This window comes from Streptomyces sp. CA-106110 (assembly GCF_050936285.1).
Classification (GTDB): domain Bacteria; phylum Actinomycetota; class Actinomycetes; order Streptomycetales; family Streptomycetaceae; genus Streptomyces.
Genome location: NZ_JBNJNB010000001.1, coordinates 6,142,884 through 6,198,701, shown reverse-complemented (window position 1 = coordinate 6,198,701; position 55,818 = coordinate 6,142,884). Strand labels below are relative to the sequence as shown.

The following is a 55,818-nucleotide window of genomic DNA, read 5'->3' as shown; positions in this document are numbered from 1 at the left end:
GGCGAGCGTGAGTGGACCCACCCCGCCACCGGCGAGAAGTCCGCCAAGAAGCTCTACGACGGCACGGTCTTCCACCGGGTGATCAGCGGTTTCATGATCCAGGGCGGCGACCCGCTGGGCAACGGCACCGGCGGCCCCGGGTACCAGTTCGAGGACGAGTTCCACCCGGACCTCGCGTTCGACAAGCCGTACCTGCTGGCCATGGCCAACGCCGGCCCGGGCACCAACGGCTCGCAGTTCTTCATCACCGTCTCGCCGACGGCCTGGCTGACCCGGAAGCACACCATCTTCGGCGAGGTCACCGACGCGGCCAGCCAGAAGGTCGTGGACTCCATCGCCACCACTCAGACCAACCCGCGCACGGACCGCCCGGTCAACGACGTCGTCATCGAGTCGGTCGTCGTCGAGTCCCGCGAGGGCTGAGCCCGAGGGGCACACCGCACGAGGGAACAAAACCGCCCCGCCCGTCCGTAGAAGGAAGGGCGGGGCACCCCGTCGTACGCGGAGAGTGAGGGACCCATGGACCAGGCGCCAGGCAGCCCACCCCAGGGCCCGCCGCACCAGGGGCCGCACGGAGCACGGGAGCTGCCGGTCTGCTACCGGCACCCGGACCGTGAGACGGGTATCCGCTGCACCCGCTGTGAGCGCCCGATCTGCCCGGAGTGCATGGTCAACGCCTCGGTCGGCTTCCAGTGCCCGGACTGCGTGCGCAGCGGCTCCGGCACGGGGCACGCCCCTGCCGCCTCGGCGCCCCGCACGCTCGCGGGCGGAACCGTCACCGCCGACCCCCGGCTGCTCACCAAGCTGCTGATCGGGATCAATCTGGCGGTCTTCCTGGTGCAGCTGTCGGTGGGCGACCGCTTCACGGACCGGTTCGAGCTCCTCGGCCAGGCCTACGTCCCGCTGCTCGGCTCGGTCGAGGGCATCGCGCAGGGCCAGTGGTACCGCCTCCTGACAGCGATGTTCCTGCACGGCAACTTTGTCCACATCCTGTTCAACATGCTCAGCCTGTGGTGGATCGGCGGCCCGCTGGAAGCAGCTCTCGGCCGTGCCCGCTATTTCGCGCTCTACTTCTCCGCCGGGCTGGCCGGCAGTGCGCTCACCTATCTGATCGCCGCCCCGAACCAGCCCTCGCTCGGTGCCTCCGGCGCGATCTTCGGGCTCTTCGGCGCCACGGCCGTGCTGATGCGCCGGCTCCGCTACGACATGCGGCCCGTGATCGCGCTCCTGGTGATCAACCTGATCTTCACGTTCGGGTGGAGCAATATTGCATGGCAGGCCCACATCGGGGGACTCGTCGGCGGCGTGGTGGTGGGCTACGCCATGGTTCACGCCCCGCGTCAGAGGAGGGCTCTCGTGCAGTACGGGGTGTGCGCGCTGGTGCTGGCCGCCGTGGTCCTCATGACGGTCCTCAGAACTGCCCAGCTCACCTGAACAGCCGATGTGTACGGGCCGTAGCCCGAGGTTGTACCCAGCGTTGTCCACAGTCTGTGGCGGATCTTGTGCACCTGGTGGGGAACGACCGCGCCCCCTGTCACTGACCGGAGTTTTCCCAGGTCGGACAGGGGGCGAACAGTTTTGCGGGAGCCGGTGATTCCGTCATACCGGTGTCAACGCCCGAACAGTTATCCACAGATGGTCGTTCTTTTTCCACTGGTCGCGGACTCTGTGGACAAGGCTGTGGATAACTCAGCGCACAGCCATGGGCAGAGCCGGCCGTGAGCGGGCGTGAGCCGCTACTTCCACTGCGTGGAGACGCCGAACCCGGCCGCGATGAATCCGAAGCCCACCACGATGTTCCAGTTGCGGAGGGCGTGGATCGGCAGTGAGCCGTCGGTCACGTAGAAAACGACGATCCAGGCGAGACCGATGATGAACATGGCCAGCATGACCGGCGCCACCCAGCCACGGCTGTTCAGCTTGATAGCCGTGGCTTGCTTGGACGGCGGCGGCGTGTAGTCGGCCTTCTTGCGGATACGTGACTTCGGCACGAGGGTCTCTCCTGTCGATGCGCTGCGTGGCCGCGCAGGGAACTGGGGCGGGCTCCGGGGCAGCGTACAAGGGGACACTGAGCGCTCCCCCGGGCGTCCGTTAGCGTAGTGCTTCCGCGGCGCCGAAGGAGATAAGGGTACGTTGAGCAATACTGCCGACTCCTCCCAGCCGGGTCCCGACTCCCCGGAAACGGGGTCCACGGGGTCCGCCTCCCCGCGCACACGCCGACTGAGGCCCGTGCGCGTCCTGACCGTGGGCGTCTTCGCGCTCGCCGGCCTGCTCTTCTTCACCAGCTTCAACACGGCCAGGGGCACCAACATCCGCACGGACTCCTCGCTGCTGAAGCTGTCCGACCTCATCCACGACCGCAGCCACAAGAACGCCCTGCTCGATGAGTCCAACGCCACACTGCGGGACGACGTGGACACCCTGGCCAAGCGCACGGGCGGCAGCACCAGCAAGGCCGAGGAGGCCCGGCTCGCGGCGCTGGAGAAGAACGCGGGCACCGAGAAGCTCACCGGCAGGGCCGTCACGGTCACCCTCAACGACGCCCCGCCGAACGCCACGGCCAAGCTCCCCGGCTACCCCGAGCCGCAGCCCGACTACCTGGTCATCCACCAGCAGGACCTCCAGGCCGTCGTGAACGCCCTGTGGCAGGGCGGCGCACAGGGCATCAAGGTCATGGACCAGCGGCTGATCTCCACCAGCGCCGTGCGGTGCGTGGGCAACACCCTGATCCTCCAGGGCCGGGTCTACTCGCCCCCGTACAAGATCACTGCCGTCGGGGACCCGGACAAGCTGCAGAAGGCGGTCGCCGCCTCGCCCGCGATCCAGAACTACATGGTGTACGTCAACGTCTACGGCCTCGGCTGGAAAGTCACCGAGGACGGGACGGTGACTCTCCCCGGCTACTCGGGCACAGTGGATCTGCACTACGCGAAGCCCGTGGAGTAGAGCCGGGAACAGCTGCCGCTGGGGGAAACCTGTGTCGGTGCGCGTGATCGTCCGGACCGTCAGCGAACTGTGCATCACCGCCGGCACTCTCATCGTCCTCTTCGTCGTCTATGTGCTGTTCTGGACCGGTGTGAAGGCCGACAGTGCGATGAACGAGCAGGTCGACCAGTTGCAGCGGCAGTGGTCGACGGGGACGGTGCGGCCGACGACGGCGGCCGGCGGCCCGGCGAGCCCGCGGAAACCGGCGCCGTACGTCCCCGGCCGGCCGTTCGCCGTCATGTACATCCCACGGCTCGGTTTCACGTGGAACAAGCCCGTGCTCGAGGACACGGCCGTGGACACCCTGAAGAAGGGGCTCGGCCACTACACGGGCTCGGCCCGGCTCGGCCAGGAGGGCAACTTCGCGGTCGCCGGCCACCGGCGCACCTACGGCGACCCCTTCAAGGACTTCCCAAGGCTGCGGTCCGGTGACGCCGTCGTCCTCACCGACGGCACAACCTGGTTCACGTATCGGATCGACAAAGGCCCATACAAAACCGTGCCCACGGACGCTGAAGTAATCGACCCTGTACCACGTAAATCGGGTTACAAGCGTCCGGGCCGGTATCTGACGCTGACCACGTGCGATCCCGAATGGGGGCACAGTCACCGGCTGATCGTCTGGGCGCACCTCGATTCCACACAGCCTGTGGAGGCAGGGAAACCGGCGGCTCTGCGCCGTTAGTCTGGTGGCGTACGGCGTGAGTCTGGTGCCGTGGAGAGACGGAAGGGACGGCATGTACGGCTGGATCTGGCGGCATCTGCCGGGCAACGCATGGCTGAAGGCACTGATCTCCCTCGTGCTGGTCCTGGCTGTGGTCTACGCCCTGTTCCAATACGTCTTCCCGTGGGCAGAACCGCTGTTGCCCTTCAACGATGTGACGGTGGACAACCAGTGAGCGCCCGCATCCTCGTCGTCGACAACTACGACAGCTTCGTCTTCAACCTGGTGCAGTACCTGTACCAACTGGGCGCCGAGTGCGAGGTGCTGCGCAACGACGAGGTCTCGACGGGACACGCCCAGGACGGCTTCGACGGCGTGCTGTTGTCCCCCGGCCCCGGCACCCCCGAGCAGGCGGGTGTCTGCGTGGAGATGGTGCGGCACTGTGCCGCGACCGGCGTCCCCGTCTTCGGTGTCTGCCTGGGCATGCAGTCGATGCAGGTGGCCTACGGCGGTGTCGTCGACCGTGCGCCGGAGCTCCTGCACGGCAAGACCTCGCTGGTCGAGCACGAGGGCAAGGGTGTCTTCGCCGGGCTGCCGTCCCCCTTCACCGCGACCCGTTACCACTCCCTGGCCGCCGAGCCGGAGACGGTGCCGGCCGAGCTGGAGGTCACGGCGCGCACCCACGACGGGATCATCATGGGTCTCAGGCACCGCGAACTCCCTGTGGAGGGCGTGCAGTTCCATCCCGAGTCGGTGCTGACCGAGCACGGCCACCGGATGCTGGCCAACTGGCTGGTGGAGTGCGGTGACCAGGGAGCCGTGGCGAGATCGACGGGGCTCGCCCCGGTGGTGGGCAGGGCCACGGCGTGACCGCCCTGCGCCCCGAGCGCGAGACCGGCGCCTCCTACGGCGGCGCCGCGGAACCGGGACCCCCGTACGCGCAGCAGCCGTACGGGGGCGCCGGAGCGTGGCAGGGGCAGGAGTGGCACGGCAGCGCGGGCTACGGCGACCAGGCGTACGCGGACCCGTCGTACGGGCAGCAGGCGTCCCAGCAGGCGTACGACCCCACCGGGGCACCGCCCTCCTACGGCGAGCCCGTGACCGCCCCCTCCTACGGCGCACCGGCGCCCGTGGACAGTGAGACGGTCGCGCTGCGCTCCGCGGACGTGGAGGAGGCCCGGCGGGCCGCGGACCGCATCGGTGACGCCGGTGACACACCCCCGTCCGGCGGCCGCGCCGCGCGGCGCAAGGCGGCGCGGCGACACGGGCGGCGTGGGAACGGTCCCCAGACGGCCGAGACGGCCGCTGGGACGCCCGCAGAGGCCCCCAGATCCCGTCTGGAGGCCCGGCGGGCCGCGCGGGCCCAGAAGCCCAGCACGGGCGTCCTGGTGAGCCGTGTGGTGGGCGAGCTGTTCATCACCACCGGTGTGGTGATGCTGCTGTTCGTGACGTACCAGCTGTGGTGGTCGAATGTGCGGGCGCACCAGGAGGCGGGCAGCACCGCGCAGCACCTGCAGCAGGACTGGGCCACCGGCAAGCGGGAACCGGGCGAGTTCGCGCCCGGGCAGGGCTTCGCCCTGCTGCACATCCCGAAGCTGGACGTGGTCGCGCCGATCGCGGAGGGCACCAGCAAGACGAAGGTGCTCGACAAGGGCATGGTCGGGCACTACGGCGAGGGCAGCCTGAAGACGGCGATGCCGGACGCCAAGACGGGCAACTTCGGGCTCGCGGGACACCGGAACACACACGGCGAGCCGTTCCGGTACATCAACCGTCTGCGGCCGGGTGACTCGATCGTGGTGGAGACGCAGGACGCGTACTACGTCTACAAGATGACGTCCACCCTTCCGGTGACGTCGCCGTCGAACACCGGCGTCCTCGCCCCCGTACCGAAGGGCTCCGGTTTCACCCAGCCAGGCCGCTACATCACGCTGACCACCTGTACTCCGGAGTTCACCAGCACGTACCGGTTGATCGTGTGGGGCAAGATGGTCGAGGAACGGCCGCGCAGCAAGGGCAAGCCGGACGCGCTCATTTCGTAGGACACGCGGACCCGGCAGGGCACGCGGGCTCACAGGCACGTGGAAAAGACGGGGCAGATGCAGTGGGAGTGACGACCGACCAGGACGAGCAGACCGGCGCGATGTCGCCAGGCGCCGGCTTCCCGTCCGGACCGCGGCAGGGCGGGCGCGGCAGGGTGGCAGCGGCCGTCAGCGTCTTCGGAGAACTGCTCATCACGGCGGGCCTGGTCCTCGGCCTGTTCGTCGTGTACTCGCTGTGGTGGACGAACGTGATAGCGGACCGCAGGGCCGACCAGCAGGGCAACAAGGTGCGCGACCACTGGGCGGCCGGGAAGGACGCCGGGCCGGGTGCGCTGGACACCAAGGACGGCATCGGCTTCCTGCACGTGCCGGCGATGAAGAACGGCGATGTGCTGGTCGAGAAGGGCACGTCGACGGACGTCCTGAACAACGGCGTCGCCGGCTACTACATCGACCCCGTCAAGGCGACGCTGCCGATGACGGGCAAGACCGGCAACTTCGCGCTGGCCGCGCACCGCGACGGGCACGGGGCGAAGTTCCACAACATCGACAAGGTGAGGAAGGGCGACCCGATCGTCTTCGAGACGAAGGACAACTGGTACGTCTACAAGGTCTTCTCGATCCTGCCGCAGACGTCGAAGTACGACGTGAAGGTCCTCGGCGCCGTCCCCAAGCAGGCCGGTGTGAAGAAGCCGGGCCACTACATCACCCTGACGACGTGCACCCCGGTTTACACATCGGAGTACCGCTACATCGTGTGGGGCGAACTGGAGCGCGTGCAGAAGGTCGACAGCAAGCGGACCCCGCCGAAGGAGCTGGGCTGAGCGCCGTACTTCCCCGGACACACGACTGAGCCCCGGCCCCCCGAGAGGGGGGCCGGGGCTCAGTCGTCGTACCGGGCGGGTCAGTTCCTCCTGCCGGTGATTCCACCGAAGAAGTTCGTGCCGCCGTTGTTCCCGTTGCCGCCCTGGTCGATGGCGACGAGGTTCACTGCGGTGCCCTTCGGGACCTGCTGGCCCTGGGGCGGGTTCGAGCCGACGACCGTGGCGTTGTCGTCCTGGGCGCCGGAGATCTGGCCGACCTGCAGGCCCGCGTCCTGCAGCATCTGCTTGACGTCCTTGAGCTTCTGGCCCTGGATGTTCGGAACCGTCGTCTGCTCGTTCTGGGCCTGCCTGCCGATCTGGATCGCGACCGTGGTGCCCTTCTTGACCGTGTCGTTCTTCGCCGGAGAGGTCTGGACGACCTTGCCGACCAGGTTCGGGTCGGCGGTGTCCACGTCGGTGCAGTCGCCCGGCGTCAGGTTGTTCGCCTGAATCTGCTGCTTGGCCTGGTCACAGGTCTGGCCCGTCACATCGGGCACGGTCGTCGTCTCCGCCGCCTTGGCGACCTCGAGGGTCACCGTCGAGCCCTTTTCCAGCTCGGTACCCGGGTCGGGGTTCTGGCTGAGGACCGTGCCGGCGGCCTGACTGGACTCCGTCTGCTTGGTCTTGACCTGGAAGCCCTTGCTCTCGAGCTGCTGCGTGGCCGTGTCTGCGTCCTTGCTGATCACGTTGGGCACCGCCACCTTGGGCGCGCCCGTGGAGACCACCAGGTCGATCTTGGAGTTCTTCTCGACCTCGGTGTTCGGCGTGGGGTCTTGGGTGCAGATGTTGCCCTTCTTCTGGTCCTCACAGGGTTTCTGCGAGAAGGACAGCTTCAGCTCGGCGTTGTTCGCCAGTTGCTGCGCATCGGCCTTGGTCTGGCCGACGAAGTTGGGCGTGGCCACCTTGTCGTTGCCCACGCCCCCGCCGCTGAACATCCACTTGCCGATGAGGATCGCGCCGATCAGAACCAGCACACCCGCGACGACCAGCAGGACCGTCGAGGTGTTCGACTTCTTCTGGCGGCGGCGGTCGGGGCGGTCCTCGTAGCCGAAGCCGCCGTCGTCCGGGTTCATAGGCGGCAGCATGGTCGTGGCGCCGCCGGCCGGGTCGGGGCGCAGGGCCGTCGTCGGCTGGTCGTTGGGATAGCCGCCGTAGCCGACCGCGCCCAGCGCGGCCGTCGCCGCGACCGGCTGGCCGTCGAGGCACGCCTCGATGTCCTGCCGCATCTCGTCGGCGCTCTGGTAGCGGTAGTCCGGGTCCTTGACCAGCGCCCGCAGCACGATCGCGTCCATCGCCGGCGTGATCTCCGGGTCGAACACGCTCGGCGGCTGGGGTTCCTCGCGGACGTGCTGGTAGGCGACGGCGACCGGGGAGTCGCCCACGAACGGCGGGCGGACGGTCAGCAGCTCGTAGAGCAGGCAACCCGTCGAATACAGGTCCGACCGGGAGTCGACCTGCTCGCCCTTCGCCTGCTCCGGCGAGAGGTACTGGGCCGTACCGATCACCGCGGCCGTCTGCGTCATCGTCATACCGGAGTCGCCCATGGCGCGGGCGATGCCGAAGTCCATCACCTTGACCTGGCCGTTGCGCGTCAGCATGACGTTCGCGGGCTTGATGTCGCGGTGGACGATGCCGTTGCGATGGGCGTACTCGAGGCCCTGGAGGATGCCGATGGTCATCTCCATGGCCCGCTCCGGCAGCAGCTTGCGGCCGCTGTGAAGAAGCTCACGCAGTGTGGACCCGTCGACGTACTCCATCACGATGTACGGGATCGAGACCCCGTCGATGTAGTCCTCGCCCGTGTCGTACACCGCGACGATCGCGGGATGGTTGAGCGAGGCGGCCGACTGGGCCTCCCGGCGGAACCGGGCCTGGAACGACGGATCGCGTGCGAGGTCCGCCCGCAGCGTCTTCACCGCCACGGTGCGGCCGAGCCTGGTGTCATGCGCGAGGTAGACCTCGGCCATGCCACCACGGCCGAGCACCTGGCCCAGCTCGTACCGGCCGCCGAGGCGACGCGGCTCTTCCATAGCTTCCTACCAGCCCTCTCCGTCGATCCCGACCACACCCGCGTGTGATCCGGCGGTGTGCTGTCCGGGCATACGGTACCCGGCTAGCTCTGCGTGACCTGGCCACATCCGCCACCCGATACAGGACCGGTATCGCAACGTGCACCGATGTGAAGGGAACGTGACGGGGGTCACTTCTTGCTGTTGATGACCGCCTCCATGACGTTCTTTGCGATGGGAGCGGCGAGGCCGCCACCGGAGATGTCGTCGCGGTTGGCCTTGTCGTCCTCCACGACCACGGCGACGGCCACCGGGGAGCTGCCGTCACTGAGCTTGGCGTACGAGATGAACCAGGCGTACGGCTTCTCGCTGTTGTTCAGACCGTGCTGGGCGGTACCGGTCTTACCGCCAACCGTGGCGCCCTGGATCTGCGCCCGGGTACCGGTGCCCTTCTGGACGACCGTCTCCATCATCGACTGAAGGATCTGGGCGTTCTTCTCGGACAGCGGCCGGCTCAGCTCCTGCGGCTGGGTCTGCACCAGGGTGTCGACGCCCGACGTCTCCAGCTTGTCGACCATGTACGGCTTCATCAGCTTGCCGTCGTTGGCGACCGCCGAGGCGACCATCGCCATCTGCAGCGGTGTCGCGGCCGTCTCGAACTGGCCGATCGAGCTGAGCGCGGTCTGCGGCGCGTCCATCTTCTCCGGGAAGTTGGAGGCGTTGGCGCGTACCGGCGTGAACTGCTCGGAGTCGAACCCGAACTTCTTCGCCTCCGCCAGCATCTTGTCCTTGCCGAGGTCCGCGCCGATCTTGCCGAAGACCGTGTTGCAGGAGAACTGCAGCGCGATCCGCATGGTCGCGTCCTTGCAGGGGATGTTCCCCTCGTTCTTCAGCTCGGTCCTGGTGTTCGGCAGGGTGAAGGGCAGCGGCGAGTTGGTCTTCTGGTCGGCGTCGGAGTACAGCCCGTTCTCCAGCGCGGCGGCCGCGGTGACCACCTTGAAGGTGGAGCCCGGCGGGTAGGTCTCGCGCAGCGCCCGGTTCAGCATCGGGTCGCTCGGGTTGTTCTTCTTCTGCAGTCCCGTCCAGGCCTTGGAGTCCACCGAGGTGGAGTTGCCCGCGAACGACGACGGGTCGTACGACGGGTAGGAGGCCAGCGCCAGGATCGCCCCGGTCTGCGGGTCGAGCGCCACCGCGGCGCCCTTGCCGCCGACGTTCTTGAGCCCGTCGAACGCGGCCTTCTGCGCGGCCCCGTTCAGCGTGGTGACGACGTTGCCGCCCTCCTGCTCCTTGCCCGTCAGCATGTTGAGCGTGTTGCGGAAGAACAGCCGGTCGTCGTCGCCGGTGAGGATGCCGTCCTCGATGGACTCCAGCTGTGTGGCGCCGAACGCCTGGGACGCGTAGCCGGTGACCGGCGCCCACATCGGGCCGTCCTTGTACGTCCGCTTGTACGCGAAGTCGTTGAGGCTGTCGGTGGACGTCTTCTTGGACCCGGTGATCGGGTTGCCGTCGACGATTATGTCGCCGCGGGGCTTGGAGTACCGGGCGATCAGGACACGGCGGTTGTCCGGGTTGGTGCGCAGGCTGTCGGCCTGGACGTACTGGAGCCAGTTGTCGCGGATGAGTAGCGCGAGGACGAGCAGCCCGCAGAAGATCGCGATCCGGCGCAGGGGCTTGTTCACGGGCGGACCACCTGGGTCATCTCGGCGTCGGGGTTCGGTGCGGGGGACGGTGCGGGACGGCGCGCGGTGTCGCTGATGCGGATGAGGATGCCGATCAGTGCCCAGTTGGCGATGACGGACGAACCGCCGTACGCGAGGAAGGGCATGGTCATACCGGTCAGCGGGATGAGGCCCATCACACCGCCGGCGACGACGAAGACCTGCAGCGCGAAGGCGCCGGACAGGCCCACGGCGAGCAGCTTGCCGAACGGGTCGCGGGCCGCGAGGGCGGTGCGGACGCCGCGCTCCACGATGAGGCCGTAGATCAGCAGGATCGCCATGATGCCCGCCAGCCCCAGCTCCTCGCCGAACGTGGCCAGGATGAAGTCGGAGTTCGCGGCGAAGCGGATCAGGTCGGAGTGGCCCTGGCCCAGGCCGCTGCCGAGGGTGCCGCCGGAGCCGAACGCCCACAGGGCCTGCATGGCCTGCTCGGAGTGGAGGATGCCGTCCTGGGTCCCGGCGCGGCTGAGCTGGTACTCGTGAAAGGGGTTGAGCCAGGCCTGCACACGCGTCTGGATGTGCGGTTCGAAGCTCGCGACGCCGACGGCGCCCACCGCGGACATCAGCAGACCGAAGACGATCCAGCTGGTCCGCTCGGTGGCGACGTACAGCATGATGATGAACATTCCGAAGAACAGCAGCGATGTGCCGAGGTCGGTCTCGAAGACCAGGATGAGGATCGAGATCGCCCAGACGACCAGGATCGGGCCGAGGTCACGGCCGCGCGGCAGGTAGAGCCCCATGAAACGGCGGCTGGCCAGGGCGAGCGCGTCCCGCTTCACCATCAGGTACCCGGCGAAGAAGACCGCCAGCACGATCTTGGCGAACTCACCGGGCTGGATGGTGAAGCTGCCCACCTGGATCCAGATCTTGGCGCCGTAGACGTTGGCACCGAGGCCCGGGACCAGCGGGAGCAGCAGCAGGACCAGCGCGGCGACCATGGAGATGTAGGTGTAGCGCTGCAGGACCCGGTGGTCCTTCAGGAAGACCAGTACGCCGACGAAGAGCGCGATGCCCATCGCCGTGTAGATCAGCTGGTTGGTCGCCTTGCCCCCGGCCACGTGGATCGACTGCAACAGCTTGGACTGGTCGAGCCGCCAGATGACGACCAGGCCGAGTCCGTTGAGCAGCGTGGCCAGCGGCAGCAGCAACGGGTCCGCGTACGGCGCGAACTTGCGGACGACGAGGTGGCCGACCCCGGCCAGCAGACCCAGGCCGATGCCGTAGCTGAGCAGTCCGGCGGACACCGAACCGTTGATGGCCAGGCCTACGTTGGCGTAGGCGAACACCGGGATGGCGACGGCGAAGATCAGCAGCGCCAGTTCGGTGTTGCGCCGGCTCGGCGCCCCGATCGAGCCGATCGTGGACGTGTGGTGGGTCGACGTGTTCGTACTGCTGCTCATGGTGTGACAGGGCCCCTCACGGCTTGCTTACTGCTTACCGCACAGTGAGACGACCTTCTGCTCTTCCTCCGAGAGGGTGGGGCCGGGTGTGGGTGTGGGTGCGGTTGGGGTCTTGGTCGCCGAGTCCGAGGGATTCGGCGTCGGCGTGGCCTTGGACGTCAGGGAGGTTGTCGTGGTTCCCGTGGTGTCCCCGCCCTTGCCGGCCTTGGCGCCGCTCGCACCGGCGGCCTGCTGGCGCTCGTTCTCCTTCTTGCACGCGGACGCCTGCACGGCCAGTTCGGACACCTTCGACTGGGCCGCCGGGAGACCGCCCTCGGCGATGGTCGCCTTGACCTGCTTCTGCTGGTACGGCGGCAGGTACTTGAGTTCGATCTCGGGGTGGTCCTTGTCCACCTTCGACAGCGACACCCACGCCAGGTCCTGGCTGATGCCGCGGTACAGCGCGACATGCTCGCCGTTGGCGCCGACGTAGTACTGCGTCTGCGTCCACTGGTAGGCGCCGTAGGACCCGCCGCCGAGGATGCCGAGCGCGAGGACCGTGTAGAAGGATCTCTTCAGCCACGTGCGGCCCTTGCGCGGCTTGACGAAGTCCTCGTCGGTGTAGTCGTCGAAGCTGCCCGCCGGGACGTAGCCGGTGGTGTCGCCGCTGCCGGGCGGCCCGAACTGGCCGCCGCCCTGCCCGGGCACCTGGCGGCCGAGGCCGGAGGCGCGGCCGGCGGGCGTCTGCATGATGCCGTTGTCGTGCAGATGATGCTGGTTCTCGGCGACCGCGCCCACCACGATCGGGGTGTCGGAGAGCTGCGCCGCGAGGGTGTCCCCGGTGTCCAGGTCGAGGACGTCGGCCACGATGACCGTGATGTTATCGGGGCCGCCGCCGCGCAGCGCGAGCTGGATCAGCTCCTGCACGGTCTCCTGGGGGCCCTGGTAGCTGGCGAGGGTCTCCTCCATCGTCTGGTGGGAGACCACCCCGGACAGCCCGTCGGAGCAGATCAGGTACCGGTCGCCGGCCCGCACCTCACGGACGGACAGGTCGGGCTCGACATGGTCGCCGCTGCCCAGCGCGCGCATCAGGAGGGAGCGCTGCGGGTGGGTGGTGGCCTCTTCCTCCGTGATGCGGCCCTCGTCGACGAGCCGCTGCACCCAGGTGTGGTCCTGGGTGATCTGCGTCAGGACGCCGTCCCGCAGCAGATACGCGCGCGAGTCGCCCACGTGGACGAGGCCGAGCCGCTGACCGGTCCACAGCAGGGCGGTGAGCGTCGTCCCCATGCCCTCGAGCTGCGGGTCCTCCTCCACCATGGCGCGCAGCTGGTCGTTGGCGCGCTGCACCGCCGCGCCGAGCGAGGTGAGGATGTCGGAGCCGGGGATGTCGTCGTCGAGCGCGACGATGGTGGAGATCACCTCGGAGGAGGCGACCTCACCGGCGGCCTGGCCGCCCATCCCGTCGGCGATCGCGAGCAGGCGCGGCCCGGCGTAGCCGGAGTCCTCGTTGCCCTCGCGGATCATGCCTTTGTGCGATCCGGCGGCGAAGCGCAGTGACAGACTCATGCGCACCTCGCCTGTCGGCTCCGGGTACATCCGCACGGTGCCCACCCTCCGGTCGGGAGCGCGCCGGGGCCCGTGGTGTGGGCCACCGCTGCGTGCTCGCTCCGCTCGCTCATTTTTCGTACTACTTCCGCAGCTCGATGACGGTCTTGCCGATGCGGATCGGCGCGCCCAGCGGAATCGGTGTGGGAGTCGTCAACCGGGCCCGGTCCAGATAGGTGCCGTTGGTGGACCCGAGGTCCTCGACGATCCACTGACCGTCCCGGTCGGGGTAGATCCTGGCGTGCCGACTGGAAGCGTAGTCGTCGTCCAGCACGATCGTGCTGTCGTGGGCGCGGCCGAGCGTGATCGTCTGGCCCTGCAGCGCGACTGTCGTACCGGTCAGGGAACCCTCGGAGACGACCAGTTTGGAGGGGGCACCACGGCGCTGCCGGCCGCCGCTGGGCTGCTGGCGCTGCGGCGGGGGCGCCGCCTGGCGGGCGGCCTGCTGGGGCCGTCCGCCGTCCCGGCGCGAGCCGCGCTGTGTGACACGCGTACCGAACAGGTCGCTGCGGATGACCTGCACGGCCACGATCACGAATAGCCACAGTACGGCCAGGAAACCCAGCCGCATGACCGTGAGGGTCAGCTCTGACATTGCCCCCGCTTCACCCTTCGGCTTGCCGGTAAATGATGGTGGTGCTGCCCACGACGATCCGCGAGCCGTCGCGGAGCGTAGCGCGGGTGGTGTGCTGCCCGTCCACCACGATGCCGTTGGTGGACCCGAGATCCTGGATCGTCGAGGGCGTTCCGGTCCGGATCTCACAGTGCCGGCGCGAGACGCCGGGGTCGTCGATCCGCACGTCGGCGTCGGTGCTGCGGCCCATCACGAGCGTCGCACGGGAGATCTGATGGCGGGCGCCGTTGATCTCGATCCAGTAGCGGGTGCGCCCGCCGGAGGCCGGGGCGGCAGCAGGACGCTGGCCCGCGGGCTGCGGGTAGCCGTATCCACCGGCGCGCCCGCCGGGCGGCGGCGCGGACGGCATCGGGGGCACTCCCGCGGGAGCCGCGGGCTGCGGGTAGCCGTACCCACCGGGGCCCTGCCGTCCGGCCGGGGCGGCCGCGGGCGCCTGCTGGTCCGTGGAGGAGGCGAGCGTACGGCTGCGCACCCGGTACAGACCGGTGTCGAGGTCGTCGGCCTTCTCCAGGTGGACCTTGATCGGGCCCATGAACGTGTACCGCTGCTGCTTGGCGTAGTCCCGCACCATGCCGGCGAGCTCGTCGCCGAGCTGGCCGGAGTAGGGGCTGAGGCGCTCGTAGTCCGGCGTGCTCAGCTCCACGATGAAGTCGTTGGGGACGACAGTCCGGTCGCGGTTCCAGATGGTCGCGTTGTTGTCGCACTCCCGCTGCAGCGCACCGGCGATCTCCACGGGCTGGACCTCGGACTTGAACACCTTGGCAAAGGTGCCGTTGACCAGACCTTCGAGACGTTGCTCGAACTTCTTCAGGACTCCCATGGGGCACCTCCTCCGTCGTTGCCGTCCTGCGTCCTGCTTACCTGGTACTGCTTACTGATCGTATCCACGCGCCGGAAAATCGGCTGGTTCCCCCTAACGGCCCTGTCGACGATGCCGACGCCTCGGGAGTTCCCGTGGGACGACCTCTTCGAACTAGTTCCGGACGTACTCCTTGCACGTACGGCGCGGAGTAGTCCTGGCATGGATCGTAGAGGTGGCTGTAGTCCAGTGTCCCGCACCTGACTGTGGACCCTGTCCCCTCCTGGATAGATGGGCGGGACCGGTACGAGGTTGATACGTGAACAGAGTCGCGTTGAGACGTTGTGGGACGCCGTGGGGGATATGGGCCGGCCGGCCCGGGAAAGGGACCGTCGGCCGCTTCCGGGAGTGCCGTCGGTCACGGAGGTGACGGCGGCCGTCCGGTGTCGCACGGCGGAGCGGTCGGGGACGGGGTGCGGGCCGCTCAGAGCGAAGGGCGGAGGGTGCGAGGTGGTAGCCGGTGGGCGCCGATGGGTTTGTGTCCACGCGGGGCCGTGCCGGGCCGGGCGGGCCATGGTGTCCGGTGCCAGGGGGCCTGCGGGAAAGGGATGTGAACCCACCCTCTCCAGCGTGCTAATGTTCTGGATGTCGGAAGGCGGCGGCACCGCAAGGAGCCAGGGACCGGAAGACACACCCAATGCGCGGGTGGCGGAATAGGCAGACGCGCTGGATTCAGGTTCCAGTGCCCGCAAGGGCGTGGGGGTTCAACTCCCCCCTCGCGCACCACGAGGTACCGACGAAACGGGTCTCAGTCAGTGGCAGAAGTCACGACGAGGCCTGTTTTTCGTTGTTCTGCTGGGTTCTGTCGAAAATGTGAGACATTGCACGGTTCGAGCCGAGACGCCGTCAAGACCCCGATATGTGAGGCATCTCACGGCGGGGTCCCTGCTTCTTTGTCCTGATGTTTGCACTTCGGCGGCCGGTCTGGTCAGCTCGATCTACGCCCCCGGGACCAGGTAGCCGGCTGGGGTCCAGGACCTCGGTTCTTCAGTCTTCCGGTGGTGACGGGTACGACGGCGTGGTCGTTCGATGTTCAGTGCCAGGGTGTCCAACCACTTCTTGATTTTGCGGCGGTTGGCGTGGGCCGGCTGGAAGGCGAGCAGGATCGTCTGTTCCGCGGATGCGGTGGGAACCCGCGGACTCGATTCCTTCGACCAGAGGGTTCTTGGCGTGGCCGTTGTAGCCCTCGACGCTGTTGCGGAGCCGGAAGTAGACCTTCTGCCATTCCGAGCCGCCGTATTCGAGGGCCTGCCAGTGCTTGGCGCCGGCTTCCGGGCTGATGGTGATCGTTCGCTGGCGGCACACCCTGAGGGGGCCGGCGGGGCTGGGCTTCGGGTCGACAAGGGGAGGTGGATGCCGCGGCCCGGGGTGTGCGGCTTGATGGGGCACTGGGCTTGCTTGCTTCGGCGGGGCACATCATCCGCTGGTAGCCGTCGCTGTCCGGGTTCTCCTTGGGCATGATGCGGTAGCTGCGGCGTGCCGCGATCCGTTTGATCCAGGTCTCCCGGTCGATGCGTTCCTGGGCGAGGTCGATGGGCGCGTTGATCAACAGCTCGGGTGGATCAAGACGTGTGCGACAGGTGCAACTCCGGCTGATCCGCTCACCAGATCATGTTCCTGAACGGCGTCGTACACCACCACTCGGGTTGACCGTGCGGAGTGGCGCGGCGCTGCCAACATGCGCCGGCACCCATGGTGATCACGTTCTGGCCGTCACCTGATGCATTCGCGTCACAAGTGAATCGTCCATGCCTGTGAAGTTCTTGTGCTTGATACCTCTGGGGGGACTCACGCCACATGGCGTGCCTGAAACAGGGGGTATCAATGAAGAGACGTCTGCTCTGGCGGGCGCGAATACGGACAGCTGCCGTGTTGCTCCCCGCCTTGCTGGCTTCGCTGACCACACCGCTTGAAGCAGCGCACGCGGACGGTGGCGATGCCGCGCGCATGGACAGCTACGTGCTGCCGCTGTATGCCAAGGCGCCTGACCTGACCGAGCTCCGGCAGCCCAATGGATTCAGCAAGCTGCAGCGACTGGCAGGCACGGAAGCCTCGCAACCGTTCTTGCCGCGCGAGACCGTCGGCCCTGCGAAGTCCTATGCCCCGCTGTCCGCCGAGGACTCGTCAACGCCCGCGGTTCCGACAGAAGACACCCTAGCCGCGGCTGCTGGCCCGGTGGTGAGCCTGCCGGAGCCGTCTCACTCCATGACGCCTGCCGAGTGCGTCCTCGGACTAGGGACCTCGAAGTTCTACGTCAAGTCACGCTTCGCCGTCTGCTCAGGCACCCAGATGAACCAGGTCTGGCTTGTGAACGGAGAACCAGTCGGAACGAGCAGCTTCGACGTGCTGGCGATCGGGACCATTCCCAAGAACAGCCGCACGGTCACGGTCACCTACTACTTCACGGACTTCACGGCGGCCGGTACCAACGATGCCCCAGACATGGGCATCACGACCAACGGGAAGATCGCACAGAGCTGGCCCGCCTCCGTCAAATACACCCAAGGCGGCGTGGCGATGCCGGCCACCAGGACATGGGCTCAGCTGCTGGAATCAGGAAGCTTCAAGCACATGGTCAGCGCCGCCGCGGGGCAGGGAAGCGCCGGAGCCCGCACCGACTCCGAATTCGCCGCCTATCAGCCCAGCGTCGAGATCAAAGCCCCGCCCGGGTGGGTCGTGACCAACCCCGGAGCGCACAACTTCTTCATGCTGCCGCCGCGCTGGGACAAAGCCGCCTACCTCCCCAGCAAGACCACCGGCGCCGCAGCCTTCAGCATCCTCCCCACGCTGCAGTACAGCACCGCAGCCAAGGCGCCGGAGCGGGGCGTGGCACTCCACATCCAGAAGGCCTTCACCAAGCCGTTCAGCACGGTGCCGCCCACTACGCGGAAAGACTTCCCAGGCCAGACCGCCGACGCCCCGCTCACACGGCTGTATTGGGACAGCGCCCGACGCAAGGACAACTACAACGTCTCGGTCTACAACTGCAAGAAGTACTTCGGCGCAGGCTACACACAGAACAACACCAAGGAGTGCGACGAATACCCCTTCCAAAGCACCTACGAGGGCGCCGCTCGCTGGAAGCACGACCACCTGGGAGAGCGCAACAACTTCAGCGTGATGCCGGTGAAGAAGGCGGAGAACGGCGCAGCCGGCATCCTGCTCGCGCAGTTCTACGACAATAACCGCATCCTTGACGGCCCGGACGACGGGTTCCTCGTCAGGATCGTCGCCTGAAGCGAAGCAGGCGGCACCCACTCGGCGGGCCTGGATCACACGGTAGTGATCCGGGCCCGCCGGCCTTTTACCCCTCAGGCCAGAACTGGGCGACGTAACGCTCCACTCCGTCCACAGCACCTTCCTCGGCCAACCCGGCAAGCTCTTCCCGCCCGGTACACACCACACGCACGGACCAGGCCCCCGGACCATCCGACAGCTGAATCTCGTCCAACATCGGGCCAGCGGTCATCGACCTCGCCTCAAGCTTTCCTGACGAGCAGACGATGCGCGCCGTGGCGATCTCCTCCCATGTTCCGGAAGGAACGGGAGGATCGGCATCCCACACCTCGACGGCCAGAGCAGCGGTGTGGGTGTGACCCGCACTCGTGAAGTCCAGGCGTCCCGGATGCGCGGCAAGAAAGACTCCGCGCTGGAAACCGTCGGGAAACTGGACCGGAACTTGTCGGTCGTCCCAATCCTGCAGCGCAAAGCCCCCGTGATCGACTTCCACCGGATACTCCTGCCGGCTAACCAGCTCAGCCACATGGCCTCCTCATACGCTGCGCCAGGACGTCGCACCCAGCATGGCCGATCACGCGGCTGGCCGTACGGGAGAAGCTGATCTCGCGCCGGCCCGGCATTGTGCCGTCCATGGTGTTCCGCTGCGACGCGTAGGGCTGGCCGCTCGATCAACTTCCGTACCCCGATCAACACCTCCTTGAGGCGCTTCACCTGGCGGGACCGTCCCCCTGGCGGACGCCGGGAGCGCCACCACCTTGTGGCGACTCTGCTCCTGACCCTCCTGGCCGGCATGTACGGCTGCTCAAGGCTCTTGGGCACGATGCCTTCGACACCGACCGTCCCCGGGGACCGGGCAGTGCACGGCATCCGAGATCGGCTTCCAGACACAGACGTGAACCGGGCGCCACTGTTCGCCAGTCTGCGGAGGGGCCACCGTAGCTGACCACCAGGGCCTCCACCGTTGCGTGGGCGACGTGCTCACGCACGTCGCCCACGACGCCACTGCATCAGGCGTTCGGCGCGGCCGTGGTGGACGTGACCGAACTCGACATGACTCCTACCGTCGGTACCCGGGACGGCGCGCCGCTCGGGTTTCTGGAGACGTACGACTGGGGCGAACTCCATTGGGACTACGAGCCTGAAAGGGACGGGCACGGCACCGCGATCGGCTTCCACGTCTACCGCTGGGACCGGGAGGCCGGGGCCTACGCCAGGCTCACCGGCACACCTCTGACGCCGGACACGTCGTGGTACACGGACGCCACCGCACCACGGGACTCCACGCTTTACTACCGGGTCACGGCCGTGTATGAGGACGGAACGGAGTCGGCGCCCATCGGCGACTACACGCTCACCTGATTCCGAAGGCCCTGTCGTCAAATTCCCGCCTGCCGACAACGCCTGGCATGGCACTTCGCTGCGTCGTCGAATCGTCCGAGTAGCCCATTACGAGGACGACTTCCGCCTTGCGATGCACCGCACCAGACGCCGCGGGCGCCCGCCCTGCGGGCGACCGGCGCCAATGTGATGACAGGGCCTTGGAGTGCGATCTTGGCGGTCCACATGGCGTGATCTGCTGTGGGAGATGATCTCGGTGGCGGCAGGAAGCGATCTTCACGGGCGCGATGTCAACCGCTGATCAGGACGTTTCATCGGTGCCCTGTAAATAGTTGATCAAGGGACGGTGGGGTCCTTCGAGGCGGTGTTAGCGTCCGGGTGCTCTGCGGTCCCGTAGCGCAGCAGCGGGGGGAAAGGCCGCGTGCGTGGGGAGACGCATGCCGCCCTGGCAATCGCCGTGTGCGCAACCTGGCCCCCGGGCGCTGCCCCCGCGAGAGCGCAGGCATTCGACACTGACGTACGGGCACGGCCCGGAAGGAAGACACCTGTGAATCGAACCGCGCACCAGCGCGGCAGGCTCGCGCTGCTGCTGGCCGGCGCGATCGTGGCAGCGTTTCCGGCGGCAGCGGCCGCCGACGAGACCCCGATCGACCAGGCACTGCCGGCGCCTACATTGCCGGCCGGAGCGGACTGCGGCAGCGACAGCAGCCCGACCTGGCGGACCGTGTCCAGTCCACCTCCCACGGGGATGACCGTCTCCATCGGCGTACCGCGGCCCACGGTCAACGGGGTGACGTACCAGGGAATCGTCCACATGTGGGACGTGGACGGTTCGCAGGCGGCCGACGGGTCCGTCTCCGGGCTGCCCGGGCCCGTCCAGTCCGTGTACGTCCCGCTGCCCCTGGCGGACGGGCACACTTACGGCTGGCACGCGTCGACGTACGACGGGACGGCGTACTCGACCCCGACCGAGCCCTGCTACTTCAGGGTGGACGGGAGCGCGCCCCTCACCCCGGTCGTCACCAACCCGGACTTCCCTCCGGTGGGCAGCCCGGGAACGCCCACGAAGGCTGCCGGGCAGCCCACCACGTTCAGCTTCAGCTCCACCAGCGATCCCCTGCCCAGCGGGTGCGCCGAGGCGGGGGCCCCGGACTGCCAGGCCAGCGGCTTGGACCACTTCGAGTACGCCCTGGACCAGGAACCGGGCATCGGTGCCGCCCGGGTTCCCGCCGACGCGGAGGGCAACGGCAGTCTGACGACCGCCCTGTCCTGGGGAGCGCACACCCTTTACGTCGTCGGGGTCGATGTGGCCGGGAACCGGACGCAGAACGCGGCTGCGTACACGTTCACGGTTCCGGGGCAGCTCCCACCCCCGAGTCAGCCCATCCTTGACCTCACCGCCCCGGTGACATCCGGCCGGACGGCCCAACTCACCGTCTCCGGGCAGCTGTCGGCGGCTCCGTACTCATCCGGTGAGGCCGTTCACGTGGTCAAGAGCGACCTGGCCCATCCCGCCGGTGTGGCGCTGCCCGATGCGCTGTTGTCCGCCGACGGCACGTTCCACATTGCCGATGTCCCGCAGGTCGGTGGAGCCAACACCTACACCGTGACCTACGCGGGTGACTCCACCCATCAGACCGTCAGCGCGTCCGCGACCGTCCAGGTCTCCCGCAGTGCCACTGCGGTGTCCATCAAGACCGACGCTCCGTCGTACGCCTACGGCGCGACCGCAAAGGTCACCGCCCACCTCGGCACCACCTATAACGGCCGTACCCTCGCCATCTACGCACAGCCTTACGGCGGCAAGAAGGCGCTGATCGAGACCGGCACGGTGAACAGCCACGGCGACCTGGTCACGACCTACAAACTCACCCGCAGGACCACCTTCACCGCGGCTTTCGCCGGTGACTACCGTTTCGCCCCGGTCACAGCCGCCACGACCGCGTCGGCCTACGCCAAGGTGTCCGAGTCGCTCAGCGGCTACTACGGGAGCACCCACTACGCCAGCCTCCTCTACCGGGTCTACCACCACACCGCCGAGGCCAAGCTGAACGCCACGGTCACGCCCAACAAGGCCGGCCAGTGCGTGCAATTCCAGATCCAGCGGTACTACGGCGGTGCCTGGCACACACAGAGCACCTCCTCCTGCCGCAAGCTCAGCACCTCGAGCACCGGCTACGCGACGCTGAGCCTCACCAAGGCGGTCAACAGCAAGTTCCGTATGCGGGCCGAGTACGTCCACAGCAGCAAAGACACCGGCAACCTCAACACTTGGGGTGCATGGCAGTACTTCACCGTCAGGCAGTGAGGCACGCGGTCCACTGCGATAGCCGCCGACCGTAGACCGCTCCCATGGCGGCGTGGACGCGCAGGTATCGGGGCACGCTCCGATCTGGACTGGGGGAAACGATCTTTGATGAGGGTGGCGCGGCCCCTGATCAGCGCATTTCGTCGGGTGCCTCACCACGAAGTACCGATAAAGCGGGTCTCAGCCAGTGGCGGCAGTCACGGCGGGGCCCGTTTTTCGTCCTTCTGGTCGAAGATCTGAGACGTCGCACGGCGGGGCCCTGCTCGTTGACCAGCGCTGCCACCCCATGACGGTTTCAGGGCTTGGCGGCAGCAACCAAGGAAAGCGAACGCATCCGCTCGTTCAGGTCGTAGACGGGGGTCGACAGCATCAGTTCGTCTGCCCCGGTTTGTGACGCCACGGCCGACAGCCGTCGACGCGCCTCTTCAGGGGTCCCGTACGCCTGAGCAGCACGCATCCGTCCGAGCCGCTCCTCCAGCGCCGGGTTCAGCGTCTCTGTCGCGGCCTTCGCCGGAGACAGCAGCGGCGCCTCGGCTCCACGGCCCTCCACGGCCGCAGCCATGGCGAGCATCGCCGGTCGACCGAGACGGTCGACCTCGGCATGGGTCGGCGCGCAGAGGGTCTCCACACTCACCAGCACCCGAGGGCGCTCACACCACCGCGAAGCCCGGAACTGCTCCCGGTAACGCCCCAGCGCCTCAAGCGTGTTGTCCGGTCGAATGTGATGTGCGAAGGCGAGCGGCAATCCGAGCTCGGAACCGCCGACGCTCGATGACAGGAGCCACGGCTCGGGAAACGCGTCGGCCCCCGGCAGCACTCGCCGGGCATCCGCATCGGCCAGATACTCCAGCAGTTCGACGAGGCCGGCACGGTACTCGTCGTCGGTCGCCCGATCGGCTCCGCGGCGCAGGGCACGGATGGTGTCGAGGTCGTTCGTGCCCGGACCGCGGCCGATGCCCAGGTCGATGCGACCGGGGTGGAGCGCTGCCAGCGTGGTGAACTGCTCGGCGACGGCGAGCGGAGCGTGGTTCGTCAGCAGGACCCCACCCGAGCCGACCCTGACCCCGGAGGTCGAGGCCGCGAGATGGGACGACAGCACAGCGGGCGCGACGCTGCCGACAGACCGATACCTGTGGTGCTCGGCCACCCAGACCCTGCGAAAGCCGAGTTCACTGGCCCGTCGCGCGGTCGAGACCACCGCGGCCAGGGCGTCGCGGGCTCCGGCGCCCTCTTCTGTCAACGCCAGGTCGAGGACGGACAGCGGCGGCAGAAGTCCGGCTGCCGACGGCGGTTCCCCGGCCCTCCGCACCGAACGAACCTCACCCGGTTGGTGCTGACTGATGTCCACGAGCGCTCCTGATCCTTGAACGATGTGGTGATGCCGGTACGTCAGTCGCATCGGGCAACTGGCGGGCGTCCGTCTCACGGGCCGGCTCAAGCGGGCGGGGCAGTTCTGAACAGCCGCGACTTGTTCTTCTTCTTTCCTTTGCTCCGGCCGTCGCTGATGCCCGGCTCAGGGACGGTGCGACGAGCCGTCCGCGAGCGGGACGGGCGATGCGTGGTGAGACTGGGAGGACGGGAAGGAGGCAGGAATGAGCCCGGTGGCGCTTTGTGTCCGCTTCACGCTGCGCGAGGGTGCAGGAGAAGCGTTTGACAACCTGGTCCGGGAGACCGCTGCGGCGATCCGTGCGCACGAGCCCGGCACGCTGGTGTACGTGTGCAACGAAGTCGAGGGCGCGGCGAACCAGCGCGTCTTCTTCGAGCTCTACGCCGACCACGACGCCTTCGAGGAGCATGGGCGTCAGCCGTACGTCCGTCACCTCCTGTCGGAGTGCGAGAAGTACGCGGAAAGAACCGAGATCGACCGCCTTCGGCCCTACGCCGGCAAACACCCTGCCGGGTCCGAATAGCGGCTCTCGCCAGAGCCGGGCTGTTGGCAGTTCTTGCCGGAGCCGGAGCCGGAGCCGGAGCCGGAGCCGGAGTCGGGCGTCGTCCGCGGGGTGCCGCCGAACCCCGTACGCCGGAGGCGGTTCACGGTGCGGGCGGCGCGGTCTGACAGCCCGCGTGCCTCGGGCCTGCGCGTCAGGCGGCGGGCGCCGAATCATGTGACTGCCGTTGCTTGAGCCGGTCGGCGACCGTGGTCAGAAGCTCGTCGGACAAGGCTGGGTCGGCTACCGCCCTGGCCATGAGCATGGCGCCGACCAGGGCGCTGAGGGTGAGCATCGCCTCGGCCCGCGCCTCTTCGGAACCGTCGTCAAGGCCGGCGATGAGGTCCAGGTACGTTGCGGACCTGCCTTTCGTAGGCCTCTTTGAGGCCTTGGTCACCGCGCCCGGCGGCGGCGCCGAGCGTGACCAGGGCGCATCCGGTGCCGGGCGCGTCGCGGTGCTGCTTGGCGAGGTAGGAGTCGATGAGGCCGGTCCGTGGTGCCTGCTCGTTCGTCCGCGCGGCCCGCTCCATCTTCGCCGAGCCCTCCTTCAGGGCCAGGGCCGCGGCCTGCGTGATCAGGTCGTCACGCGAGGTGAAGTGCTTGTAGAACCCGCCGTGGGTCAGGCCCGCCTCCTTCATCAGGTCCGCGACGCCCGGGCGCGTGAGGCCCTCCTCACGGATGCGTCGGGCGGTGGCCTGCAGGACGCGCTCACGCGACGCGGCTCTGGCTGCCTGGGAGTGGCCCATGTCATGACCTCCCGGTATCTGTCTCTTGACTCGGCAATCTGGATGACATTCATCATACAGATGTGATTCGTGCTGCTCCGCGCCCGGTCCGCCACGGCGGCCTCTGCTGCGGGAAGTGATCCGCCCCCTGGCCCCCTGCCTCGAGTCCGAGGCGTCATTTGACTCTCAGGATGATGATGGTAATCCTGAATCTAGATGTCCTTCATCATCCAGTTTTGGGAGGAACCATGTCCGAGACCTACGACCCCCGCCGGACGGCGGTTCTGCTGGTCGACCCCTTCAATGACTTCATCTCCGAGGGCGGCAAGGTCTGGCCGCATCTGGAGCCCGTGGCCAAAGCGGTCGGTCTGCTGGACCATCTGCGCTCCGTGATCGCCTCGGCCCGGGAAGCCGGTGTGCGCGTGGTGTTCGTCCCGCACCGCCGCTGGGAGCCGGGGGACTACGACTCCTGGGACCACCCGAACCCCTCACAGCGCAAGATCCAGCAGATGCACCACTTCGCCAGGGGCTCCTGGGGCGGGGAGTTCCACCCCGACTTCCAGCCGCAGCGGGGCGAGGTCGTCGCCCAGGAGCACTGGGGATCGAGCGGGTTCGCCAACACCGACCTGGACATGCAGCTCAAGCAGCACGGCATCACCCACGTGGCGATCGTGGGCCTGCTGGCCAACACCTGCATCGAGGCCACCGCGCGTTTCGCCATGGAACTCGGCTACTACGTCACGCTGGTCCGTGACGCCACCGCGGCCCTCCGCCCCGAGATGATGCACGCCGCTCACAAACTGAACGGCCCCACCTACGCCCACGCCATCGTCACCACTGACGAGCTCACCACCGCGTTCGAGGAGGCTCGGGCATGACATTGACCGGAGACCTGCTGATCGGAGCGGCCCAGGTGCCTGCCACCGCGGGCACGATGAAGGCGCTCAACCCCGCCACCGGGGAGTACTTGGAGCCCGAGTTCGCCTTCGGCGGCGTGGCCGAGGTCGACCGGGCCCTGCGCCTGGCCGACGAAGCCTTCGACAGCTACAGCCACACCGGTCTGGCCGAGCGGGCCGCGTTCCTCGACCTCGTCGCGGACAAGCTCGAGGCGGTCAAGGACGAACTCGCCGCACGTACCTCGCTGGAGACCGGACTGCCCGCCGCCCAGTTCGAGGGGGAGACCCTGAGGACCGCGGCGAACTTCCGCAAGTTCGCCACCGTTGTGCGTCAGGGCCGGTTCCTCCAGGCGGCCGTCGACCCCGCCCAGCCGAGTCGGCAGCCCGCACCGCGCTTGGACCACCGGTTGCAGAAGGTAGCCCTCGGACCCGTCGTGATCTTCGGCGCGAGCAACTTCCCGATCTCGTACTCGGTCGCGGGCGGCGACACCGCCTCGGCCCTGGCCGCCGGCTGCCCCGTCGTCCTCAAGGCGCACAACGCCCACCCCGGTTCCTCCGAGATCCAGGGCCGCGCCATCCAGCAGGCCGTCGCCGAGGCGGGACTGCACGAAGGCGTCTTCTCGCTGATCCGGGGCGCCGGCAACGAGATCGGCGAGGCCCTGGTGGACCACCCGCTGGTCCGGGCGGTCACCTTCACCGGGTCCGAGGGCGGCGGCATGGCCCTGTATCGCCGGGCCCAGCAGCGTCCCGACCCCATCCCGGTGTTCACCGAGATGACCAGCGTCAATCCGACCTTCGTCCTGCCCGCCGCTCTCGCGGCCCGCGGCGCGGAGATCGGCGCCGGCCTTGCCCAGCGCGCGCAGTACAACGTCGGGCAGGCCTGCCTGAAGCCGGCCGTCCTCCTCGCCGTCGACGGGCCGGGCTTCGCGGAACTGCGCGACGCGGCAAGGGCCGAGGTGGAGAAGGCCGCCGCGCGGACCATGCTCACGCCCGGCATCCACGACGCCTACACGGGCAACGTACGGCGGATGCAGGACAGCGGCGCCATCCGGATCGGCGCGGGACAGGCTCCGATCCACGCATGGGACGGCCAGTCCCTGCTCTACGAGGTCACCGGTGAACAGCTGCTGTCCCAACCGGCCCTCCGTGAGGAGGTCTTCGGCCCCTCCGTCCTGCTGGTCCGGCTGACCGGCCTGGAGCAACTGCAGGAAGCCGCCCGCGTCTTCAGGGGGCAGCTGTCGGCCACCGTCCACGCCGAAGTGAGCGACCATGCCGTTGCCGTTCAGCTCCTGCCGATCCTGGAACGCCGCACCGGCCGCATCGTGTTCAACGCTTTCTCCATCCCGCAGGAGGCGACCTCTGCCTCTGTCTACACAGGCCCGTTCCCGGCCACCTCCGACAGTCGCTTCACCTCCGTCGGGATGAGCGCGATCGAGCGGTTCCTGCGTCCGGTCACCTACCAGAACTTCCCCGACGAGCTGCTGCCCGAGCCGCTGCGCGAGGCCAACCCACTGCACCTGTGGCGCCTCGTCGACGGCGAACTCACCCGCGACTGACGTCCTTCGTCTCCGCCTCACAGGGGCCCCTTCGCCTCACGGCGCCCCTGTTCTTCCCCCTGACCCCGGCGCGTACCTCGCTACGGACAGCCGCGCGCAAAGGAGCTGAATGACGAACCCATGGATGAAAGCCGCACATCAATGACAACCAACGGCCAAGCGGCGGCAAGCCGCGAACACGCGGCCTGCGAAGACGTACGCAAGAAACTGCTGGGCGCGTGGGAACTCGTGTCGTACACCGCGACAGACGCGGACGGCCAGGTCATCGACCCCCTCGGCCCTCAGCCGCACGGGCTGATCGTCTACACACCCGAGGGTTACATGTCCGCCCAGCAGTGCCGCAGTGATCGCCCGGGCCTGGGATCCGATCGTCTCGAGGAAGCCACGGCGGATGAACTGGCCCTGGCAGCGATGACCTACGTCGCCTACGGTGGCCCCTTCACCGTCGTCGATCCGACGACCGTCGAGCACCAGGTCACCACCGGCCTCTTCCCGAACTGGGTCGGACGGCCCCAAATCAGAAGAGTCGGCTTCGAAGGCGAGTTCCTGAAGCTGAGCCTTGCCACCCCTACCCGTCTGTGGGGCGCGGACCGCACAGCCGAACTCACGTGGCGGAGAGTGAGCTGACCCAGGTAGCGGCGTCCCTCACGGCGAGGCCGTCTTGTCCGCCCAGCGGGGGCTGCACTCGACGAGGCCGGCCCCCAGGCCACCGTGCAGGGGCGGTGTCCAGCCCGTGGGTTGTCCGGCGCGGTTCGTCACCGGTAGCAGATCGTCATATTACTGTGGGTGACTCCTGTCGGGAGGAGCTGGCATGGGCGCCCATGTGGAGGCGGGGGGCGAGCCGGACCGGGTGCTGCGGATCGCCGTGGTGCTGCTCGTGACCGCTTCCGGCGCGGTGGAGGCCATCTCGTTCACCGCCCTGGACCGGGTCTTCGCCGGTGTCATGACGAGCAACCTGGCGCTGCTCGGGATGGCGATCGGTGAGTCGCGCAGCGCAGGTGTGAATGCGGCACTGCTGGCCTTGGTGGGCTTCGGCGTGGGTGCCGTGCTGGCCGCCTGGGTCACCCGGGGCGCCACGGGTATCGCCACCCACTGGCCGCCGCGCGTGATGGTCTGCCTGGTCGGTGAGGCGGTTCTGCTCGCTGTCGGCGCGGGGGTCTGGGCCGCGGTCGGTGGCGCGCCGAGCATCATGGTGCGGCACGTGCTGCAGTGCGGCGCCGCCCTGACGATGGGCGTACAGGCCGCGGCCATGGTGGCGGCCGGGCGGGCGGCCGCTCCCACCACCTATCTGACCGGCACGCTCGCCACCTACATCGTGCGCGGCGTCGGCAGCGCCTCGACGCCCCCCAACCGGTGGGTCCCCCTCCGGCTCTTGGGTCTGATCGTGGGCGCGGCGGCCACCATGGCGCTGCGGCGGACCGCACCGGAATGGGCCGGCGTCCTCCCCTTCGTACTCGTCACCGCAGCGGCCCTCATCGCCCGCGGGCCCCTGGTCCGGGCCCGTCGCGGGGCCTGAATCGCGAGGTGGCCTGCTGTGGCCGAACAGGGCGCTCAGGCCGTACCGGTGGCGATGGCGCGCCTGGTGGACTCCCGCAGAACCTCGATGCTGTGGGCCAGGGCCTTGTGCTCCTCGGGTGTCATCGCGGGCTCGTGCATCTGCTGGACACCGCCCGCACCCAGCACGCTGGACAGGGACAGGGTGACGTCGTGGCGGGAGGAGCGGGCGGCGACCGGCAGCACCGCGCGTTCGTCGCGCAGGACCGCCTCGAGGAGCCGGGCGGAGACGGCTCCGATGCCGTACTGGCTGGCCCCCGTACCTTCGATGATGGTGATATTGGCGTACCGGATGTCGTTCTCGACCTCCTTGCGTACCTCCTCCAGGGGTCTGCCGGTCTCCGCGAGCAGATCGGTGACGGGGATGCCGCCGACCGTCGCCGAGGACCACAGCAGCACCTCCGAGGTGCCGTGCTCGCCCACCACCAGGGCCTGCACATCGCGTGGCCGGACCTTGAGCCGGTCGGCGAGCTGGACACGGAACCGCAGACTGTCGATCAGCGTGCCCGTGGAGAACACCCGGTCGTGTCCGGCCAGTTGCAGGGTGAGGTCCGCCAGCGGATCGGGCGGATCGGTGACCACCATCAGCACCGCCTGCGGCGCGACGGCGACGACCTTCGGGACGATGTCCGCGTACACCTTGGCGTTGGTCTCCAGCAGCCGCAGCCGGCCCTGGGGGTCGGAGCGGTCGGTGGCACCGCCGGCCTTCTCGTTCACCCCCGCGGTGATCACGACGACGGCGGCGTCCGCCAGGTCGTCGTAGCCTCCGCAGCGCACATCGACCGTGGGGGACAGCGGTGCGGCGTACCCGCATGTCGGCGGCGACTCCGGCCGCCCCGTGCGCTGTGCCGGTCGATCACCACGATCTCCCGGCAGGTGCCGCCGCGTTCGACCAGCGACAGCACGGTGGCGGATCCGACCGCGCCCACGCCGATGACTCCGGCCTTCACCGCGCCACCTCTCCTTCCGGGTGGCCCGGCGGCGGTGACGGCGGCTCAAGGGCCACGACCGCCTCGCTCGTGTAGGCGAGGAAGGTGAGCGTCTCCTGGAAGTACAACTGCACGGTGCTGTCGTCGTGCGACAGGTACCCGATCGACAGGTCCTGGCCGATGCGCAGTTCGAAGTCGCCGCCCCGGGTGGACACGAGAAAGGCCCCGTCGATGGCGGGCGCCCACACGATGTCGCCGTCCAGGAGCCTGGCGATGTGGTTGATGACCGGGTAGCCGTAATCGGCGGTCTCACTGACGGCGGTGTACGCCTCGGCGCTCAGCGCCAGGGTGTAAGAGCCGCCCACGCCCGCCAGCCGCAGCGCGCTGATGGCCTGGCTGACGGCGTCGGGGTAGGCGCGCACCTCAGCGGGCAGGGTCAGGACCGGGTTGGAGGAGCTCGCGCGCAGACCGGCGATGCCGGCGGAGGCGTAGCCTTCGAACACGGCCCGGTCCTCGGCGTACGCGATCCGCCGGGCGGCGTCCTTCACCGGTTGCCAGTCGGCGTCCTTGGCTCCGCGTGCGACGTCGTCGACCTGCTGCCGGTCGACGGTGAACGGAACACGGAGTTCCACGACGGGCTGGTACAGGCGGGTACGGGCCAGGACCCCCTCGGCGGGGGCATCGACGGTCTGCAGATGACCGGTTCCCACGCCGGACAGTTCCAGGCCTTCGGGCTCGGGCACGTCGACGATCCGGCGGGCCGCCACATGGCGCCTGAACGTACGCCGCGCCTCCTCCTCCAGGTCCGCCCAGGCGACGGCGGAGATGGGCGCCAGTTCGCGGTGAAGGTTGTTCATCGGCGTCAACTGCCCTTCAGGTCACCGATCCCGAGGGAATCGTCCGGAGCCGCCAGGTGCGCGAGGGGCATCGCGCCGGTCGTAGTACGGGTGCCATCGGCATCGGCGTCGGCTGCCGGAGGGGCTTCGAGTTCGGCCTCGAGTTCGGTCTCGGTTCCGGCTGCGGAAGCGCTCGCATCGGGTGGGTCGGGAAGGTCGTCGAGGAAATCGCTGGTGGGCACGTGGAACAGCGATCCGGTGACCGGGGTGGAGAAGTCCAGGATCCGGTCGTGGGACGCGGGGGGCGCGCCGAGGAACATGCGCTCCAGCATGGTCTCCGTCACCGCTGGGGTGCGGGCATAGCCGATGAAGTAGGTGCCGAACTCGCCCTTGCCGACGGCGCCGAAGGGCATGTTGTCCCGCAGGATCTCGTGTTTCGTACCGTCCGGGTCCTCGAGCGTGGTGAGCGCGACATGCGAGTCGGCCGGTTTGATCTCGTCGTCCAGTTCGATGTCGGACAGCTTCCGGCGTCCGATCACCATCTCCTGCGCCTCCACCGGGAGGGCGTTCCACGCCTGGAGATCGTGGATGTACTTCTGCACGATCACGTAGCTTCCGCCCGTGAAGGGGGGATCCTCGTCGCCGACCAGGACGGCCGCGCTCGTGGCCGGCCCCACCGGGTTCTCCGTCCCGTCGACGAAGCCGAGCAGGTCCCGTACGTCGAAGTACTTGAAACCATGCACCTCGTCGCGCATCGTCACGGCGCCACGGAGGCGCTCCATGATCTCCGCGGCCAGCGCGAAGCACAGATCCGGTCGTGCGGCCCGGATGTGGAAGAGCAGGTCACCGGGCGTGGACACGGCGCGGTGCAGAGGTCCGGCCAGTTCGCGGAAGGGGTGCAGCTCCGCCGGGCGCGGACCCGAGAACAGACGGTCCCACGCATCGGATCCGATACCCGTGACACAACTCAGCCTCCCCTCGGCCGTGGCACGGAAGCCGACGGTGCGTTGCAGGCCGTTCATGTCGGACAGCAGCGAGCGGACGACCGGCTCACCGCCGCGATCGACGGTCATCACGAGGAAGATGGCGGCAGCCGTCAACGGGGAGAGCACCGACTGGGGGACCGGCTCCTCGGAGCGTTCGGCCACGAGCCACACCCCTTTCCCGAGGCACGAGGGAAGGCGGGCGTCCACGCCCTTTGAGCCGCCGCCACGCCCCGGGGGCTGCGTACCGGTCCGGCTGCTCACGGTGTGCCGGGCGGTGCGGCGGTGACGGGAAACGTTCTCTCACCATAGGGCGGCCCCAACGGGTCTGCCACCGAGGCCCATGACGGAGCGTGAGCACGGCGGGACGGCGGTTCGGGGCGCGACAGATCGCGGTCGAGTGCGCTTCCGGTCGTGGAGCGGTCTGCCGCCTGCCCGTTGCCGCCTACGGCGGTGGGTACGACCCGCGACCCTCACGGCGCAGCCGGCCCCAGTCCAGTGCCTTCCGTCCCTGGTCCGTACGGAACCGCCGGAGTGCATGGTCGCGGCCCGGCGGTCCTGTCACGCGGGCTGCTCGGAGGCGAGCGCGAGGTCGACCCAGATGGTCTTGCCACTGCGGGTGTGGCGGCTGCCCCAGCGTTGGGAAACGTTCCCGGCCGTAGAGGCGGGCGTTGTCCACAAGCACCGCGGCACGGGTGTCGAGCTCCTCGGCGAGCCGCAGGTCCTCAACCGCTGATCACTCCGCACCCGGCTCGGGCCGACCCTCGCCCCCCGCCGTGGACACGGTGTCCGCTCCCGGGCCCCACGTGCGGTCGGAGCGTCTGGGAGTCCTTCGGGCTTGTGTCCTCGGGCAACGCGGCGCTCGAGGGGGCGCCTCCACCACCGCCTCCATCGCTGTTCCCACCCCGTTTTCCACCCTCGCGGACTTATCCACAGGGTCTGACGCCTCTCGACGACCCGCTGTACGGTCATCCGCAGTTGATGTTCGTACGGCTGCGTGGACAGCGGGGGAGGCGGTCGTCATGACCGAGGTCGGTGCAGGGATCGAAACGGCAGTGCCGCGGCAGACGCCCAGGATCCCTTCGGTGCGGGGCTTCGCGCGGTGGCCGGTCGCAGACTCCCCCAAGGAAGAGGGCAAGGCCCTGCGCGCCCGGGTGCGGCGACGGTCGCACGCCGAGCTGCCGGTGGACGGCGACCGCCCGGACGCGGTCACCGCGGTCGAGGAGTCCAACCGCGGTCGGATCCCCGAACTCACGCCGATACGCGTCGGCAGGATGGCGGCCTCCCCCTTCGCGTTCCTGCGCGGCTCGGCCGGCCTCATGGCCCACGACCTCGCACGCACGCCGAGCACCGGCATCAACGCCCAGATCTGCGGCGATGCCCACGCGGCCAACTTCGGCCTGTACGGGGACGCACGCGGCGGCCTGGTCATCGACCTGAACGACTTCGACGAGACGGTGCACGGCCCCTGGGAGTGGGACCTCAAGCGCCTCGCCACATCGCTGGTCCTCGCCGGCCGTGAGGCGGCAGCCGACGAGGACACATGCCGGCAGGCGGCGCGCGACACCGTGGGCGCGTACCGGCGCACCATGCGCCTGCTGGCCAGGCTCCCGGTCCTGGACGCCTGGAACGCGATCGCCGACGAGGAGCTCGTCTCCCACACGGACGCCCACGACCTGCTCGGCACGCTGGAGCGGGTCTCGGAGAAGGCACGGAACAACACGAGCGGACGCTTCGCGGCGAAGTCCACGGAACCGGTCGAGGGCGGCGGCCGCCACTTCGTGGACGCACCGCCGGTGCTGCGGCGCATACCGGACGGCGAGGCGGCGGCGGTCGCGGCGTCGCTGGAGCAGTATCTGACCACGCTGTCCGAGGACCGCCTTCCGCTGCTGGCCCGGTACGCGGTGCACGATGTGGCGTTCCGCGTGGTCGGTACGGGCAGCGTGGGCACGCGTTCCTATGTGGTGCTGCTGCTCGACCACCGTGGCGAGCCGCTGATCCTGCAGGTCAAGGAGGCGCGTCCGTCCGCTCTGCTCCCCCACCTGGCCACGGCCGGCCACCCGGTGCCGCACGTGGAGCACGAGGGCCGCCGGGTCGTCCTCGGCCAGAAGCGCATGCAGGTGGTCAGCGACATCCTGCTGGGCTGGACGTCGGTCGACGGACGTCCCTACCAGGTACGGCAGTTCCGTAACCGCAAGGGCAGCGTCGACCCCGCCGCCCTGGCCCCCGACCAGATAGACGACTACGCCCGCATGACCGGAGCGTTGCTGGCCCGTGCCCACGCGCACAGCGCCGACCCGCGCCTGATCTCGGGCTACTGCGGAAAGAACGACGAGCTGGACGAGGCGATAGCCACGTTCGCCGTGTCCTACGCGGACCGTACGGAGGCGGATCACGCGGAACTGGTGGCTGCGGTGCGTGGGGGGCGGATTGCTGGGGAGATGGGGGTCTGAGGGGGGAGGGGGAGGGGAGGGGGGAGGCCCCCCGATCTCCCGACTTGCCCCGAGTCCGCCCCCGCACCCACCCCCGTCCCTCACCGGCGCCCACGCCCGACCGGAAGAACGGTGCCGCGTACGTGTCTTAGGCTGGTCCGGTGACGACGCCCGAAGCCGAGCAGAGCGAGTCCCTGTCCGCCGCCGAGGAGCCGGTTGCCGAAGGCCCCGGGTCCGGTGAAGGTGCGGCCATGGGAGTGGACGGTGCCGGGTCCGGCGAAGGCGCGGGCTCCGGGGCAGACGGTCCGGGGACCGGCGAGGGCCCGGACGGCGGGGCGCGGCCCGAGGATCGGCTGGAGCGGGCCGTGCGGGCCGCCGAGCAGGCGTTGATCGAGTACGAGATCGCCGTGGAGACCTTCCGCGTCGAGGTCGAGAACTTCTCCCGGCTGCACCACCAGAAGCTGGGCCCGATGTACGCCCGCCTCGACGAACTGGAGGCGGATATCGCCGAGGCGCGGGCCGCCCAGACCGGCGCCGCCGAGGACATACGCCTCGCTGACGAAGCACGCGCCCGGGTCATGCCGATGCCGGGCGTCGAGGAGCTGTTCCACGGCTGGATGGACTCCGACGGACTGTTCCCGGAGGCCCAGGCCATGCTCACGGACCGTCCTGTGCGGCCTCCGCAGCGTGTCCGTCCCAGCGAGGAGGCCCGCAAGCTGTACCGGGAGCTCGCCCGCAAGGCCCACCCCGACCTCGCTCAGGACGAGGAGGAGCGCACGCGGCGCGACGAGTTCATCGCCCGGGTCAATGTCGCCTACGCCCGCGGCGACGAGGCCCTGCTGCGGGAGCTGTCCGCGGAGTGGGCCGCCGGGCCGGTCCCGAAGGAGCGCAGGCCGAGCCGCAGCGAGGAGCTCTACGCCCGCCTCGAGTGGCTTGCCCAGCGCAAGGACATGCTCACGCTGGTGGCCCAGGAGCTGGAGGAGAGCGCGATCGGCTCGATGCTGCGGCTGGCTCCCGACGACCCCGACGGTCTTCTCGAGGACATCGCGGAGCAGCTGCTGGCCCAGGTGGCGGAGAAGGAAGCCGAGCTGGTGGCACTGCGCGGCTGAGTCCGTGCTCGCCGTCTGCGGTGGCGCGGGTCAGGGGGACGGCGTACTGCTCGGTCCCCTGTCGTCCGGCCACCCGTGCACGGCAGCCCTCAGGGGCGGGGGCCCAGGTCCGTGGTTCGGTCGGGTAGCGTCGGAGTATGCATTTCGGAGCTGGTGTGCCCACGGTCGGGGTCACGGACCTCAAGGACGGCGACTTCCTGCTGGACGTCCGCGAGGATGACGAGTGGCAGGCGGGTCATGCCGCTGGGGCGTTGCACATTCCCATCAGTGAGTTCGTCGCGCGCTACGGCGAGTTCACGGAGGCGGCGCCGCAGGACGGCCGGATCCATGTGATCTGCCGCTCCGGTGGGCGTTCGGCCCAGGTCGCGATGTACCTGGTCCAGCAGGGCGTCGACGCCGTGAACGTCGAGGGCGGTATGCAGGTCTGGGCCGCCGCCGGCCGTCCTGTCGTGGACGCCAAGGGCGAGTCGGGCTTCGTGCTCTAGTACGGGCCGCGGGGCCCGCCCGGGAGCGGGCCGTGTGCTCATCCCAGTGGGTGTGCCGCCAGCAGGTCGCCCAGTGTCTCTTCGTGGGCTGCGGCGGGGCCGAGCGAGAGTTCGAGGTGCTTGGCCCAGGCGTGGTAGCGGTGCAGCGGGTAGTCGACGTCGGCGCCGAAGCCTCCGTGCAGATGCTGCGCCGTCTGCACCACCCGGCGTACGCCTTCCGAGGCCCAGATCTTCGCCACCGCCACATCCGCGGCTGCCGGTAGTGCGCCGGCCGCTCCGGAGCCGATGCGCCAGGCTGCCTGCCAGAGCGTGGCCTCCATGGCCCGCAGGTCGATGTACCGGTCGGCTGCCTGGACGGCGACCGCCTGGAACGTGGCGATGGGGTGGCCGAACTGCTCCCGCTTGCCGGTGTACTCGCTCGTCATCTCCAGTACGCGTTCGCCGAGGCCGAGTGCGAGTGCGCAGGTGCCGGTGGTGAGCAGCAGGCGCAGCTGGTCCCAGGCTCCCTCGGCGTCGAGTACGTAGCGCCCCGTGATCCGCGCCGACTCGAGCCGTAGTTCCGCGAGCCGTTCTCCACTGGTGGAGAACTGTTCGGCAAGGATGACGCCCTCGTGCACCCTGGGTACGAGGGCGAGGACGGCGAGGCCCGAGTCGTCGGTGTGCGCGGGTACGAGGATGCTGTCGGCGTTGTATGCCCAGGGCACCGCCGTCTGTACGCCGTCCAGCGTCCAGGTGCCGTCTGTGTCGCGCCGTGCGATCACCGAGAGTTCGGCCGGGTCGTGGCCGGTGCGGCCGTGTGCGGCGACGGTGAGTACCTGTTCTCCGCGACCTGCCCGTGCGAGCAGCTCTTCTTTGAGTTCGGGGCTGCCGTGGGCCTGGATGACCGTGTTCGCGGCTGTGTTTTCCAGCAGGGGTACGCGTGCCAGTACCTTGGCCGATTCCCGGAGCACCAGGCAGAGCGCGATCGGGTCGAGGCCGGCCCCGCCGTACTGTTCGTCCAGCAGCAGGCTAAGCAGGTCCGCGGTTGCGAGCCGCGCCCACAGTGCTCGGTCGAAGTCGTCGGCCACGGCGCCGGGGCTGAGCGCGGGGGTGGGCACCGCGTCCGGCGCGACTGCGGCGAACACGGCTTTCGCCGCCTCGAGTGCCGCCTGCTGCTCCTCGCTGAAGGTGAAGTCCACGGCCTGTCCTCCTGGCGGATCCGCTGATCTGACGGAGCGTCAAGATAGAACAGGTTCTAGAAGAAGGGAACGGCCGGTCGGCGAGAGTCCGGACAGGATGACCGTCAGTTGTCGTTCTGTCCGGCCGTCTGTGGCCGCCGGCCGTCCCCACCGACTCCGGCACGGGCGCCGGCCTCGACGCGGGAGCCGGAGTCGGCGCCGCTCACCGGTCGAAGTCGAGCTCCACTGCTTCCGTGACCGGATGCGACTGGCAGGCCAGCACGTATCCCGCGTCCGTCTCCTCCGGCTCCAGCGCGAAGTTGCGGTCCATGCGCACCTTCCCCGAGACCAGGAAGGCCCGGCAGGTTCCGCACACGCCGCCCTTGCACGCGTAGGGCGCGTCGGGGCGGTTGCGCAGCACCGTCTCCAGAAGCGACTCGCCGTCCTGGACCGGCCAGATCCCGCCGCGCCCGTCGAGCCGCGCGGTCACCGTGCTGTGCGCGGGAGCCGGTACGGACGGCCCGGCGGGGGTTCCGTCGTCCACATGGAAGATCTCCTCATGGATGCGCGTCCGCGGGACGCCGAGCCCGCGCAGAGCCCGCTCCGCCGACTGCACCAGTCCCAAGGGTCCGCACAGGAACCACCCCGCGACCTTGTCCACGGAGAGCAGCGCCGGCAGCAGCCCGGACAGCCGCTCCTGATCGAGCCGTCCGGACGGCAGTCCTGCCTGCTGCTCCTCCCGGGAAAGCACGGTGGCCAACTGGAACCGGTCGGGAAAGCGGTCCTTGATGTCGGCGACCTCCTCCAGGAACATCGTCGAGGCGGACGTCCGGTCGCTGCGTATGAGGCAGAACCGCGCCTGGGGCTCTCGCGCAAGCAGCGTCGCGACGATCGACAGCACGGGTGTGATCCCGCTGCCGCCCACCACCGCGGCGTACATACCGGGTGCGGGCTCCAGTGTGAACCGGCCCGCCGGGGTCATCACCTCCAGCTCGTCGCCGACGGTGATCTCCTTGAGCGCGTAGGTGGAGAAGGCTCCGCCGTCGACCAGCCGTACCCCGACGCGCAGAGTGCTGGGGCCCTCGGTGTCCGGTTCGGGGGCGGGGGAGCAGATCGAGTAGGTGCGCCGGACCTCCGTGCCGTCGACGGTGCGGCGCAGGGCCAGGTGCTGGCCGGGTGCGTACCGGAACTCCTCGCGCAGTGCGGACGGCACAGTGAGGGTCAGCGCCACGGAGTCGTCGGTGAGCCGGTCGATCGCGGCCACCGGGAGCGCGTGGAACCGGGCCATCACAGCTCCTTGAAGTGGTCGAACGGCTCGTGGCAGGCCAGGCAGCGGCGCAGGGCCTTGCACGCGGTGGAGGAGAACCGGCTCAGCAGCTCGGTCTCGGCAGACCCGCAGGACGGGCAGCGCACGGGCTCGTCCTCGGGGGAGGCAGTGAGTGCTCCGCCGGGGTCGGTGGCCGTCCGCGTGGGCCCCAGCCGCACTGCGACCGGGCCGGACGCCTCCTGGTGCAAGGTGCGCGGGGGCGCTATCCCGAACTCGCGCAGTTTGCGGCGGCCCTCCTCGGTGATGTCGTCCGTCGACCAGGCGGGGGTGAGCACTGTGCGCACGAGGACGTCGCGTACGCCGTGCTCGTGCAGTACCCGCTCTATGTCCAGGGACATCGCCTCGATCGCGGGGCATCCGGTGTAGGTGGGGGTCAGCTCGACCTCCACGGAGTCCGTGCCGTGGGCATGGACCGAGCGCAGGACGCCGAGCTCCTCCAGGGTGAGTACGGGCAGCTCCGGGTCGGGGACGGAGCCGGCAAGTCGGCGCAGTTCCTCTTCGAGGGCCGTGGCCGTCACCATGACGCCCCCGGGTGGCTGCGGTGCAGATGCTGCATCTCGGCGAGCATCCGCCCGAAAGGCTCGGTGTGCAGGCCCTGCCGCCCCGCGCCCGCTGTCCACGCCCCGGACTGCGGTCCCTCGGGAATCTCCAGGGTGGCCCGGCGCAGGACGTCGCCCACCGAGCTCAGCCAGGCTTCCCGCATGGCCGCCCAGTCGGCGTCCACACCTTCGATCGGCTGGAACATCTCGCCTGTGAACCGCCACAGCGCCTCGCACGCGCGCCGCATCCGCTCATGGCTGATGTCCGTGCCGTCGCCGAGCCTCAGGGTCCACTGCTCGGCGTGGTCCTGGTGGTAGGCGACCTCTTTGACCGCCTTGGCCGCGAGGCCCGCGAACTCGCCTGCGCCGCAGGCAAGCTGGGTGTAGAGGAGCCGCTGGTAGGTGGAGAAGTACAGCTGCCGGGCGATGGTGTGCGCGAAGTCGCCGTTGGGCTGCTCCACCAGCTGGAGGTTGCGGAAGGCGCGCTCCTCGCGGAGGTAGGCAAGCTCGTCCTCGTCGCCCGCCATCGACAGCAGCACGCGGGCCTGGCCGAGCAGGTCGAGGGCGATGTTGGCGAGGGCGACCTCCTCCTCGAGCACCGGCGCATGACCGGCCCACTCCCCCAGGCGATGCGAGAGCACCAGGGCGTCGTCGCCGAGGGCCAGGGCGGCCGCGGTGCGCAGGGTGACGGTCACAGGTGCTTCACCCCTTCCGGGATCTCGTAGAACGTGGGGTGCCGGTACGGCTTGTCGGCGGACGGCTCGAAGAAGGGGTCCTTCTCGTCGGGTGAGGACGCCGTGACGGCGGACGACGGGACGACCCAGATGGAGACGCCTTCGCCGCGCCGGGTGTACAGGTCACGCGCGTTGCGCAGGGCGAGTTCCGCGTCCGGGGCGTGCAGGCTGCCGGCGTGGGTGTGCGAGAGGCCGCGGCGGGAGCGTACGAAGACCTCCCACAGGGGCCAGTCGGTGTTCGTCATGCTTGCGTCGCTCCTGTCACACCGTGGTGCTTGGCCGCGTGGGCGGCGGCCGCGTCCCGTACCCATGCGCCGTCGTCGTGCGCCTGCCTGCGCTGTGTGATGCGCTGCTCGTTGCAGGGGCCGTTGCCCTTGAGGACCTCCCGGAACTCCGTCCAGTCGATGGGGCCGAAGTCGTAGTGCCCCCGCTCCTCGTTCCACCTGAGCTCGGGGTCGGGGAGGGTGAGGCCGAGTGATTCGGCCTGGGGGACGCAGATGTCCACGAAGCGCTGGCGCAGCTCGTCGTTGGAGTGCCGCTTGATCTTCCACTCCATCGACTGCGCGGAGTGCGCCGACTCGTCGTCGGGCGGGCCGAACATCATCAGGGAGGGCCACCACCAGCGGTCCACCGCGTCCTGCGCCATCGCATGCTGCTCCGGCGTGCCCCGGCTGAGGGCGAGCAGCAGTTCGTACCCCTGGCGCTGGTGGAAGGACTCCTCCTTGCAGATGCGGACCATGGCGCGTGCGTAGGGCCCGTAGGAGCAGCGGCACAGGGGCACCTGGTTGATGATCGCGGCGCCGTCCACCAGCCAGCCGATGGCTCCGACGTCCGCCCAGGTCAGCGTGGGGTAGTTGAAGATCGACGAATACTTCTGGCGGCCGGAGTGCAGTTTGTCCAGAAGCTCGTCGCGGCCGGTGCCGAGTGTCTCCGCGGCGCTGTACAGGTACAGCCCGTGGCCCGCCTCGTCCTGGACCTTGGCTATCAGGATCGCCTTGCGCCGCAGTGAGGGCGCACGGGCGATCCAGTTGGCCTCGGGCTGCATGCCGATGATCTCGGAGTGCGCGTGCTGGGCGATCTGCCGGACGAGGGTGGCCCGGTAGGCGTCGGGCATCCAGTCGCGCGGCTCGATGCGCTCGTCGGCGGCGACGGTGGCGTCGAAGACGGCCTGGTAGGCCGTCGTGTCCGGCTGTGTGCCACCCGAGCCGGCCATCCGGTGGGCTGCTGCTGTCGCCATGCGGACCCCCTCGACCACTCCGTCTCCCGACCGATCGTTCGGTCCGGTCGATTCAATGGTCGGTCGAGGCGCCGTAGGGTGTCAATCGCTGTGGACAACCTCCGGGCCGGCGTCCGGCCGGTGGACCCATCGGGCTGTGCGGGACGGGCGGGGCTGAGTACCGTTCGGTGCGCATGCCGCGCTGTGCTGCGACCGGGTGATGCGGCCCGGGCGGCTCACGGCAGAGCGGCGGCCGGTGGACCGGATCGGCGGCAAGGCACGGCACCGGGGCGCGAGGCTCGGGAGACGGGGCGGGATGGACACGTACGACAAGGGACCGGACGCCGGGCGGGAGCAGCCCGGCGGTTCCGACGACCCGGTGTCCCGCCTGCCCGAGGGCGCCACCAGGGACGTATCCGAGGACCCGGCGCCGACGCAGGCCCCGGAGTGGTCCGGCACGGACGGCCCCCACCCCGAGGCGTCGGCCCTGGTCGAGCCCGAGCCCGCACTCCCCACCGGTCCCGGCGACGGTGAGGCGGCCGCCGCCCGCACGGGTCTGACCGCCATCTCTCTGCCCTATCAGATCGCCGCCGTACTGGCGCTCGCGGTCGTCGCCGTCGTCGCCTGTGTGCATCTCGGGATGGTGTTCCTGCACGTCGCGCCCGCGAACACCGTCACCAAGAAACACGGCACGGCGATCGACGAATGGATCTACCCCGAGTTCGAACAGAACTGGAAGCTGTTCGCCCCCAACCCGCTGCAGCAGAACATCGACGTCCAGGTCCGCGCGGACGTACGCACCGGTGACGGCGGCGAGCGGACGACCGGCTGGTACGACCTGTCGGCGCTCGACGGGGCAGCCATCGACGGCAATCCGCTGCCGAGCCACACCCAGCAGAACGAACTGCGTCGCGCCTGGGACTTCTACGTCGCCTCGCACGACGCCCAGAACCGCCCCGTGGGTCTGCGCGGTGCGCTGGCGGAGGACTATCTGCGCCGCGTGGTCGCGCTGCGCCTCGGCCGTGAGCACGCGGCCGGCCACGGCGAGGCCGTCGAACGCGTCCAGGTCCGCTCCCGTACCACCAATGTGCCCCCTCCCAAGTGGAGCGACGAGAAGGTCCCCACCACACCCGACTACCGTGAGCTGCCCTGGTGGTCGCTGTCGGCCGCCGAATGGACGGGGGCGAACGCCTGATGAGCCGCTTCGCGCTGTCCCTCTCGCGTGGCATCGGCCGCGTCACCGAGGCCGCCCTCGGTCCGTACCAGACCGCGATCGTCCGCATCGGCTTCGCCGCCACCTGGCTGCTGTTCCTGCTGCGCGAGTTCCCGCACCGTCAGGAGATGTACGGACCCGACGGCCCGTGGAGCTGGAACCTGGCCCGGCAGCTCATCGCGAACAACCACGCCTTCACGATCCTCATGTGGTCCGACAGCCAGGCGTGGTTCGAGACCGTGTACGCCCTCGCCGTGCTCTCCAGCGCCCTGCTGCTGCTCGGCTGGCACACCCGCGCGATGTCGGTGCTGTTCATGGTCGGCGTGCTCTCGCTGCAGAACCGCAGCGTCTTCATGGGCGACGGCGGCGACAACGTCATCCACCTGATGGCGATCTACCTGGTGTTCACCCGCTGCGGGCAGGTGTGGTCGCTGGACGAACGGCGCGCCCGGCGCGCCCGTGCCGCACAGACGCTTGGCGAGTTGCCGCGGCCCGACCGGGCGGGACCCGCGGTGTGGGCCGTGCTCGGCCTCGCGCTGGCCCTGGCGACGGGTGCGGGCTGGCTGGACATCGGGTGGCTCGTCGTGTTCTGGGCGTTGTGGGCGGTGCAGGGGCTGTGGTGGTGCGTCGAGAGGCGCGCCCCGCACTCGGAGCCCCGCATGCTGCTGGACATCGTCGCCAATCTCGTCCACAACGCGGCCCTGCTCGTGATCATGGCCGAGGCCTGTCTGATCTACTCGACGGCCGGCTGGTACAAGATCCAGGGCTCCCGCTGGCAGGACGGCACCGCGGTCCACTACCCGCTTCACCTGGACTACTTCTCACCCTGGCCCGCGCTGTCCGACCTGCTGTCCTCGTCCAGTGTGCTGGTGCTGCTGGTGACGTACGGGACGGTCGCCGCGCAGGTCGCCTTCCCCTTCACCCTGCTCAACCGGCGCGTCAAGAACGTCCTGCTGGCGTTCATGATGACCGAGCACGCGGTGATCGCCGTGGTCCTCGGGCTGCCGTTCTTCTCGCTGGCGATGATCGCCGCCGATGCCGTGTTCCTGCCGACGCCCTTCTTGCGGAGGCTGGGCGCATGGGCGGCGCGTGGGCGTCGACGGCTCGCTCAGCACCGTGTCCGGTCCTCCCTGCCCGGGCCGCGCCTGCGGCAGCACGCCGATGAGGCGCCCGAGCACACACATGCCGGTACGACGGCGTAGGTGCGTCCTGTCCCGAGCCCGACGGGTCTTGCCTGATACAGGGCGGAAACCAGCCGTCTGTGCTGTCCTTGCCGTTCGTGCCCCGCGGATGCCCAGGCCCTCGATGTCGAGAGCTTCCCGGGCTGCGTCGCACGTAGGCTGCGGGGCATGACGGATCCCTCCGGCACCACCGACCCGCTGAGCACCTGGCGCGGGCTCGCCGACGCCTGCGTCCTGCTCGACGGGTTCCACGCGCTCAAGCACGCGGTGCGTTTCCACGCGCGCGTGCCGGTGGCCGTCACCACCGACCGGCAGGCCGCACTCTCCCTGGCCGACGAGCTCGCCCCCGACGTACACGACACCCTGGACGCCCTCCTGATGGAAGTCCCCGAGGACACCTACCAGGCGCTGGTGCCGCGCCCGCACCCCACCGGGGTGGCCGCTCTCGCCGTGCGCCCCGCACGCGAGACCAACCTGGAGACGCTGCGGCGCATGCCCCGCCGCGCCCCCGTCGTCGTCCTCGACAACCCGCGCAACCTGGGCAACGCGGGAGCGGTGATCCGCCTCGCGGCCGGCTTCGGCGCGACCGGAGTGGTCACGACCGGCACTCTGGACCCCTGGCATCCCACGGTGGTCCGCGGCGGGGCCGGGCTGCACTTCGCGACCGCCGTGGAGCGGCTGTCCGTGGCCGAACTGCCGCCGGGCCCGCTCTTCGCACTGGACCCGGAGGGCGAGGACATCCGCGGACTGAAGCTCCCCGACGACGCCGTCCTCGCGTTCGGCTCCGAGCGCACCGGTCTGTCCGCCGAACTCCGCGACCGCACGGACCACCTGGTGTCCCTGCCGATGCGCCCCCAGGTCTCCAGCTACAACCTCGCGACCAGTGTGGCCATGACGCTGTACCACTGGAGCGCCGCCGGGGGCGCTCCCGCCTGAGCCGGTCCTACGCCTCCCGGCGCACCTCCACCACACGGAAGCGGTTCGCCACGAACGCCCCGTCGCACAGGGCCGCGTTGGCCGCCGCGTTGCCGCCCGAGCCGTGGAAGTCGGAGAACGCGGCCGTCTGGTTGACGTACACCCCGCCGGTCAGGTTCAGGGAGAGCTGAGCGCACTCCTCCAGGCATGCCTCCTCGACGGCCTGCTCGACATCCTCGGAGGTGGTGTAGGCGCCGACGGTCATCGCACCCTTGTCCCGGATCGTCCGCCGAAGCAGGTCCACCGCGTCAGCCGCCGAATCCACCGCGACCGCGAAGGAGACCGGGCCGAAGCACTCGCTCATGTAGGCGGCCTCGGCGTCCGGCTTGGCGCCGTCGAGCTTGACCACGACCGGGGTCCGGACGACCGCTCCCGGGAAGTCGGGGTTGGTGATCTCCCGGGATGCCAGGGCGACCTCGCCGAGGCCGGCCGCCGCCTCCAGACGTGCCTTGACGTCGGGGTTCACGATCGCGCCGAGCAGTGCGTTCGCCCGGGCGTCGTCGCCCAGCAGGCCGTCGACCGACCGCGCGAGATCGGCGACCACCTCGTCGTAGGACTTCGGGCCCTGGTCGGTGGAGATGCCGTCCCGCGGGATCAGCAGGTTCTGCGGGGTGGTGCACATCTGGCCGCTGTAGAGGGACAGGGAGAACGCCAGGTTCGACAGCATCCCCTTGTAGTCGTCCGTCGACTCCACGAGCACGGTGTTGACACCGGCCTTCTCCGTGTAGACCTGCGCCTGACGGGCGTTGGCCTCCAGCCAGTCGCCGAACGAGGTCGAGCCCGTGTAGTCGATGATCCGGATCTCCGGGCGCACGGCGAGCGTCTTGGCGATGCCTTCGCCGGGGTGCTCGACGGTCAGCGCCACCAGGTTCGGGTCGAAGCCCGCCTCGGCCAGCACCTGCCGGGCCACCTGGACGGTGAGCGCGAGCGGCAGCACCGCGCGCGGGTGGGGCTTGACCAGGACCGCGTTGCCCGTGGCCAGGGACGCGAACAGGCCCGGGTAGCCGTTCCACGTCGGGAAGGTGTTGCAGCCGATGACCATCGCGATGCCGCGCGGGACCGGCTTGAACGTCTTGGTGAGCGCCAGCGGGTCCCGCTTGCCCTGCGGCTTGGTCCACTCCGCGGTGTCCGGGGTGCGGACCTGTTCCACGTACGCGTACGCGACCGCCTCCAGGCCGCGGTCCTGGGCGTGCGGGCCGCCCGCCTGGAACGCCATCATGAAGGCCTGGCCGCTGGTGTGCATGACCGCGTGCGCGAACTCGTGCGTCCGGTCGCTGATGCGCTTGAGGATCTCCAGGCACACCACCGCGCGCATCTCCGCGCCGGCGTCGCGCCACGCCCGCTGGCCCGCGCGCATGGCGGGCAGCAGTACGTCGATGTCCGCGTGGGGGTAGGTGACGCCCAGCTCGATCCCGTAGGGGGACGTCTCGCCGCCCGTCCAGTCGTCCGTGCCCGGCTGGCCGAGGTCGAGGCGGGTGCCGAGGAGCGCGTCGAAGGCGGCCTTGCCGGCCGCGGCGTCCAGGCTGCCGTTCTCTCCGTAGGCCTTCGGGTGCTCGGGGTGCGGGGACCAGTACGCGCGTGTGCGGATGGATTCCAGCGCCTGGTCGAGGGTGGGCCGGTGCTGGGCGATCAGCTGGTGCGCGGTGAGTTCGGCGGCCATGCGGGACCAACTCCTCGTCTCTCGAGCTCTTCCTTGAGCTCATGAGCTGGGCAGGAACAGGCGGACAGAGTTAGAGTAACCGAACGATCGGTCGGTACAAGGGGGACCGCCGTATCTGTGGAAAACCCCGTGCGGGAGGATCGCGCACATGACAGCACTCGACCTCAGCAGCCCCATGGCCGTCGTGGGCACCGGCACCATGGGCCAGGGCATCGCCCAGGTCGCGCTGGTAGCGGGCCATTCGGTGCGGCTGTACGACGCCGTCCCCGGCCGAGCCCACGAGGCGGTGGCGGCGATCGGTGGCCGCCTCGACCGGCTCGTCGAGAAGGACCGGCTCACCGCAGCTGAGCGGGACGCGGCCCGCGCCCGTCTGCTGGCCGCCGGAAGCCTGGAGGAACTGGCGGGCTGCTCGCTCGTCGTCGAGGCGGTCCTCGAGCGCCTGGAGGTCAAGCAGCAGCTGTTCCGGGACCTGGAGGACATCGTCGGCGACGACTGCCTGCTCGCCACCAACACCTCGTCCCTGTCCGTGACCGCCATCGGCGGCGCCCTGCGCAACGCGGGCCGTCTCGTCGGCCTGCACTTCTTCAACCCCGCCCCGCTGATGCCGCTGGTGGAGGTCGTCTCCGGGTTCGCCACCGACGTCACCTCGGCCACGCGCGCGTACGAGACGGCCCGGGCCTGGGGCAAGACCCCGGTAGCCTGCGCGGACACCCCTGGTTTCATCGTCAACCGCATCGCGCGGCCCTTCTACGCGGAGGCGTTCGCGGTCTACGAGGCGCAGGCCGCCGATCCGGCCACCATCGACGCGGTCCTGCGCGAGTCCGGCGGCTTCCGGATGGGCGCCTTCGAACTGACCGACCTGATCGGCCAGGACGTCAACGAATCCGTCACCCGCTCCGTGTGGGAGTCCTTCTTCCAGGACGTGCGCTTCACGCCCTCGCTCGCCCAGCGCAGGCTGGTCGAGTCGGGGAGGCTCGGACGCAAGAGCGGTCACGGCTGGTACGACTACGCGGACGGCGCCGAGCAGTCCGAACCGCACACCGCGGAGAAGGAGCGCCCGCCCGCGTACGTCGTCGCGGAAGGCGACCTGGGACCCGCCGGGGAACTGCTCGCCCTGATACGCGAGGCCGGCATCGGCGTCCGCGACGACGAAGAGGACCACGGCACCCGTCTGGTCCTGCCCAGTGGCGGCCAGCTGGCCCTCGCCGACGGGCAGACCTCCGTCGAGTTCCGTGACGTCGTCTACTTCGACCTGGCGCTCGACTACCGCCGGGCGACCCGGATCGCCCTGTCCGCCTCCCAGGACACCTCCGCGCAGACCCTCGCCGAGGCCACCGGGCTGTTCCAGGCGCTCGGTAAGGACGTCAGCCTCATCGGGGACGTACCCGGCATGATCGTCGCTCGTACGGTGGCGCGGATCGTCGACCTGGCGCACGACGCGGTCGCCAAGGGCGTGGCCACCGAGGAGGACATCGACACCGCGATGCGCCTCGGCGTCAACTACCCTCTGGGCCCCTTCGAGTGGAGTCGCAGGCTCGGGTGCAGCTGGGCCTACGACCTGCTGGACGACCTGCACATGCGCGACCCCTCCGGGCGGTACGCCCCGTCCCTCGCGCTGTACCGCCACGCGTACGCATCCGAGAGGCGGGAGGGCACCTCATGACCACCGTGAGGCGCGACACGTACACCCCGGAGAGCCTGCTCTCCGTCGCCGTGCAGGTCTTCAACGAGCGCGGCTACGACGGCACCTCGATGGAGCACCTCTCCAAGGCGGCCGGCATCTCCAAGTCGTCGATCTACCACCATGTGGCGGGCAAGGAGGAGCTGCTGCGCCGCGCCGTCAGCCGGGCGCTGGACGGCCTGTTCGGGATCCTCGACGAGGAGCACGCGCGCGTGGGGCGTGCCGTGGAGCGGCTCGAGTACGTCGTACGGCGCATGGTGGAGGTGCTGACCGCCGAACTGCCGTATGTGACGCTGCTGCTTCGGGTGCGCGGCAACACCGGCACGGAGCGGTGGGCGCTGGAGCGGCGCCGCGAGTTCGACCACCGGGTCGCCGAGCTGCTGAAGGCCGCGGCGGCCGACGGGGATGTGCGCGGCGACGTGGAGGTGCGGCTCGCGACGCGGCTGGTCTTCGGGATGATCAACTCGATCGTGGAGTGGTACCGGCCCGACGGGCGTGGCATGGGCGAGCGAGAGGTCGCCGACGCGGTCGTGCAGTTGGTCTTCTCGGGGCTGCGCCAGGAGGGCTGAGGCCGGGTGGCGCCCTGAGGGTCAGCCCTCCGGTTCCAGATCCTCCTCCTCGAAGACCAGCAGCGTGCGCGTGCTGAGCACCTCGGGGATCGCCTGGAGCCGGGTCAGGACCAGCTCGCGCAGGGCCCGGTTGTCGGGCGTGTGGACCAGCAGCAGTACGTCGAAGTCCCCGCCGACCAGGGCGATATGGGAGGAGCCGGGGAGCAGACGCAGCTGCTCGCGGACCGTGCGCCAGGAGTTCTGGACTATTTTCAGGGTGATGTACGCCGACGTGCCGTGGCCGGCGCGTTCGTGGTTCACCCGGGCACCGAAGCCGCGGATCACGCCGTCGTCCATGAGCCGGTTGATCCGCGCGTAGGCGTTGGCGCGGGAGACATGGACCCGCTCGGCGACCGCCCGTATGGACGCACGGCCGTCCGACTGGAGGATCTGCAGGATGTCCCGGTCGATGGCGTCGAGCGGGCGCGGCGGCTGAGCGGGGCCGTGCTCCGGCGGCTCAGCCATTTGTTCAGGTGCCATGCGCCCGCGCCTCTCTACCATGGACGTACTGCGTACATCTCAGGTTGTGGAGAACCGTTTGTCCACAGCCTGAAGGCGCCTGTAGCCAAAATGTGCCGACGACCGAACAATCGGTAGGTGAGGCGCATCACTCCCGTGGCGCGCCTGAAGCCGCTCCCACGAGGAGGTGCCGTCATGACGGTCATGGAGCAGCGGGGGGCCTACCGGCCCACACCGCCGCCCGCCTGGCAGCCCCGTACCGACCCCGCTCCGCTGCTGCCCGACGCACTGCCGTACCGCGTCCTCGGCACCGAGGCCGCCGCCAAGGCCGACCCGGAGCTGTTGCGCCTGTTGTACGCGCAGGTCGTGCGCGGCCGCCGGTACAACACGCAGGCGACAGCGCTCACCAAGCAGGGCCGCCTGGCCGTCTACCCCTCCAGCACCGGGCAGGAGGCCTGCCAGGTCGCCGCCGCGCTCGTGCTCGAGGAGCGCGACTGGCTCTTCCCCAGCTACCGTGACACCCTCGCGACCGTCGCCCGCGGCGTCGACCCCGTCGAGGCGCTGACCCTGCTGCGGGGCGACTGGCACACCGGTTACGACCCGTACGCGCACCGTGTGGCCCCCCTGTCCACCCCGCTGGCCACCCAGCTGCCGCACGCCGTGGGTCTTGCGCACGCCGCCCGGCTGAAGGGCGACGACGTGGTCGCGCTCGCCCTGGTCGGCGACGGCGGTACCAGCGAGGGCGACTTCCACGAGGCGATGAACTTCGCCGCCGTCTGGCAGGCGCCGGTCGTCTTCCTCGTCCAGAACAACGGCTTCGCGATCTCCGTGCCGCTCGCCAAGCAGACGGCGGCACCCTCCCTGGCCCACAAGGCCGTGGGATACGGAATGCCGGGCCGTCTCGTCGACGGAAACGACGCCGCCGCCGTGCACGAGGTGCTCGCCGACGCCGTACGGCACGCGCGCCAGGGCGGCGGCCCCACGCTCATCGAGGCGGTGACGTACCGCATCGACGCCCACACGAACGCCGACGATGCGACCCGCTACCGCGGCGACGCCGAGGTCGAGGCCTGGCGCGACCACGACCCGATCCTGCTGCTCGAGCGCGAGTTGACCGAGCGCGGACTCCTCGACGAGGACGGGATAAAGACTGCGCGTGAGGACGCCGAGGCGATGGCGGCGGACCTGCGGGCCCGTATGAACGAGGACCCGGCGCTCGACCCGATGGACCTCTTCGCCCACGTCTACGAACGACCCACCACCCAGCTCGTCGAGCAGGACACCCAGTTGCAGGCGGAGCTGGACGCCGAGGCCGCCGGACCGGAAGGAGCCGGGCGATGACGACCGTTGCCCTCAAGCCGGCCACCATGGCGCAGGCCCTCACCCGCGCGTTGCGCGACGCCATGGCCGCCGACCCGTCCGTGCACGTCATGGGCGAGGACGTGGGCACACTCGGCGGTGTCTTCCGTGTCACCGACGGGCTCGCCAAGGAGTTCGGCGACGACCGCTGTATGGACACGCCGCTCGCCGAGGCGGGCATCCTCGGCACGGCCGTCGGCATGGCGATGTACGGCCTGCGGCCGGTCGTGGAGATGCAGTTCGACGCGTTCGCCTACCCCGCGTTCGAGCAGCTCGTCAGCCATGTCGCACGCATGCGCAACCGCACCCGCGGCGCCATGCCGATGCCGATCACCATCCGTGTCCCCTACGGAGGAGGCATCGGCGGCGTCGAGCACCACAGCGACTCCTCCGAGGCGTACTACATGGCGACGCCGGGGCTCCATGTCGTCACGCCCGCGACGGTCGCCGACGCGTACGGGCTGCTGCGCGCCGCGATCGCCTCCGACGACCCGGTCGTCTTCCTCGAGCCCAAGCGGCTGTACTGGTCGAAGGACTCCTGGAACCCCGAGGAGCCCGAGACGGTCGAGCCCATAGGCCGTGCCGTGGTGCGACGCCCGGGCCGGAGCGCCTCGCTCATCACCTACGGCCCCTCGGTACCGGTCTGCCTGGAGGCCGCCGAGGCCGCGCGGGCCGAGGGCTGGGACCTCGAAGTCGTCGATCTGCGCTCCCTGGTGCCCTTCGACGACGAGACGGTGACGGCGTCCGTGCGCCGCACGGGCCGGGCCGTGGTGGTGCACGAGTCGACCGGCTTCGGCGGGCCGGGCGGCGAGATCGCCGCGCGGATCGGCGAGCGCTGCTTCCACTATCTGGAGGCCCCGGTGCTGCGCGTGGCCGGGTTCGACATCCCCTATCCGCCGCCGATGCTGGAGCGGCACCATCTGCCGGGCGTGGACCGGATCCTGGACGCCGTCGGGCGTCTGCAGTGGGAGGCGGAGAGCTGATGGCCCAGGTGCTGGAGTTCAGGCTGCCCGACCTCGGGGAGGGGCTCACCGAGGCGGAGATCGTCCGCTGGCTGGTCCAGGTCGGCGATGTCGTCGCGGTCGACCAGCCGGTCGTCGAGGTGGAGACGGCCAAGGCGATGGTGGAGGTGCCCTGCCCCTACGGAGGCGTGGTCACGGCCCGCTTCGGCGAGGAGGGCGCGGAACTGCCCGTCGGCGCTCCGCTGTTGACGGTCGCCGTCGGCGCTGCCGCGGACGAGGCCGAGGAGTCGTCCGGGAACGTCCTGGTCGGGTACGGCACCTCGGCGGCGCCCGCACGCCGCCGCAGGGTGCGGGCGCAGCAGCCCGGCTCGCGGCCCACGGACGGAGTGACCCGGACAGCGCGTCCCGGTTCCGGCCGGGCAACAGAGACGGACTTCGCCCCGGCACCCACCGCCGGCGCCTCGATGTCCGCTGTCGCCGACGGGAGGTCCCGTGTTGCCGTTCCGGAGCGCCCCGACGGCCCCATTCCGGTGATCTCCCCGCTTGTGCGCAGGCTCGCCCGCGAGCACGGCGTCGACCTGAGGCAGTTGGACGGTTCGGGGCCGGACGGGCTGATCCTGCGCGCCGATGTGGAGGACGCGCTGCGGGCCGCGGTGGCCCGGACCGGGTCCTCGGCGGCCATGGCTGCCGCGTCCACCTTCGCCCCGGTCCCGTCCCGTACGTTCCCCTCGTCCGGGGCACCGGTCCCCGAAGCGGCGCCGTACACACCCGGACCGGGCACACGCGCACCCGGACCCGTCACCGCCGGCACCCGCGTCCCCCTCAAGGGCGTCCGCGGCGCCGTCGCGGACAAGCTCTCCCGCAGCCGGCGCGAGATTCCGGACGCCACCTGCTGGGTCGACGCGGACGCCACGGAACTCATGCGCACCCGGGCAGCCATGAACGCGGTCGGCGGCCCGAAGATCTCCCTGCTCGCGCTGCTCGCCCGGATCTGCACCGCGGCCCTCGCCCGGTTCCCCGAGCTCAACTCCACGGTCGACACGGAGGCCCGGGAGATCGTCCGGCTCGACCAGGTCCACCTCGGGTTCGCCGCGCAGACCGAACGAGGACTCGTCGTGCCTGTCGTACGCGACGCGCACGTACGGGACGCCGAGTCGCTGACCGCGGAGTTCGCCCGGCTGACCGAGGCCGCGCGCACCGGGGCCCTCACCCCCGGTGAGCTCACCGGCGGCACCTTCACCTTGAACAACTACGGGGTGTTCGGCGTCGACGGCTCCACGCCGATCATCAACCACCCCGAGGCGGCCATGCTCGGCGTCGGCCGTATCGTCCCCAAGCCCTGGGTGCACGAGGGCGAACTGGCCGTGCGGCAGGTCGTGCAGCTCTCCCTCACCTTCGACCACCGGGTGTGCGACGGCGGTACGGCGGGCGGGTTCCTGCGGTACGTGGCGGACTGCGTGGAGCAGCCGGGGGTGCTGCTGCGCACGCTGTGAGCCGGCTGCGCCACGGACATCTCTCGACACTGTGAGCAAGCTCCCGCGCACAGCTGCTGTGTGCGGGGGTGGCAATGATCCATCCGGCGCCCATACTCGGGGCATGACCGCGTACGAGGACCCCGGCGACTGGGGCGGCGACGTGTACGACGCCGTTGTGCTCGCCGGCGGCTCCGCCCGGCGGCTCGGCGGGGCGGACAAACCCGCGGTGCGCGTCGGTGGACGGGCGCTGCTCGACCGCGTGCTGGCGGCCTGTTCGGGCGCGGCCACCACGGTGGTCGTTGCCGACCCCAGGCCCACCGCGCGCCCCGTGGTCTGGGCCCGCGAGGAGCCGCCAGGCGCGGGACCGGTCGCCGCGCTCGACACGGGCCTGGCACGGACCACCGCCGGATACGTCGTCGTGCTCTCCGCCGACCTGCCGTTCCTGGAGCAGGGGACGGTACGGCGGCTGCTGGCAGGCGTGGCGGCCGACGGCGCCGATGGTGCCGTGCTCACCGACTCCGAGGGCCGGGACCAGCCCCTCGTCGCTGCCTACCGGAGCGCTGCGTTGCGCCGCGAGTTGGCGGGGCTGGCCTCCGAGCACGCCGGTCTCTCCGGCCTTCCGCTGCGGCGCTTGACCGCCCGGCTCGGTCTCACCCGTATCTCCGACCCCGTCGCGTCGTTCGACTGCGACACCTGGGACGACATCGCCGCCGCCCGCACACGGATCAGGGAGCATGAGCACGTGCTGGATGAATGGATCTCCGCAGTCAAGAACGAACTGGGCATCGACCTCGACGTCGACACCGGCGTCCTTCTCGACCTCGCTCGTGATGCCGCGCATGGCGTCGCACGTCCCGCGGCCCCGCTGACGACGTTCCTCGTCGGCTATGCGGCCGCGCAGGCGAATGGCGGGCCGGAGGCGGTCGCCGAGGCCGCCCGCAAGGCAGCCGCGCTGGCTCTGCGCTGGGCGGACGAGGACCCCGCCGAGCCCGCGCCGGACGCCGGATGACCGAGCGCGGCGCCCAGGGACACCTGGACACCGAGGAACGCGACGTGGAGGAGGCGCTGGCCGTGGCCAACGACAGCGGGGACAGGAGCCGTCCGCAGCCGGCCCGCCCCACCGGTTCGCCCGCGGAGCAGCACGACCTGGACCTCGAAGAGGCCCTCGCCCTCGTCCGGGACCCGAATGTGCACACGCCCGGGTCCACCTCGCCGTCCCCGGAACACGGCGCCCATACGCCCGGGCACCCGCCCGGCACCGCGGGGGACGCCGACAGCGAAGGCTCCGGCCCGGACCGTGCCGACGGTGCCGGGTCCTGTGTGACGTCGAAGCATCCGGACCGCCATCAGGCCACGCCCTGGCCCGAGGCCCGTGCGGTCGCCGAGCGCGCGGCCCGATCCGTGCCCCGCCGGGAGCCCGTCCACGTGTCCCTCGACGCCGCCCTCGGTCTCGTGCTCGCCGCGCCCCTCACCGCCCTCACCGATCTGCCTTCCTTCGATACCTCGGCCATGGACGGCTGGGCGGTCGCGGGCCCCGGTCCCTGGGCCGTACGGGAGGGGAACGGAGTCCTCGCCGGCCACGCCGACCCCGCGCCTCTGGGTGACGGCGAGGCCGTGCGGATCGCCACCGGTGCCCGCGTCCCGCCGGACACCACCGCCGTGCTGCGCAGCGAACATGGCCGCATGGATGGCAACGGGCGCTTGCACGCGGCCCTCCCCCAAGGTTTCGGTTCCGCTCGGGCAGGGGGGACCCCCACGGTCGCGCACGGGCAGGACATCCGGCCGCGCGGCCAGGAGTGCCACAGCGGGGACCAGTTGCTTCCTGGCGGCACCCAGGTCACCCCGGCCGTGCTCGGGCTCGCCGCGGGCGCCGGGTACGACGCCCTGTCCGCGCTGCCCCGGCCGCGCGCCGAAGTCCTGATTCTGGGGGACGAGTTGCTCACCGCGGGCCTGCCCAAGGACGGCCTGATCCGGGACGCGCTCGGTCCGATGCTGCCGCCGTGGCTGCGGGCCCTCGGTGCCGAGGTGCCGGCCGTCCGGAGGCTGGGGGATTCCGCCGAGGCCCTGCAGCAGGCGATCACTTCCTCGACCGCCGACCTGATCGTGACGACCGGCGGCACGGCCGCGGGACCTGTCGACCACGTCCACCCCACTCTGCGCCGCCTCGGAGCCGAGCTCCTCGTCGACGGGGTGAAGGTGCGCCCCGGCCACCCCATGCTCCTTGCCCGCCTGCGGGAGGACCAGCACCTCGTGGGGCTGCCCGGTAACCCTCTCGCGGCCGTCTCCGGTCTGCTGACGCTCGCTGAGCCGCTGCTGCGCGGCCTTGGGGGGCGCCTGGCACCGGAGTTGTACACGCTGCCTCTGAAGGACGCCGTCCACGGCCACCCGTACGACACCCGGCTCGTCCCTGTCTCCGTCCGGGCCGACCATGCGGTGCCGCTGCATTACAACGGCCCGGCGATGCTGCGTGGCATCGCCGCCGCGGACGCCCTCGCGGTCGTACCGCCGGGTGGCGCGAGGCCCGGTGAGGAACTGGAACTCCTCGACCTCCCCTGGGCCTTGGCGGGGTGAATTCCGCACCGTGACTTCGGGAACGTGTCGTCCGGAGCGCGGCCTGGAGAGCGTGACTCGGGCGGGTGACTTGGCAGGGTGAGTCGCTAGAGGGTGTGTTTCACGTGGAACATCCGATTCTGAGGCGGGCGCTGCTGACCGTGTGCACACCCGGCGGTCGCCTGCCGACCGGGCTGACACCCTGGTGGCCACGTGCTGGCCGTTTGGTCACCCCGGCGGTCACTCGCTGACTGTGTGGTCACCCCGGCGGTCATTTGCTGACTGTGTGGTCACCCCGGCGGTCATTTGCTGTCCGGGTGCCCACCGTCACCCATCGGGTGGAAGTCCCGGAGCGGGCGCACCTGGCGGTCTTCCCCTTGGCTTAAGGCGCCGTGCCGTCGGCTCTCGAAGGGCTGACCATGAGGAGTAGCGTCCCCCTCATGTACGCGATCACGATTCCTGAACCTGGTGGACCCGAGGCGCTGGTGTGGACCGAGGTCCCCGATCCCGTACCCGGCGAGGGCGAAGTGCTGGTCGATGTGGTGGCCGCCGGCGTCAACCGCGCCGACGTCCTTCAGCGGCAGGGCTTCTACAACCCACCGGCCGGTGCCTCCCTCTATCCCGGACTCGAATGCTCGGGGCGCATCGCCGCGCTGGGCCCGGGTGTCTCGGGGTGGGCCGTCGGCGACGAGGTCTGTGCACTGCTCGCGGGCGGCGGCTACGCCGAGAAGGTCGTCGTCCCCGCGGGGCAGCTGCTGCCCGTGCCGGAGGGCCTCGAACTGCGGCATGCCGCCGCGCTGCCGGAGGTGACCTGCACGGTCTGGTCGAACGTCTTCATGGTCGCCCATCTGCGCCCCGGCGAGACGCTCCTTGTGCACGGCGGATCCAGCGGCATCGGCACCATGGCGATCCAGCTCGCCAAGGCTGTGGGCGCCAAGGTCGCGGTCACCGCGGGCAGCAAGGAGAAGCTGGAGCGCTGCGCGGATCTGGGAGCGGACGTACTGATCAACTACCGCGAGCAGGACTTCGTGGAGGAGATCCGGGAGGCCACCGCCGGGGAGGGTGCGGACGTCATCCTCGACAACATGGGTGCGATGTACCTGGACCGCAATGTCCAGGCACTCGCGGTGAACGGGCGGCTCGCGATCATCGGCCTGCAGGGCGGGGTGACGGGCGAGCTGAACATCAACACATTGCTGAGGAAGCAGGCCGCGATCACGGCGACCTCGCTGCGAGCGCGTCCGCTCGGTGAGAAGGCGGCGATCGTGGCGGCGGTGCGCGAGCACGTCTGGCCGCTGACCGCCGCCGGTCACGTCCGCCCGGTCGTCGACCGGGAGATTCCGATGAACGACGCCGCCGAGGCCCATCGCCTGCTGGAGGAGAGCGGGCACATCGGGAAGGTCCTGCTGGTCGTGCCGTAGCCGGGCGCAGCGGTCACTCCCGGCGCAGACGCAGGGCGAGGAGGGCGAGTCCCAGTCCGGCACCGACGAGGACCAGACCGCTGCCGAGGGGCAGTATCTCCGTCACTGGTTCCGAGCCCCCGGCTTCCCGGGCGAGGACGGCGGAGTCCTGCGACGGGGTGGGCGAGGACTTCAGCGGGTCGACCGCACCGATGGACTCCTCGTCCCCCAGGTCGGGGTAC

Annotated in this window: 54 protein-coding genes and 1 tRNA gene (2 of these 55 running past the window's edge); 32 read left to right on the top strand and 23 right to left on the bottom strand. The window is 69.8% G+C overall.

Annotation, left to right across the window (positions count from 1 at the left end; all coding sequences use genetic code 11):
* Together ACQEXA_RS28565 and ACQEXA_RS28560 are read left to right on the top strand one after the other, a co-directional pair.
* Positions 1-423, top strand: partial view of a peptidylprolyl isomerase gene (locus tag ACQEXA_RS28565; protein WP_359390448.1) — the 3' portion only. It extends 111 nt beyond the left edge of the window; 423 of the gene's 534 nt are visible here — the last part of the coding sequence; its start codon lies off the left edge, out of view; the stop codon is at positions 421-423.
* A 96-nt stretch (positions 424-519) separates the two neighbouring features.
* Positions 520-1,434, top strand: coding sequence for a rhomboid family intramembrane serine protease (locus tag ACQEXA_RS28560; protein WP_359390445.1), 915 nt, complete (start codon positions 520-522; stop codon positions 1,432-1,434).
* A 302-nt stretch (positions 1,435-1,736) separates the two neighbouring features.
* On the opposite strand, the gene crgA is transcribed toward ACQEXA_RS28560, so the two are convergent.
* Positions 1,737-1,991, bottom strand: a complete 255-nt coding sequence (gene crgA / locus ACQEXA_RS28555; RefSeq protein WP_359390442.1) for a cell division protein CrgA — start codon at positions 1,989-1,991, stop codon at positions 1,737-1,739.
* Positions 1,992-2,133: 142 nt separating this feature from the next.
* On the opposite strand from crgA, the gene ACQEXA_RS28550 reads away from it, so the two are divergent.
* From ACQEXA_RS28550 to ACQEXA_RS28525, 6 genes are all read left to right on the top strand, one after another.
* On the top strand, positions 2,134-2,946 hold the full coding sequence (locus ACQEXA_RS28550; protein WP_432930166.1) for a DUF881 domain-containing protein: 813 nt from the start codon (positions 2,134-2,136) through the stop codon (positions 2,944-2,946).
* A 37-nt stretch (positions 2,947-2,983) separates the two neighbouring features.
* Positions 2,984-3,670 (top strand): class E sortase, encoded by a 687-nt coding sequence (locus ACQEXA_RS28545; protein WP_433131473.1) that lies wholly within the window; start codon positions 2,984-2,986, stop codon positions 3,668-3,670.
* A 52-nt stretch (positions 3,671-3,722) separates the two neighbouring features.
* Positions 3,723-3,884: a hypothetical protein gene (locus tag ACQEXA_RS28540; protein WP_359390432.1), complete on the top strand. Its 162-nt coding sequence runs from the start codon at positions 3,723-3,725 to the stop codon at positions 3,882-3,884.
* Positions 3,881-4,519, top strand: coding sequence for an aminodeoxychorismate/anthranilate synthase component II (locus ACQEXA_RS28535; protein ID WP_359390429.1), 639 nt, complete (start codon positions 3,881-3,883; stop codon positions 4,517-4,519). The genes ACQEXA_RS28540 and ACQEXA_RS28535 overlap by 4 nt, the downstream gene beginning before the upstream one ends.
* The gene (locus tag ACQEXA_RS28530) at positions 4,516-5,691 is read left to right on the top strand and encodes a class E sortase (protein ID WP_432930170.1); all 1,176 of its coding nucleotides are present in this window, start codon (positions 4,516-4,518) and stop codon (positions 5,689-5,691) included. The genes ACQEXA_RS28535 and ACQEXA_RS28530 overlap by 4 nt, the downstream gene beginning before the upstream one ends.
* Positions 5,692-5,792: 101 nt before the next feature.
* Positions 5,793-6,515 (top strand): class E sortase, encoded by a 723-nt coding sequence (locus ACQEXA_RS28525; protein WP_433134640.1) that lies wholly within the window; start codon positions 5,793-5,795, stop codon positions 6,513-6,515.
* Between the two features lie 80 nt (positions 6,516-6,595).
* On the opposite strand, the gene pknB is transcribed toward ACQEXA_RS28525, so the two are convergent.
* The 6 genes from pknB to ACQEXA_RS28495 form a co-directional block, all read right to left on the bottom strand.
* Positions 6,596-8,584 (bottom strand): Stk1 family PASTA domain-containing Ser/Thr kinase, encoded by a 1,989-nt coding sequence (gene pknB, locus ACQEXA_RS28520; RefSeq protein WP_432930172.1) that lies wholly within the window; start codon positions 8,582-8,584, stop codon positions 6,596-6,598.
* A gap of 170 nt (positions 8,585-8,754) precedes the next feature.
* Complete coding sequence (locus ACQEXA_RS28515; protein WP_432930174.1) at positions 8,755-10,242, bottom strand: peptidoglycan D,D-transpeptidase FtsI family protein; 1,488 nt, start codon at positions 10,240-10,242, stop codon at positions 8,755-8,757.
* Positions 10,239-11,684 (bottom strand): FtsW/RodA/SpoVE family cell cycle protein, encoded by a 1,446-nt coding sequence (locus tag ACQEXA_RS28510; RefSeq protein WP_432930176.1) that lies wholly within the window; start codon positions 11,682-11,684, stop codon positions 10,239-10,241. Before ACQEXA_RS28510 ends, ACQEXA_RS28515 begins: the two co-directional genes overlap by 4 nt.
* Before the next feature lie 27 nt (positions 11,685-11,711).
* Positions 11,712-13,229, bottom strand: coding sequence for a Stp1/IreP family PP2C-type Ser/Thr phosphatase (locus tag ACQEXA_RS28505; protein ID WP_433131471.1), 1,518 nt, complete (start codon positions 13,227-13,229; stop codon positions 11,712-11,714).
* Between the two features lie 121 nt (positions 13,230-13,350).
* Positions 13,351-13,863 (bottom strand): FHA domain-containing protein FhaB/FipA, encoded by a 513-nt coding sequence (locus ACQEXA_RS28500; protein WP_432930180.1) that lies wholly within the window; start codon positions 13,861-13,863, stop codon positions 13,351-13,353.
* Between the two features lie 10 nt (positions 13,864-13,873).
* Positions 13,874-14,722: an FhaA domain-containing protein gene (locus ACQEXA_RS28495; protein WP_432930182.1), complete on the bottom strand. Its 849-nt coding sequence runs from the start codon at positions 14,720-14,722 to the stop codon at positions 13,874-13,876.
* A 678-nt stretch (positions 14,723-15,400) separates the two neighbouring features.
* Here ACQEXA_RS28495 and ACQEXA_RS28490 point away from each other — a divergent pair.
* Both ACQEXA_RS28490 and ACQEXA_RS28485 read left to right on the top strand, forming a co-directional pair.
* Positions 15,401-15,487: transfer RNA gene (locus ACQEXA_RS28490), tRNA-Leu, on the top strand.
* Positions 15,488-16,630: 1,143 nt separating this feature from the next.
* Complete coding sequence (locus ACQEXA_RS28485) at positions 16,631-17,998, top strand: NucA/NucB deoxyribonuclease domain-containing protein (protein ID WP_433131469.1); 1,368 nt, start codon at positions 16,631-16,633, stop codon at positions 17,996-17,998.
* Between the two features lie 67 nt (positions 17,999-18,065).
* Here ACQEXA_RS28485 and ACQEXA_RS28480 read toward each other — a convergent pair whose 3' ends face one another.
* Complete coding sequence (locus ACQEXA_RS28480) at positions 18,066-18,524, bottom strand: hypothetical protein (RefSeq protein WP_432930188.1); 459 nt, start codon at positions 18,522-18,524, stop codon at positions 18,066-18,068.
* 527 nt (positions 18,525-19,051) lie between these two features.
* On the opposite strand from ACQEXA_RS28480, the gene ACQEXA_RS28475 reads away from it, so the two are divergent.
* The gene (locus ACQEXA_RS28475; protein WP_432930190.1) at positions 19,052-19,360 is read left to right on the top strand and encodes a hypothetical protein; all 309 of its coding nucleotides are present in this window, start codon (positions 19,052-19,054) and stop codon (positions 19,358-19,360) included.
* Between the two features lie 526 nt (positions 19,361-19,886).
* Positions 19,887-21,647, top strand: coding sequence for a hypothetical protein (locus ACQEXA_RS28470; RefSeq protein ID WP_432930192.1), 1,761 nt, complete (start codon positions 19,887-19,889; stop codon positions 21,645-21,647).
* Between the two features lie 295 nt (positions 21,648-21,942).
* On the opposite strand, the gene ACQEXA_RS28465 is transcribed toward ACQEXA_RS28470, so the two are convergent.
* Entirely contained in the window at positions 21,943-22,995 is a 1,053-nt protein-coding gene (locus ACQEXA_RS28465) for an LLM class flavin-dependent oxidoreductase (protein ID WP_433131467.1), read from the bottom strand.
* A 244-nt stretch (positions 22,996-23,239) separates the two neighbouring features.
* Here ACQEXA_RS28465 and ACQEXA_RS28460 point away from each other — a divergent pair, with 244 nt between their 5' ends.
* Positions 23,240-23,557 carry a putative quinol monooxygenase gene (locus ACQEXA_RS28460; protein WP_359390393.1) on the top strand — a complete coding sequence of 106 codons (318 nt, stop codon included), beginning with the start codon at positions 23,240-23,242 and terminating at the stop codon, positions 23,555-23,557.
* A gap of 172 nt (positions 23,558-23,729) precedes the next feature.
* Here ACQEXA_RS28460 and ACQEXA_RS28455 read toward each other — a convergent pair whose 3' ends face one another.
* The gene (locus tag ACQEXA_RS28455; RefSeq protein ID WP_432930198.1) at positions 23,730-23,870 is read right to left on the bottom strand and encodes a hypothetical protein; all 141 of its coding nucleotides are present in this window, start codon (positions 23,868-23,870) and stop codon (positions 23,730-23,732) included.
* 31 nt (positions 23,871-23,901) lie between these two features.
* Positions 23,902-24,321 carry a TetR/AcrR family transcriptional regulator gene (locus ACQEXA_RS28450; RefSeq protein WP_432930200.1) on the bottom strand — a complete coding sequence of 140 codons (420 nt, stop codon included), beginning with the start codon at positions 24,319-24,321 and terminating at the stop codon, positions 23,902-23,904.
* A gap of 227 nt (positions 24,322-24,548) precedes the next feature.
* Here ACQEXA_RS28450 and ACQEXA_RS28445 point away from each other — a divergent pair, with 227 nt between their 5' ends.
* From ACQEXA_RS28445 to ACQEXA_RS28430, 4 genes are all read left to right on the top strand, one after another.
* Positions 24,549-25,178, top strand: coding sequence for an isochorismatase family cysteine hydrolase (locus ACQEXA_RS28445; RefSeq protein WP_432930202.1), 630 nt, complete (start codon positions 24,549-24,551; stop codon positions 25,176-25,178).
* Positions 25,175-26,752: an aldehyde dehydrogenase (NADP(+)) gene (locus ACQEXA_RS28440; protein WP_433131465.1), complete on the top strand. Its 1,578-nt coding sequence runs from the start codon at positions 25,175-25,177 to the stop codon at positions 26,750-26,752. The genes ACQEXA_RS28445 and ACQEXA_RS28440 overlap by 4 nt, the downstream gene beginning before the upstream one ends.
* A gap of 141 nt (positions 26,753-26,893) precedes the next feature.
* Positions 26,894-27,379, top strand: a complete 486-nt coding sequence (locus ACQEXA_RS28435) for a lipocalin-like domain-containing protein (protein ID WP_433131463.1) — start codon at positions 26,894-26,896, stop codon at positions 27,377-27,379.
* A 184-nt stretch (positions 27,380-27,563) separates the two neighbouring features.
* Positions 27,564-28,268 (top strand): YoaK family protein, encoded by a 705-nt coding sequence (locus ACQEXA_RS28430; RefSeq protein ID WP_360991083.1) that lies wholly within the window; start codon positions 27,564-27,566, stop codon positions 28,266-28,268.
* Positions 28,269-28,303: 35 nt separating this feature from the next.
* On the opposite strand, the gene ACQEXA_RS28425 is transcribed toward ACQEXA_RS28430, so the two are convergent.
* The 3 genes from ACQEXA_RS28425 to ACQEXA_RS28415 form a co-directional block, all read right to left on the bottom strand.
* Complete coding sequence (locus tag ACQEXA_RS28425; protein WP_432930208.1) at positions 28,304-29,083, bottom strand: lactate/malate family dehydrogenase; 780 nt, start codon at positions 29,081-29,083, stop codon at positions 28,304-28,306.
* 169 nt (positions 29,084-29,252) lie between these two features.
* Entirely contained in the window at positions 29,253-30,092 is an 840-nt protein-coding gene (locus tag ACQEXA_RS28420) for a family 1 encapsulin nanocompartment shell protein (RefSeq protein WP_432930210.1), read from the bottom strand.
* A 5-nt stretch (positions 30,093-30,097) separates the two neighbouring features.
* On the bottom strand, positions 30,098-31,219 hold the full coding sequence (locus ACQEXA_RS28415; RefSeq protein WP_433131461.1) for a Dyp-type peroxidase: 1,122 nt from the start codon (positions 31,217-31,219) through the stop codon (positions 30,098-30,100).
* A gap of 436 nt (positions 31,220-31,655) precedes the next feature.
* On the opposite strand from ACQEXA_RS28415, the gene ACQEXA_RS28410 reads away from it, so the two are divergent.
* From ACQEXA_RS28410 to ACQEXA_RS28395, 4 genes are all read left to right on the top strand, one after another.
* Positions 31,656-31,790, top strand: coding sequence for a hypothetical protein (locus tag ACQEXA_RS28410; protein WP_432930214.1), 135 nt, complete (start codon positions 31,656-31,658; stop codon positions 31,788-31,790).
* Positions 31,791-32,076: 286 nt separating this feature from the next.
* Positions 32,077-33,507, top strand: coding sequence for a DUF2252 domain-containing protein (locus ACQEXA_RS28405; RefSeq protein WP_432930215.1), 1,431 nt, complete (start codon positions 32,077-32,079; stop codon positions 33,505-33,507).
* Positions 33,508-33,647: 140 nt separating this feature from the next.
* Positions 33,648-34,595, top strand: a complete 948-nt coding sequence (locus ACQEXA_RS28400) for a hypothetical protein (RefSeq protein WP_432930217.1) — start codon at positions 33,648-33,650, stop codon at positions 34,593-34,595.
* A 155-nt stretch (positions 34,596-34,750) separates the two neighbouring features.
* Positions 34,751-35,080, top strand: coding sequence for a rhodanese-like domain-containing protein (locus ACQEXA_RS28395; protein ID WP_359390728.1), 330 nt, complete (start codon positions 34,751-34,753; stop codon positions 35,078-35,080).
* 38 nt (positions 35,081-35,118) lie between these two features.
* On the opposite strand, the gene ACQEXA_RS28390 is transcribed toward ACQEXA_RS28395, so the two are convergent.
* The 6 genes from ACQEXA_RS28390 to paaA all read right to left on the bottom strand — a co-directional run bounded on the left by ACQEXA_RS28390 (position 35,119) and on the right by paaA (position 40,074).
* Positions 35,119-36,258: an acyl-CoA dehydrogenase family protein gene (locus ACQEXA_RS28390; protein ID WP_433131459.1), complete on the bottom strand. Its 1,140-nt coding sequence runs from the start codon at positions 36,256-36,258 to the stop codon at positions 35,119-35,121.
* Positions 36,259-36,460: 202 nt separating this feature from the next.
* Complete coding sequence (locus ACQEXA_RS28385) at positions 36,461-37,525, bottom strand: 2Fe-2S iron-sulfur cluster-binding protein (protein ID WP_433131457.1); 1,065 nt, start codon at positions 37,523-37,525, stop codon at positions 36,461-36,463.
* Positions 37,525-38,085: a 1,2-phenylacetyl-CoA epoxidase subunit PaaD gene (gene paaD / locus ACQEXA_RS28380; protein WP_433131455.1), complete on the bottom strand. Its 561-nt coding sequence runs from the start codon at positions 38,083-38,085 to the stop codon at positions 37,525-37,527. Before paaD ends, ACQEXA_RS28385 begins: the two co-directional genes overlap by 1 nt.
* On the bottom strand, positions 38,079-38,798 hold the full coding sequence (gene paaC / locus ACQEXA_RS28375; RefSeq protein ID WP_432930225.1) for a 1,2-phenylacetyl-CoA epoxidase subunit PaaC: 720 nt from the start codon (positions 38,796-38,798) through the stop codon (positions 38,079-38,081). Before paaC ends, paaD begins: the two co-directional genes overlap by 7 nt.
* Positions 38,795-39,082, bottom strand: coding sequence for a 1,2-phenylacetyl-CoA epoxidase subunit PaaB (gene paaB / locus ACQEXA_RS28370; RefSeq protein ID WP_059208219.1), 288 nt, complete (start codon positions 39,080-39,082; stop codon positions 38,795-38,797). Before paaB ends, paaC begins: the two co-directional genes overlap by 4 nt.
* Entirely contained in the window at positions 39,079-40,074 is a 996-nt protein-coding gene (gene paaA, locus ACQEXA_RS28365; RefSeq protein WP_432930227.1) for a 1,2-phenylacetyl-CoA epoxidase subunit PaaA, read from the bottom strand. The genes paaB and paaA overlap by 4 nt, the downstream gene beginning before the upstream one ends.
* 295 nt (positions 40,075-40,369) lie before the next feature.
* Here paaA and ACQEXA_RS28360 point away from each other — a divergent pair, with 295 nt between their 5' ends.
* From ACQEXA_RS28360 to ACQEXA_RS28350, 3 genes are all read left to right on the top strand, one after another.
* Complete coding sequence (locus ACQEXA_RS28360; protein WP_433131453.1) at positions 40,370-41,248, top strand: DUF5819 family protein; 879 nt, start codon at positions 40,370-40,372, stop codon at positions 41,246-41,248.
* Positions 41,248-42,468 carry an HTTM domain-containing protein gene (locus ACQEXA_RS28355; RefSeq protein ID WP_432930231.1) on the top strand — a complete coding sequence of 407 codons (1,221 nt, stop codon included), beginning with the start codon at positions 41,248-41,250 and terminating at the stop codon, positions 42,466-42,468. Before ACQEXA_RS28360 ends, ACQEXA_RS28355 begins: the two co-directional genes overlap by 1 nt.
* 147 nt (positions 42,469-42,615) lie before the next feature.
* Positions 42,616-43,383: a TrmH family RNA methyltransferase gene (locus ACQEXA_RS28350; RefSeq protein ID WP_432930233.1), complete on the top strand. Its 768-nt coding sequence runs from the start codon at positions 42,616-42,618 to the stop codon at positions 43,381-43,383.
* Between the two features lie 7 nt (positions 43,384-43,390).
* On the opposite strand, the gene paaN is transcribed toward ACQEXA_RS28350, so the two are convergent.
* Positions 43,391-45,082 carry a phenylacetic acid degradation protein PaaN gene (paaN, locus tag ACQEXA_RS28345; RefSeq protein ID WP_432930235.1) on the bottom strand — a complete coding sequence of 564 codons (1,692 nt, stop codon included), beginning with the start codon at positions 45,080-45,082 and terminating at the stop codon, positions 43,391-43,393.
* A 148-nt stretch (positions 45,083-45,230) separates the two neighbouring features.
* On the opposite strand from paaN, the gene ACQEXA_RS28340 reads away from it, so the two are divergent.
* Together ACQEXA_RS28340 and ACQEXA_RS28335 are read left to right on the top strand one after the other, a co-directional pair.
* Positions 45,231-46,745: a 3-hydroxyacyl-CoA dehydrogenase gene (locus ACQEXA_RS28340; RefSeq protein ID WP_433131451.1), complete on the top strand. Its 1,515-nt coding sequence runs from the start codon at positions 45,231-45,233 to the stop codon at positions 46,743-46,745.
* Entirely contained in the window at positions 46,742-47,332 is a 591-nt protein-coding gene (locus tag ACQEXA_RS28335; RefSeq protein WP_359390334.1) for a TetR/AcrR family transcriptional regulator, read from the top strand. Before ACQEXA_RS28340 ends, ACQEXA_RS28335 begins: the two co-directional genes overlap by 4 nt.
* A gap of 21 nt (positions 47,333-47,353) precedes the next feature.
* Here ACQEXA_RS28335 and ACQEXA_RS28330 read toward each other — a convergent pair whose 3' ends face one another.
* Positions 47,354-47,836, bottom strand: coding sequence for an Lrp/AsnC family transcriptional regulator (locus ACQEXA_RS28330; protein WP_359390724.1), 483 nt, complete (start codon positions 47,834-47,836; stop codon positions 47,354-47,356).
* Positions 47,837-48,025: 189 nt separating this feature from the next.
* Between ACQEXA_RS28330 and pdhA the strand changes: the two genes are divergently transcribed.
* The 6 genes from pdhA to ACQEXA_RS28300 all read left to right on the top strand — a co-directional run bounded on the left by pdhA (position 48,026) and on the right by ACQEXA_RS28300 (position 55,597).
* On the top strand, positions 48,026-49,171 hold the full coding sequence (gene pdhA, locus ACQEXA_RS28325; protein ID WP_432930239.1) for a pyruvate dehydrogenase (acetyl-transferring) E1 component subunit alpha: 1,146 nt from the start codon (positions 48,026-48,028) through the stop codon (positions 49,169-49,171).
* On the top strand, positions 49,168-50,172 hold the full coding sequence (locus ACQEXA_RS28320) for an alpha-ketoacid dehydrogenase subunit beta (protein ID WP_359390329.1): 1,005 nt from the start codon (positions 49,168-49,170) through the stop codon (positions 50,170-50,172). The genes pdhA and ACQEXA_RS28320 overlap by 4 nt, the downstream gene beginning before the upstream one ends.
* Complete coding sequence (locus ACQEXA_RS28315) at positions 50,172-51,644, top strand: dihydrolipoamide acetyltransferase family protein (RefSeq protein WP_432930242.1); 1,473 nt, start codon at positions 50,172-50,174, stop codon at positions 51,642-51,644. Before ACQEXA_RS28320 ends, ACQEXA_RS28315 begins: the two co-directional genes overlap by 1 nt.
* Before the next feature lie 103 nt (positions 51,645-51,747).
* A complete protein-coding gene (locus ACQEXA_RS28310; protein ID WP_433131449.1) occupies positions 51,748-52,635 on the top strand; it encodes an NTP transferase domain-containing protein in 888 nt (295 codons plus the stop codon).
* The gene (locus ACQEXA_RS28305) at positions 52,632-54,197 is read left to right on the top strand and encodes a molybdopterin molybdotransferase MoeA (RefSeq protein ID WP_433131447.1); all 1,566 of its coding nucleotides are present in this window, start codon (positions 52,632-52,634) and stop codon (positions 54,195-54,197) included. Before ACQEXA_RS28310 ends, ACQEXA_RS28305 begins: the two co-directional genes overlap by 4 nt.
* 419 nt (positions 54,198-54,616) lie before the next feature.
* Positions 54,617-55,597 (top strand): NAD(P)H-quinone oxidoreductase, encoded by a 981-nt coding sequence (locus ACQEXA_RS28300; RefSeq protein WP_359390318.1) that lies wholly within the window; start codon positions 54,617-54,619, stop codon positions 55,595-55,597.
* A 13-nt stretch (positions 55,598-55,610) separates the two neighbouring features.
* Here ACQEXA_RS28300 and ACQEXA_RS28295 read toward each other — a convergent pair whose 3' ends face one another.
* On the bottom strand, positions 55,611-55,818 hold the 3' portion of the coding sequence (locus tag ACQEXA_RS28295; protein ID WP_433131445.1) for a hypothetical protein. The gene runs 893 nt beyond the window's last position; only the last 208 of its 1,101 coding nucleotides appear in the window; the start codon falls outside the window, past its right edge; the stop codon is at positions 55,611-55,613.

Excerpts from the sequence above, each read along its gene's own strand:
- ACQEXA_RS28300 (WP_359390318.1), top strand. The coding sequence starts at position 54,617 with ATGTACGCGATCACGATTCCTGAACCTGGTGGACCCGAGGCGCTGGTG.
- ACQEXA_RS28330 (WP_359390724.1), bottom strand. The coding sequence starts at position 47,836 with ATGGCTGAGCCGCCGGAGCACGGCCCCGCTCAGCCGCCGCGCCCGCTC.
- ACQEXA_RS28505 (WP_433131471.1), bottom strand. The coding sequence starts at position 13,229 with ATGAGTCTGTCACTGCGCTTCGCCGCCGGATCGCACAAAGGCATGATC.
- ACQEXA_RS28455 (WP_432930198.1), bottom strand. The coding sequence starts at position 23,870 with ATGCTCACCCTCAGCGCCCTGGTCGGCGCCATGCTCATGGCCAGGGCG.
- ACQEXA_RS28560 (WP_359390445.1), top strand. The coding sequence starts at position 520 with ATGGACCAGGCGCCAGGCAGCCCACCCCAGGGCCCGCCGCACCAGGGG.
- ACQEXA_RS28510 (WP_432930176.1), bottom strand. The coding sequence starts at position 11,684 with ATGAGCAGCAGTACGAACACGTCGACCCACCACACGTCCACGATCGGC.
- ACQEXA_RS28435 (WP_433131463.1), top strand. The coding sequence starts at position 26,894 with ATGACAACCAACGGCCAAGCGGCGGCAAGCCGCGAACACGCGGCCTGC.
- ACQEXA_RS28385 (WP_433131457.1), bottom strand. The coding sequence starts at position 37,525 with ATGGCCCGGTTCCACGCGCTCCCGGTGGCCGCGATCGACCGGCTCACC.
- ACQEXA_RS28420 (WP_432930210.1), bottom strand. The coding sequence starts at position 30,092 with ATGAACAACCTTCACCGCGAACTGGCGCCCATCTCCGCCGTCGCCTGG.
- ACQEXA_RS28525 (WP_433134640.1), top strand. The coding sequence starts at position 5,793 with ATGTCGCCAGGCGCCGGCTTCCCGTCCGGACCGCGGCAGGGCGGGCGC.
- ACQEXA_RS28500 (WP_432930180.1), bottom strand. The coding sequence starts at position 13,863 with ATGTCAGAGCTGACCCTCACGGTCATGCGGCTGGGTTTCCTGGCCGTA.
- ACQEXA_RS28320 (WP_359390329.1), top strand. The coding sequence starts at position 49,168 with ATGACGACCGTTGCCCTCAAGCCGGCCACCATGGCGCAGGCCCTCACC.
- ACQEXA_RS28450 (WP_432930200.1), bottom strand. The coding sequence starts at position 24,321 with ATGGGCCACTCCCAGGCAGCCAGAGCCGCGTCGCGTGAGCGCGTCCTG.
- paaD (WP_433131455.1), bottom strand. The coding sequence starts at position 38,085 with ATGGTGACGGCCACGGCCCTCGAAGAGGAACTGCGCCGACTTGCCGGC.
- ACQEXA_RS28360 (WP_433131453.1), top strand. The coding sequence starts at position 40,370 with ATGGACACGTACGACAAGGGACCGGACGCCGGGCGGGAGCAGCCCGGC.
- ACQEXA_RS28495 (WP_432930182.1), bottom strand. The coding sequence starts at position 14,722 with ATGGGAGTCCTGAAGAAGTTCGAGCAACGTCTCGAAGGTCTGGTCAAC.
- pknB (WP_432930172.1), bottom strand. The coding sequence starts at position 8,584 with ATGGAAGAGCCGCGTCGCCTCGGCGGCCGGTACGAGCTGGGCCAGGTG.
- ACQEXA_RS28405 (WP_432930215.1), top strand. The coding sequence starts at position 32,077 with ATGACCGAGGTCGGTGCAGGGATCGAAACGGCAGTGCCGCGGCAGACG.
- ACQEXA_RS28460 (WP_359390393.1), top strand. The coding sequence starts at position 23,240 with ATGAGCCCGGTGGCGCTTTGTGTCCGCTTCACGCTGCGCGAGGGTGCA.
- pdhA (WP_432930239.1), top strand. The coding sequence starts at position 48,026 with ATGACGGTCATGGAGCAGCGGGGGGCCTACCGGCCCACACCGCCGCCC.
- ACQEXA_RS28315 (WP_432930242.1), top strand. The coding sequence starts at position 50,172 with ATGGCCCAGGTGCTGGAGTTCAGGCTGCCCGACCTCGGGGAGGGGCTC.
- ACQEXA_RS28445 (WP_432930202.1), top strand. The coding sequence starts at position 24,549 with ATGTCCGAGACCTACGACCCCCGCCGGACGGCGGTTCTGCTGGTCGAC.
- paaN (WP_432930235.1), bottom strand. The coding sequence starts at position 45,082 with ATGGCCGCCGAACTCACCGCGCACCAGCTGATCGCCCAGCACCGGCCC.
- ACQEXA_RS28340 (WP_433131451.1), top strand. The coding sequence starts at position 45,231 with ATGACAGCACTCGACCTCAGCAGCCCCATGGCCGTCGTGGGCACCGGC.
- ACQEXA_RS28410 (WP_432930214.1), top strand. The coding sequence starts at position 31,656 with ATGGTCTTGCCACTGCGGGTGTGGCGGCTGCCCCAGCGTTGGGAAACG.
- ACQEXA_RS28440 (WP_433131465.1), top strand. The coding sequence starts at position 25,175 with ATGACATTGACCGGAGACCTGCTGATCGGAGCGGCCCAGGTGCCTGCC.
- ACQEXA_RS28475 (WP_432930190.1), top strand. The coding sequence starts at position 19,052 with ATGACTCCTACCGTCGGTACCCGGGACGGCGCGCCGCTCGGGTTTCTG.
- ACQEXA_RS28305 (WP_433131447.1), top strand. The coding sequence starts at position 52,632 with ATGACCGAGCGCGGCGCCCAGGGACACCTGGACACCGAGGAACGCGAC.
- ACQEXA_RS28430 (WP_360991083.1), top strand. The coding sequence starts at position 27,564 with ATGGGCGCCCATGTGGAGGCGGGGGGCGAGCCGGACCGGGTGCTGCGG.
- ACQEXA_RS28350 (WP_432930233.1), top strand. The coding sequence starts at position 42,616 with ATGACGGATCCCTCCGGCACCACCGACCCGCTGAGCACCTGGCGCGGG.
- ACQEXA_RS28310 (WP_433131449.1), top strand. The coding sequence starts at position 51,748 with ATGACCGCGTACGAGGACCCCGGCGACTGGGGCGGCGACGTGTACGAC.
- ACQEXA_RS28540 (WP_359390432.1), top strand. The coding sequence starts at position 3,723 with ATGTACGGCTGGATCTGGCGGCATCTGCCGGGCAACGCATGGCTGAAG.
- paaB (WP_059208219.1), bottom strand. The coding sequence starts at position 39,082 with ATGACGAACACCGACTGGCCCCTGTGGGAGGTCTTCGTACGCTCCCGC.
- paaA (WP_432930227.1), bottom strand. The coding sequence starts at position 40,074 with ATGGCGACAGCAGCAGCCCACCGGATGGCCGGCTCGGGTGGCACACAG.
- ACQEXA_RS28335 (WP_359390334.1), top strand. The coding sequence starts at position 46,742 with ATGACCACCGTGAGGCGCGACACGTACACCCCGGAGAGCCTGCTCTCC.
- ACQEXA_RS28355 (WP_432930231.1), top strand. The coding sequence starts at position 41,248 with ATGAGCCGCTTCGCGCTGTCCCTCTCGCGTGGCATCGGCCGCGTCACC.